The organism is Candidatus Woesebacteria bacterium, assembly GCA_016700095.1.
Taxonomy (GTDB): Bacteria; Patescibacteriota; Microgenomatia; order UBA8517; family UBA8517.
In genome coordinates this window covers 806,495-864,165 of the sequence record CP065002.1, presented here as the reverse complement: position 1 = coordinate 864,165, position 57,671 = coordinate 806,495, and the positions used below count along the sequence as shown (strand labels likewise).

Annotated in this window: 52 protein-coding genes and 2 tRNA genes (1 of these 54 cut by a window edge); 49 read left to right on the top strand and 5 right to left on the bottom strand. The window is 37.7% G+C overall.

The window, feature by feature from the left end; genetic code table 11:
* The 42 genes from IPM62_04385 to IPM62_04180 all read left to right on the top strand — a co-directional run.
* Nucleotides 1-556, top strand: partial view of an acyltransferase gene (locus IPM62_04385; GenBank protein ID QQS38591.1) — the 3' portion only. The gene continues 41 nt to the left of window position 1, outside the view; 556 of the gene's 597 nt are visible here — the last part of the coding sequence; its start codon lies off the left edge, out of view; its stop codon occupies nucleotides 554-556.
* A 37-nt stretch (nucleotides 557-593) separates the two neighbouring features.
* Nucleotides 594-1,160: a hypothetical protein gene (locus tag IPM62_04380; protein QQS38590.1), complete on the top strand. Its 567-nt coding sequence runs from the start codon at nucleotides 594-596 to the stop codon at nucleotides 1,158-1,160.
* Nucleotides 1,157-2,071, top strand: coding sequence for a glycosyltransferase family 2 protein (locus tag IPM62_04375; protein ID QQS38589.1), 915 nt, complete (start codon nucleotides 1,157-1,159; stop codon nucleotides 2,069-2,071). The genes IPM62_04380 and IPM62_04375 overlap by 4 nt, the downstream gene beginning before the upstream one ends.
* On the top strand, nucleotides 2,046-3,410 hold the full coding sequence (locus tag IPM62_04370; protein QQS38588.1) for an O-antigen ligase family protein: 1,365 nt from the start codon (nucleotides 2,046-2,048) through the stop codon (nucleotides 3,408-3,410). Before IPM62_04375 ends, IPM62_04370 begins: the two co-directional genes overlap by 26 nt.
* Nucleotides 3,391-4,833, top strand: coding sequence for a glycosyltransferase family 39 protein (locus IPM62_04365; protein ID QQS38587.1), 1,443 nt, complete (start codon nucleotides 3,391-3,393; stop codon nucleotides 4,831-4,833). Before IPM62_04370 ends, IPM62_04365 begins: the two co-directional genes overlap by 20 nt.
* A gap of 4 nt (nucleotides 4,834-4,837) precedes the next feature.
* Nucleotides 4,838-6,043 carry a glycosyltransferase gene (locus IPM62_04360; GenBank protein ID QQS38586.1) on the top strand — a complete coding sequence of 402 codons (1,206 nt, stop codon included), beginning with the start codon at nucleotides 4,838-4,840 and terminating at the stop codon, nucleotides 6,041-6,043.
* A complete protein-coding gene (locus IPM62_04355; GenBank protein QQS38585.1) occupies nucleotides 6,024-6,917 on the top strand; it encodes a glycosyltransferase family 2 protein in 894 nt (297 codons plus the stop codon). Before IPM62_04360 ends, IPM62_04355 begins: the two co-directional genes overlap by 20 nt.
* Nucleotides 6,914-8,029, top strand: coding sequence for a glycosyltransferase family 4 protein (locus IPM62_04350; GenBank protein QQS38584.1), 1,116 nt, complete (start codon nucleotides 6,914-6,916; stop codon nucleotides 8,027-8,029). The genes IPM62_04355 and IPM62_04350 overlap by 4 nt, the downstream gene beginning before the upstream one ends.
* 43 nt (nucleotides 8,030-8,072) lie before the next feature.
* Complete coding sequence (locus IPM62_04345; GenBank protein ID QQS38583.1) at nucleotides 8,073-9,161, top strand: glycosyltransferase; 1,089 nt, start codon at nucleotides 8,073-8,075, stop codon at nucleotides 9,159-9,161.
* Entirely contained in the window at nucleotides 9,151-10,266 is a 1,116-nt protein-coding gene (locus IPM62_04340) for a mannose-1-phosphate guanylyltransferase (protein QQS38582.1), read from the top strand. Before IPM62_04345 ends, IPM62_04340 begins: the two co-directional genes overlap by 11 nt.
* 57 nt (nucleotides 10,267-10,323) lie before the next feature.
* On the top strand, nucleotides 10,324-10,965 hold the full coding sequence (locus IPM62_04335; protein QQS38581.1) for a sugar transferase: 642 nt from the start codon (nucleotides 10,324-10,326) through the stop codon (nucleotides 10,963-10,965).
* 107 nt (nucleotides 10,966-11,072) lie between these two features.
* Nucleotides 11,073-13,127 carry a DUF4012 domain-containing protein gene (locus tag IPM62_04330; GenBank protein ID QQS38580.1) on the top strand — a complete coding sequence of 685 codons (2,055 nt, stop codon included), beginning with the start codon at nucleotides 11,073-11,075 and terminating at the stop codon, nucleotides 13,125-13,127.
* Nucleotides 13,128-13,183: 56 nt separating this feature from the next.
* Nucleotides 13,184-14,077 (top strand): NTP transferase domain-containing protein, encoded by an 894-nt coding sequence (locus IPM62_04325; protein QQS38579.1) that lies wholly within the window; start codon nucleotides 13,184-13,186, stop codon nucleotides 14,075-14,077.
* A gap of 234 nt (nucleotides 14,078-14,311) precedes the next feature.
* The gene (gene recO / locus IPM62_04320) at nucleotides 14,312-14,857 is read left to right on the top strand and encodes a DNA repair protein RecO (GenBank protein ID QQS38578.1); all 546 of its coding nucleotides are present in this window, start codon (nucleotides 14,312-14,314) and stop codon (nucleotides 14,855-14,857) included.
* Between the two features lie 334 nt (nucleotides 14,858-15,191).
* Nucleotides 15,192-16,553 carry a glycine--tRNA ligase gene (locus IPM62_04315; protein ID QQS39587.1) on the top strand — a complete coding sequence of 454 codons (1,362 nt, stop codon included), beginning with the start codon at nucleotides 15,192-15,194 and terminating at the stop codon, nucleotides 16,551-16,553.
* A 221-nt stretch (nucleotides 16,554-16,774) separates the two neighbouring features.
* Nucleotides 16,775-17,137 carry a hypothetical protein gene (locus IPM62_04310; GenBank protein QQS38577.1) on the top strand — a complete coding sequence of 121 codons (363 nt, stop codon included), beginning with the start codon at nucleotides 16,775-16,777 and terminating at the stop codon, nucleotides 17,135-17,137.
* A 29-nt stretch (nucleotides 17,138-17,166) separates the two neighbouring features.
* Nucleotides 17,167-17,895: a hypothetical protein gene (locus IPM62_04305; protein ID QQS38576.1), complete on the top strand. Its 729-nt coding sequence runs from the start codon at nucleotides 17,167-17,169 to the stop codon at nucleotides 17,893-17,895.
* A 161-nt stretch (nucleotides 17,896-18,056) separates the two neighbouring features.
* A complete protein-coding gene (locus IPM62_04300; GenBank protein ID QQS38575.1) occupies nucleotides 18,057-18,488 on the top strand; it encodes a division/cell wall cluster transcriptional repressor MraZ in 432 nt (143 codons plus the stop codon).
* Between the two features lie 185 nt (nucleotides 18,489-18,673).
* Nucleotides 18,674-19,609, top strand: coding sequence for a 16S rRNA (cytosine(1402)-N(4))-methyltransferase RsmH (gene rsmH, locus IPM62_04295; GenBank protein ID QQS38574.1), 936 nt, complete (start codon nucleotides 18,674-18,676; stop codon nucleotides 19,607-19,609).
* Complete coding sequence (locus IPM62_04290) at nucleotides 19,602-19,925, top strand: hypothetical protein (protein ID QQS38573.1); 324 nt, start codon at nucleotides 19,602-19,604, stop codon at nucleotides 19,923-19,925. The genes rsmH and IPM62_04290 overlap by 8 nt, the downstream gene beginning before the upstream one ends.
* Before the next feature lie 3 nt (nucleotides 19,926-19,928).
* Entirely contained in the window at nucleotides 19,929-21,641 is a 1,713-nt protein-coding gene (locus tag IPM62_04285) for a penicillin-binding protein 2 (protein QQS38572.1), read from the top strand.
* 31 nt (nucleotides 21,642-21,672) lie between these two features.
* The gene (locus IPM62_04280) at nucleotides 21,673-22,974 is read left to right on the top strand and encodes a UDP-N-acetylglucosamine 1-carboxyvinyltransferase (protein ID QQS38571.1); all 1,302 of its coding nucleotides are present in this window, start codon (nucleotides 21,673-21,675) and stop codon (nucleotides 22,972-22,974) included.
* A 4-nt stretch (nucleotides 22,975-22,978) separates the two neighbouring features.
* Entirely contained in the window at nucleotides 22,979-24,379 is a 1,401-nt protein-coding gene (gene murC / locus IPM62_04275; protein ID QQS38570.1) for a UDP-N-acetylmuramate--L-alanine ligase, read from the top strand.
* A 7-nt stretch (nucleotides 24,380-24,386) separates the two neighbouring features.
* On the top strand, nucleotides 24,387-25,412 hold the full coding sequence (gene murB / locus IPM62_04270; GenBank protein ID QQS38569.1) for a UDP-N-acetylmuramate dehydrogenase: 1,026 nt from the start codon (nucleotides 24,387-24,389) through the stop codon (nucleotides 25,410-25,412).
* Between the two features lies 1 nt (nucleotide 25,413).
* On the top strand, nucleotides 25,414-27,669 hold the full coding sequence (locus tag IPM62_04265; protein QQS38568.1) for a UDP-N-acetylmuramoyl-L-alanyl-D-glutamate--2,6-diaminopimelate ligase: 2,256 nt from the start codon (nucleotides 25,414-25,416) through the stop codon (nucleotides 27,667-27,669).
* A gap of 3 nt (nucleotides 27,670-27,672) precedes the next feature.
* Nucleotides 27,673-29,037 carry a UDP-N-acetylmuramoyl-L-alanine--D-glutamate ligase gene (gene murD / locus IPM62_04260; protein ID QQS38567.1) on the top strand — a complete coding sequence of 455 codons (1,365 nt, stop codon included), beginning with the start codon at nucleotides 27,673-27,675 and terminating at the stop codon, nucleotides 29,035-29,037.
* A gap of 12 nt (nucleotides 29,038-29,049) precedes the next feature.
* Nucleotides 29,050-29,835 (top strand): glutamate racemase, encoded by a 786-nt coding sequence (locus IPM62_04255; protein ID QQS38566.1) that lies wholly within the window; start codon nucleotides 29,050-29,052, stop codon nucleotides 29,833-29,835.
* Nucleotides 29,836-29,850: 15 nt separating this feature from the next.
* Nucleotides 29,851-30,552 (top strand): alpha/beta hydrolase, encoded by a 702-nt coding sequence (locus tag IPM62_04250; protein ID QQS38565.1) that lies wholly within the window; start codon nucleotides 29,851-29,853, stop codon nucleotides 30,550-30,552.
* 239 nt (nucleotides 30,553-30,791) lie between these two features.
* Nucleotides 30,792-32,381, top strand: a complete 1,590-nt coding sequence (locus tag IPM62_04245; protein ID QQS38564.1) for a UDP-N-acetylmuramoyl-tripeptide--D-alanyl-D-alanine ligase — start codon at nucleotides 30,792-30,794, stop codon at nucleotides 32,379-32,381.
* Nucleotides 32,378-33,625 carry an aminotransferase class I/II-fold pyridoxal phosphate-dependent enzyme gene (locus IPM62_04240; GenBank protein QQS38563.1) on the top strand — a complete coding sequence of 416 codons (1,248 nt, stop codon included), beginning with the start codon at nucleotides 32,378-32,380 and terminating at the stop codon, nucleotides 33,623-33,625. Before IPM62_04245 ends, IPM62_04240 begins: the two co-directional genes overlap by 4 nt.
* Nucleotides 33,609-34,628, top strand: coding sequence for a peptidoglycan bridge formation glycyltransferase FemA/FemB family protein (locus IPM62_04235; protein QQS38562.1), 1,020 nt, complete (start codon nucleotides 33,609-33,611; stop codon nucleotides 34,626-34,628). Before IPM62_04240 ends, IPM62_04235 begins: the two co-directional genes overlap by 17 nt.
* A 261-nt stretch (nucleotides 34,629-34,889) precedes the next feature.
* The gene (locus IPM62_04230; GenBank protein QQS38561.1) at nucleotides 34,890-35,948 is read left to right on the top strand and encodes a hypothetical protein; all 1,059 of its coding nucleotides are present in this window, start codon (nucleotides 34,890-34,892) and stop codon (nucleotides 35,946-35,948) included.
* A gap of 142 nt (nucleotides 35,949-36,090) precedes the next feature.
* Complete coding sequence (ftsW, locus tag IPM62_04225; GenBank protein QQS38560.1) at nucleotides 36,091-37,212, top strand: putative lipid II flippase FtsW; 1,122 nt, start codon at nucleotides 36,091-36,093, stop codon at nucleotides 37,210-37,212.
* 42 nt (nucleotides 37,213-37,254) lie between these two features.
* Nucleotides 37,255-38,424: a UDP-N-acetylglucosamine--N-acetylmuramyl-(pentapeptide) pyrophosphoryl-undecaprenol N-acetylglucosamine transferase gene (locus IPM62_04220; GenBank protein QQS38559.1), complete on the top strand. Its 1,170-nt coding sequence runs from the start codon at nucleotides 37,255-37,257 to the stop codon at nucleotides 38,422-38,424.
* The gene (locus IPM62_04215) at nucleotides 38,421-39,116 is read left to right on the top strand and encodes a hypothetical protein (protein QQS38558.1); all 696 of its coding nucleotides are present in this window, start codon (nucleotides 38,421-38,423) and stop codon (nucleotides 39,114-39,116) included. The genes IPM62_04220 and IPM62_04215 overlap by 4 nt, the downstream gene beginning before the upstream one ends.
* A gap of 6 nt (nucleotides 39,117-39,122) precedes the next feature.
* Nucleotides 39,123-40,397: a cell division protein FtsA gene (gene ftsA, locus IPM62_04210; GenBank protein QQS38557.1), complete on the top strand. Its 1,275-nt coding sequence runs from the start codon at nucleotides 39,123-39,125 to the stop codon at nucleotides 40,395-40,397.
* A gap of 100 nt (nucleotides 40,398-40,497) precedes the next feature.
* Nucleotides 40,498-41,685: a cell division protein FtsZ gene (gene ftsZ, locus IPM62_04205; protein QQS38556.1), complete on the top strand. Its 1,188-nt coding sequence runs from the start codon at nucleotides 40,498-40,500 to the stop codon at nucleotides 41,683-41,685.
* 487 nt (nucleotides 41,686-42,172) lie between these two features.
* Entirely contained in the window at nucleotides 42,173-45,112 is a 2,940-nt protein-coding gene (locus IPM62_04200; GenBank protein ID QQS38555.1) for an isoleucine--tRNA ligase, read from the top strand.
* Entirely contained in the window at nucleotides 45,112-46,167 is a 1,056-nt protein-coding gene (locus IPM62_04195) for a rod shape-determining protein RodA (protein QQS38554.1), read from the top strand. The genes IPM62_04200 and IPM62_04195 overlap by 1 nt, the downstream gene beginning before the upstream one ends.
* 45 nt (nucleotides 46,168-46,212) lie before the next feature.
* Nucleotides 46,213-46,515, top strand: a complete 303-nt coding sequence (gene rplU / locus IPM62_04190; GenBank protein QQS38553.1) for a 50S ribosomal protein L21 — start codon at nucleotides 46,213-46,215, stop codon at nucleotides 46,513-46,515.
* A gap of 88 nt (nucleotides 46,516-46,603) precedes the next feature.
* The gene (gene rpmA / locus IPM62_04185) at nucleotides 46,604-46,852 is read left to right on the top strand and encodes a 50S ribosomal protein L27 (GenBank protein QQS38552.1); all 249 of its coding nucleotides are present in this window, start codon (nucleotides 46,604-46,606) and stop codon (nucleotides 46,850-46,852) included.
* Between the two features lie 4 nt (nucleotides 46,853-46,856).
* Nucleotides 46,857-47,726, top strand: a complete 870-nt coding sequence (locus IPM62_04180; protein ID QQS38551.1) for a ParB/RepB/Spo0J family partition protein — start codon at nucleotides 46,857-46,859, stop codon at nucleotides 47,724-47,726.
* On the opposite strand, the gene lepB is transcribed toward IPM62_04180, so the two are convergent.
* Entirely contained in the window at nucleotides 47,714-48,268 is a 555-nt protein-coding gene (gene lepB / locus IPM62_04175; GenBank protein QQS38550.1) for a signal peptidase I, read from the bottom strand. The genes IPM62_04180 and lepB overlap by 13 nt on opposite strands.
* A gap of 347 nt (nucleotides 48,269-48,615) precedes the next feature.
* Here lepB and IPM62_04170 point away from each other — a divergent pair.
* Nucleotides 48,616-48,692, top strand: a tRNA-Val gene (locus tag IPM62_04170).
* Between the two features lie 215 nt (nucleotides 48,693-48,907).
* Here IPM62_04170 and IPM62_04165 read toward each other — a convergent pair.
* Entirely contained in the window at nucleotides 48,908-49,807 is a 900-nt protein-coding gene (locus IPM62_04165; protein QQS38549.1) for a hypothetical protein, read from the bottom strand.
* A 412-nt stretch (nucleotides 49,808-50,219) separates the two neighbouring features.
* On the opposite strand from IPM62_04165, the gene IPM62_04160 reads away from it, so the two are divergent.
* The 6 genes from IPM62_04160 to IPM62_04135 all read left to right on the top strand — a co-directional run bounded on the left by IPM62_04160 (nucleotide 50,220) and on the right by IPM62_04135 (nucleotide 56,283).
* On the top strand, nucleotides 50,220-50,861 hold the full coding sequence (locus IPM62_04160; GenBank protein ID QQS38548.1) for a VTT domain-containing protein: 642 nt from the start codon (nucleotides 50,220-50,222) through the stop codon (nucleotides 50,859-50,861).
* A complete protein-coding gene (locus IPM62_04155; protein QQS38547.1) occupies nucleotides 50,851-51,897 on the top strand; it encodes an AI-2E family transporter in 1,047 nt (348 codons plus the stop codon). Before IPM62_04160 ends, IPM62_04155 begins: the two co-directional genes overlap by 11 nt.
* Before the next feature lie 333 nt (nucleotides 51,898-52,230).
* Nucleotides 52,231-52,935, top strand: coding sequence for a class I SAM-dependent methyltransferase (locus IPM62_04150; protein ID QQS38546.1), 705 nt, complete (start codon nucleotides 52,231-52,233; stop codon nucleotides 52,933-52,935).
* 174 nt (nucleotides 52,936-53,109) lie between these two features.
* Nucleotides 53,110-54,402, top strand: a complete 1,293-nt coding sequence (locus tag IPM62_04145) for a lipopolysaccharide biosynthesis protein (protein ID QQS38545.1) — start codon at nucleotides 53,110-53,112, stop codon at nucleotides 54,400-54,402.
* Nucleotides 54,368-55,123: a glycosyltransferase family 2 protein gene (locus tag IPM62_04140; protein ID QQS38544.1), complete on the top strand. Its 756-nt coding sequence runs from the start codon at nucleotides 54,368-54,370 to the stop codon at nucleotides 55,121-55,123. Before IPM62_04145 ends, IPM62_04140 begins: the two co-directional genes overlap by 35 nt.
* Nucleotides 55,087-56,283, top strand: coding sequence for an O-antigen ligase family protein (locus tag IPM62_04135; protein QQS38543.1), 1,197 nt, complete (start codon nucleotides 55,087-55,089; stop codon nucleotides 56,281-56,283). The genes IPM62_04140 and IPM62_04135 overlap by 37 nt, the downstream gene beginning before the upstream one ends.
* Before the next feature lie 67 nt (nucleotides 56,284-56,350).
* On the opposite strand, the gene IPM62_04130 is transcribed toward IPM62_04135, so the two are convergent.
* The 3 genes from IPM62_04130 to IPM62_04120 form a co-directional block, all read right to left on the bottom strand.
* A complete protein-coding gene (locus tag IPM62_04130; protein ID QQS38542.1) occupies nucleotides 56,351-57,070 on the bottom strand; it encodes a hypothetical protein in 720 nt (239 codons plus the stop codon).
* Nucleotides 57,071-57,225: 155 nt separating this feature from the next.
* A tRNA-Thr gene (locus IPM62_04125) sits at nucleotides 57,226-57,299 on the bottom strand.
* A gap of 58 nt (nucleotides 57,300-57,357) precedes the next feature.
* The gene (locus IPM62_04120; GenBank protein ID QQS38541.1) at nucleotides 57,358-57,597 is read right to left on the bottom strand and encodes a hypothetical protein; all 240 of its coding nucleotides are present in this window, start codon (nucleotides 57,595-57,597) and stop codon (nucleotides 57,358-57,360) included.
* Between the last annotated feature and the right edge of the window lie 74 nt (nucleotides 57,598-57,671).

The following is a 57,671-nucleotide window of genomic DNA, read 5'->3' as shown; positions in this document are numbered from 1 at the left end:
GGTGTACTCGAAGGTCGTAAACCGTTTTGTGAATTATTTTCTCGATTTTACACTCCTTGTTTTAAAAATAGTTGGAATAATTCCTTCGCATAATATCCGTAAATATTGCTACAGACTTTCTGGTATAAGAATGGGTAAAGGGAGCGTAATCCATATGGGAGCAAACTTTTTTAATCCATCAAATATTTCAATAGGTGAAGATACGATAATTGGAGACCATGTATTTTTAGACGGCCGTGCTAAGTTGACAATAGGCAATCACGTCGATATAGCAAGCTACGTGATGATTTATAATTCTGAACATGATTTAGAGAGTGAGGCTTTTAAAGCCAGGGAAGAAGAGGTGGTAATTAACGATTATGTGTTTATTGGGCCGAGGGTGATTATTTTACCGGGAGTCAAAATTGGCCATGGGGCAGCGGTGGCAGCGGGTGCGGTTGTTACCAAAGATGTAGATGATTTTGCTATCGTTGGAGGAGTGCCTGCCAAGATAATAGGTCAAAGAAGAAACAGGAAGCTCTCGTATCGTTTAGGTAGAGCCAGACTTTTTCAGTAAACGCCTAATTTGCATTCCTTTTTGATACAATTATGGAATGAGGAAACTTAGTAATATTCTTTTTGTTTTCTTTTCGGTGTTTTTTGTTGTCTATCTTCTTTTGCCGTCGCCCGAATTTCCGACGCCGCTTGGCGATGCAGCTCAGTCGGTGGAACCCGCGGATTCGGAAACTTCCGACCGACGAGCGTACTTCACCAATACTTCACGAGAGGCAGCACTTGATCACTATCAGAATAAGTTTAAACTGAGCGTATTCGGGTTAAATATCCCATCATATAAGTTGAATTATCCCCCCGAAGAGGCATATACAATCATTCGTGATCAGACGAGAAGCACTCATTTGAAAGAAATAGTATATCCTTTTCGTGAATCACTTTTTGTAAATGAATTTGTGGCAAAACAAGCCAAGGATGATATTTGGTACAAGGGTATTCACTATCAATCCAAAATCACTGTTCATGTAAAAAGGAGTAATGTATATGTCCGCCTCGTTGTTGGTTTAGTCACTCTTAGTTTGACTTATCTTATTGTCGGGGAAGCCTACGCTGCTGTCGGGAGATTCGTTAAAGTATTACCAAAAATAAAATATATTTTTATCAAATGAAAGATTTAAGCATTATTATTGTTAGTTACAACACATGTGATCTGACGCTAGAGTGTATACAGTCAGTAATTAAATTTACGAAGTCGATACGCTACGAAATTATTGTCGTTGACAACAACTCAAAGGATTCCAGTGTAAAGATGCTTTCTAAACTTCACGAAAGCGGAAAAATTACTCTTATTGGCAATAAAAGTAATTTAGGGTTTGCAGCAGCTAACAATATCGGTATAAGTAAAACTAGCGGAAGATTTGTCTTATTTCTGAATTCGGATACGGTTCTAGACGACAACGTCTTGGGAGAAATGGTTGCTTGGATGGATAAGCATCCCAAAATAGGCATAGCCAGTTGTGCACTGAAAAATATTGATGGATCAATGCAGGGAACCGGTGGATATTTTCCCACTCTTTCACGAGTTATGTCTTGGATGACGATTCAAGACATACCTGGCGTTGATAAGTTTATAAAACCGTTTCATCCCATGAAAGAGAAATCATTTACTCCAAGCCTTGATTTCTACAATCATCCGAAAGAGTTGGATTGGATTACCGGCGCATTTATGTTAGTAAGGAGGCAAGTGGTTGACGATGTTGGTTTATTTGATGAAAAATATTTTATGTATACAGAAGAAACAGATTATTGTTATCGTGCGCAAAAAAGGGGATGGCAAATTTATTACAATCCTAAATGGAGCATAGTTCACATTGGTGGGGCAAGCGGAACAAAAGAAAGTAGTATCAACAAAGAATTCAATGGAGTGAAGCGATTTTATCTTAAATACTATCCCAAATGGAATTATCCTGTTTTGATCTTATTATTAAAAATAGGAACATTTGGTAGATGTGTATTGTTTACTCTAATGAATCGAAAGGAGGAAGCGAAAATATATGCACAAGCTTTCAGAACGGTTTAATACACCTTTGAAATACTTAGTAGCTGCAGCAATACTTGCAGTACCGTTATACCCGAAATTTCCCTTTATCAAAGTACCGGGGACCTTTGTTTCAATTCGTCTTGAAGATTTTGTAATTGCAATTCTAGCGTGTATATGGTTTGTGGCGGTCCTACCAACGGTAAAAAACATCCTCAAAGATCCCGTAACAAAAGCTATACTTTTGTATATAGCTATTGGTTTTGTGTCTTTAATGTCAGCTGTTTATGTAACAAATACCGTTTCCCTGTCGATTGGTTTTTTGCACTGGCTAAGAAGAATTGAATATCTTATTCCCTTCTTTGTGGGTAGTTATGTAATTTCGGTAAATAGAAGTAACCTCTATTTTTATTTCAAGCTACTTCTGGTTGTTATTACAGGCGCTTTCATCTATGGCTATGGGCAGATACATTTTTTGTGGCCAATTATTATTACCCAAAACCAAGAATACGCCAAAGGTGTTGCTTTGCGCTGGATTCCGGGAAGTCACGTTAATTCGACGTTTGCAGGGCATTATGATTTAGCGACATTTCTTGTTCTTGTAATGTCTTTAATTGTGCCAGCAATATTTTTATTGAAAGGAAAAATAAATAAAGCAGTACTAACTACCGTATTTTTCTTCGCACTGTGGTTATTGGCAAATGCTGCTTCACGAGTTTCCTTAGTAAGTTACTTGATTTCTATCGTAATCTCATGTGTGTTTGTAAAAAGGTACAAACCTATTCTTTTAGTTGTTCTAATTAGCGTTATCTATTTTGCCTCTTCGTCGGTAATCATCACTCGATATGAAAGGATATATGAAGTTATACAATCGAAGTTATTAACAGCCAATATTGTTGAAATTGCGAGACCAACATATGCATCAGAGGTAGTTCAATTAAATGAATCTAAAATAGAAAATCAACAGGCGTCACCTCAACCGGAAGATAGGTCGTCATCAATAAGAATTAACGTAGAATGGCCGAGAGCACTGCGTGCTTTCACAAAAAATCCGCTTGTGGGTACGGGTTATTCGTCCATTACATTGGCAACCGATAATGACTATCTTAGAGCACTTGGGGAAACGGGCTTACTTGGACTGTTGTCCTTTGCGTTAATATTTATCAATATGCTTACAGCATATATTCGTCGCCTTCCTTTTCCAAGACACTACAGCAATCTCGAATTAGTTTTTGTAGCAGGTTTTTTGGCAGCCTTACCAGGTTTATTTTTGAATGCAGTGTTTATTGATATATTTGAAGCATCAAAATTCGCTATTTCTTTTTGGTTTATAGCTGGTTTTAGTTATTCATTAATAAAAAATGACCACCTCAACAAATAAAAGTATCTTTCCATACATACTATTGTCGGTAATTGTATTTCTAGCATTAATAGTCCGCTTATATAAAATCGACACTCCTCTTGCGGATTGGCATTCATGGCGCCAAACAGACACGGCTTCAGTGTCACGACTGTTTGATCAACAGGGTATAAATTTATTTGTTCCGAAATATCAGGATATATCCAATATCCAAACGGGTTTTGATAATCCCAATGGTTACCGTTTCGTTGAATTTCCGCTATTCAATGTCATACACGCATTGGTGTATAGATATACCGATTTAGATTTTGTGGTAGCCGGAAGATTGGTATCAATAGTTGCATCATTAATTTCGACAATATTTATTTACTTGATTGGAAAAAGATGTATCTCGATAACCGGTGGAATACTGTCTGCAATATTTTTTGCCTTCATCCCCTTTAATATATTTTATTCACGAGTAATTTTACCTGAACCTTTAGCGATTATGTTTGGTTTAGGTGCACTTTATTGTTTTTATAGATTTACAGACAGTAATTCGATTATGTGGATTATTTATTCTGGTTTATTGTTGGCTTTATCAATTTTAGTAAAACCCTTTACTTCGTTTTATACGGTTCCGATGCTTTATCTACTTTTTAAAGATAAGAATATTAAAAAAACATTCACTAAATTATTAGCTGATAGAAGGATGTGGATGTTTGTATTGCTAACATTCACACCATTTGTTTTGTGGAGAATTTGGATTAGTGAATATCCCGAGGGGATTCCGCATATGAAGTGGGCGTTTAACAGCGACGGTATTCGTTTTAAACCGTCCTTTTTCCGTTGGATTTTCAAAGAAAGAATTGGAACGTTGATTCTCGGTGTTTGGGGTGTTGTGCCTTTTGTTTTTGGAATTATTAACTACGAAAAAGATAACAGAGTTATCAATTGGTTTTTGTTGGGTGTAATCACGTTTACTACAATTTTTGCAACAGCAAGCGTTAGACATGACTACTATCAGATTATTTTGTTACCCGCGATATCGCTTAGTCTTTCCGTGGGTTGTATTAGTCTTTGGAATTACTTGGCGGGTATTAGAAAAATTGTTGCCAGATGTGTAGTTATGTTTTGTATAATAATGCTTTTTGTTATGGGATGGTTTGAGGTAAGAGGTTTTTACCAAATAAATAATTTTAGTATTGTCAAAGCGGGTATTGCAGTTGATAAACTCACACCTCCGGATTCACTTGTGGTTGCACCGTATAATAAAGATAGCGCATTTTTATATCAAACCAATCGTTCAGGGTGGCCGTATCTGACTCACGACATTGATTTACTTATCGAAAAAGGAGCGGATTATTATGTGTCTGTTAACTTTGATCAGACAACGCTTGATGTGATGGAAAAATTTGACGTGATTGAAAAAACAAACGAATATGTGATTGTTAAATTACACTAAACATATGAAAATACTCATGCTTGTACCTTTTCTTCCCAATATTCAGACGTCTGGTGGTCAAACTCGCTGGTATAACATCATTAAATACTTATCGCAAATTCATGATATTACTCTCTTTTCGCTAATTAAAGACGAGAAGGAAAAGGAATTTATTCCCGAATTAGAGAAATATTGCAAAAAGGTGCGGGTGTTTAGGCGTCCCAAATCACCCTGGACTTTCAGAAATATGTTACTTACTGCATTTACTTGGTATCCGCTTTTGGTTATAAGAAATTATTCTCAAGCTGAAAAGAAAGCAATTGAGGAGGAATTGAAAAGCGGAGATTATGATTTAATTCATGCAGAAACGTTCTATGTTATGCCGCATGTACCAACAACAAATGTTCCCTCGATACTCGTTGAACAAACAATTGAATATCAGGTATATATGCACTATGTCATTAATGATGCACCTTTATACATACGTCCTTTGATGATGCTTGATGTATTGAAACTAAAATATTGGGAAAAACATTTTTGGAAGAAAGCCGATCAACTTGTTGCCGTGTCATCTGAAGATAAGAAAGTTATGCAACGACTAATTCCGGGGGTGGAGGTTGATATTATCCCCAATGGCGTAGATGCCAAACATTATGCTAAAAGAAAAATTAGACGTAAAGTCCCACCGAGACTTTTTTACGGTGTAACAAACTTTGAGTGGCTGCAGAATGTTGAAGCAGTTGAGATTCTTCTTGATAAAGTTTTACCTGAGGTGAGAAAAGAAATTCCAAACGCACATCTTTGGGTAGCTGGAAGAAAAATTCCCGATTCATTGATTAAAAGAGCAAACGTTGATAAATATTTTGAGACAACAGAAAGTATTCCGGATGCAAGAGACGCATATTCGCAAGCCGCTGTAATGGTAACGCCCATAAAGGGATCCGGTGGAACGAGACTAAAAATACTGGAAGCTATGGCGGCAGGACTTCCCGTGGTTTCTACTTCTGTTGGAGTAGCCGGTCTGAACTTAGTCGATGGTATTCATGCTGTTGTCCGAGATGATATTAGTGATCTGGCGCATGCATCGGTTGAATTGTTGAAAGATCCCGTTTTATCCAAAAAGATAGGCGAACAAGGTAGAAAATTTGTGAAAAATTATTATGATTGGGAGGCGATTGTTAAATTACATGAAAAGATTTATAAAAAAGCATATGGTAAAAAAAACCTCTAGAAAAAAACTGTCAATTGTGATTGTTAGTTATAATACCAAAGATATATTGAGAGATTGTCTACTGTCTCTTGAAGAAGTTAAGAATGAGGTTAACTTTGAGGTATTTGTTTCAGATAACGGTTCAATCGATAAAAGCGTTGAGATGGTAAAAAAACAATTTGATTGGGTCAATGTCATAGAGAATAATAAGAATCTTGGATTTGCACGGGGAAATAATGCTGTCCGCGATTTGGTAAAAGGCGAGTATGTTTTGTTTCTTAACTCAGATACTTTGGTGCACAAAAATACTCTTTTATCTACGATTAACTTTATGGATCAGAATAAAGATGTAGGGTCAGTTTCATGTCGTGTCGTTTTGCCAAATGGGGATTTTGACAAAGATACCAGACGGTCGTTTCCTACTCCATGGGTAGCGTTGACGCATATAGCAATACCGATTGATAAGTTATTTCCAAAATCAAAACTCTTTGCAAAATACTGGTATGGATTTATACCCGATAATCAACCTCATGAAGTAGATGTCATACAGGGTGCTTTTCACTTGACCAGAAAAAGTATTTTTGACAAAATCGGATGGTTTGATGAGGACTATTTTTTAGACGGTGAGGATATCGATATTTGCTGGAGAATAAAAGCACAAGGGTGGAAAATTATGTATTATCCCAAGGTTTCCATCACACATGTAAAGAAAGCATCAAAGAAAAAACCCAACGCCGAAAATAAAAAAATATTTACAACTGCCGGAGTTAACGCGATGGAAATATTTTACAGAAAGCATCTATGGGAAAAATATCCGGTACAGCTAAATTACCTGGTAATACTTGGGATAAGGTTGGTAAAAATACTCCGACTTATTAAACTAAAACTTAAATGAAAATATTAATTGACGGAAGAATGTATGGATTAGAGAATACCGGTATTGGGAGGTATGTAATTAATTTGGTTAATAATATTAAAACACTAGATAATAAAAATACTTATTACATACTACTCAAAACTAGATACTTCAATGAACTAAATTTACCCAACAATTGGAAAAAGATAGAAACGAATATAAACCACTATTCACTAAAGGAGCAAGTGATGCTTCCAAAAATAATTAAACAGATTAAACCGACTTTGGTGCATTTCCCGCATATCAATGTTCCGGTGTTGTACAAAGGGAAATATGTTGTAACCGTTCACGATATGACACAACTAAGCTTTGACAATAAAGCAACGACTCTTCCCATGCCGCTTTATATAATAAAACATCTAGCGTTAAAAATCGTATTTTCCAAAGTTAAACGAGCTGATGCACTAATAACTCCGAGCAATTTCGTTAAAGATGCGTTGATATTAAAAAATATTTCTCCAAATAAAATATATACCACCTACGAAGGAGTGGATAGAAACTTCTATGCAGATACAAATATCACCAGTTTATTGCACAAAAACAATATACTTTCGAAATATTTTGTATATGCCGGTAATGCCTACCCACACAAAAATATCGAAAGCGCAATTAATGCACTTCGAGTGATAAATACCAAGCGAAAAGAAAAAATAAAATTGGTCATCATATCTCCCAAAGGAAAGTTCTCACAGAAATTAAAACAATACGTTATAAATAATCACATTGATAATGAAGTGGTAATTCTAGGTTTTGTGTCAGATGGTGAGTATGCGGCAATTTTGCATCACGCGATAGCATTTGTGTTTCCCTCGTTATCTGAAGGATTTGGTTTGCCCGGTTTAGAAGCGATGTCGCTTGGTACTCCTTTGCTTTGTTCAAATATTCCTGTTTTCAAAGAAATATATGGTGAAAATGCTATTTACTTTCGACCCAAAGATTTGGCGTCTTTGTCTGATGCAATGAATTACATAATTAAATTAGATAAAGAAAAAAGACAGCTTTTGACAAGGAATGCAAAAAGACATGCGCAAAACTACAGCTGGAAAAATATGGCAAGTGAAACATTGGAAATTTATCACAATATAAACTAATCTCCAGTTTGCTATGTTAAATCGATGTCCGAATAAATAAACAATGAGAACAGCTATCGTCTACGATCGTGTAAATAAATGGGGAGGAGCAGAAAGAGTTCTTGTGGCTTTGCATAACATATTTCCCGATGCGCCTCTTTATACGTCGGTTTACAATCCCGTAAATGCGTCTTGGGCAAGGGCATTCCCCAATATTTACACAAGTTTTATACAAAAACTGCCAGGTGCCAAAAGTAGACACGAATTAATTCCTTTTCTGATGCCGATTGCTTTTGAAACATTCGATTTTTCGGATTATGACCTTGTTATATCTGTGACAAGTGAATTTGCGAAGGGAATTATTACCACGCCAAAAACAAAGCATGTATGTTATTTATTAACACCAACGCGATATTTATGGTCTGGATATGATGAATATTTTAGCAATTCGTTGTTTCGGGCATTAACAAAACCCCTTATCAATTATCTTAGATACTGGGATATGATTGCATCAAAGCGGCCGGATATGGTTATTTCAATTTCCAAGGAGGTACAAAAAAGGGTGAAGCGGTATTACGGTATCGATTCTAAAGTGATATACCCACCACTGTTTATAGATAGGTATAATATCACTAGATTTACAACAAAATTAAATGGCGTAAAATACAAAAATTACTTTCTTGTGGTATCGAGATTGGTTAAGTACAAGAAAGTAGATATTGCAATTAGGGTGTTTAATCAATTAAATTATCCCCTTGTTGTAATTGGAAAAGGCAAAGAAGAAAAGTATCTAAAAAGTATAGCAGGTAGTAATGTATATTTTTTGAAAAATTTGACAGACAGAAAGTTGGCCAATTATTATTATGGCGCGAGAGCATTAGTTATGCCGCAGTTGGAAGACTTTGGATTAGTGTCAATTGAGGCCCAAAGCTATGGAACACCAGTTATTGCTTATGCAAAAGGTGGTGCACTGGATACCGTTAACAAAGAAACTGGAATAATATTTAACGATCAGACGAAAGCAGGTTTGTCTGAAGCCATTTTACGATTTAATCAACAATTATTTGACCGGGAAGCTATAATAAAAAATACAAAAAGGTTTAGCTTTAGAGTGTTTCAACAAAAATTACTAAAAACTATTAATGAAAACTAATTATAAAGAACATTTATATGCTTTAATCATGGCAGGCGGCGGCGGAACGCGACTGTGGCCAATGTCTTTAGAGCGATGTCCCAAACAATTCTTAAAACTTTTCGGAAATACAAGTTTATTGGAGATTACCGCGGAACGCTTGGTAAGGTTTTTACCTTGGGAGAGGATAATAGTATCTACGTCAAGCGATGATTATGCAAAAGAAATAAAGAAACTACTCCCCAAACTTGATTCTAAAAATATCGTTGTTGAACCAATACGAAGAGATAGTGGGCCCGCACACGCGTTGAGTACAATGGTGATTTACAAAAGGGATCCAGATGCCGTTATAATAAACGCAGCTTCAGATCATTTAGTTCGTCCGACAAGTAGCTATAAACGTGTTATGTTAGCTGCAGCCGCTACTGCATATCAAGGAGACTATTTAGTGGCTGTGGGTGTTAAGCCCACTTATCCCCATACGGGAATGGGGCATTTACAAAAAGGGGATTTTGTAAAAAAAGTAAATAGCAGATCGGTATATAAACTGAAAAGATTCGTGGAAAAACCTCCACTGGAAATGGCGAAAAAGTATACTACGTCTGGTGATTACTTCTGGAATGCAAACCAATTTGTGTGGAGGGCGGATTCCTTTTTGAATGCCGTAAAGAAGCATGCACCTGAGATATGGACGCACCTTGAAATTATCTCACATCATATTGGTACGACAAACGAACATAAAATAATTGAAAGTGAATTTCCCAAAATGCCAAAGATTTCAGTTGAATATTCTGTGTGTGAAAAGGCAGACAACTTTTTAATGTTAATGTCGGATTATCAGTGGACGGATATTGGAGATTGGAATGAAGTATGGAAGAATCTGGGAAAAGATTATCAAGGCAATGTAATAATAGATGGCGACGAGCCTGGTGGAGAAATAATTAATATGGATACGTCAGACGCGCTTATTCATAAGAATGGTAGGTTAATTGCAGTAATCGATGTTGATAATCTTGTGATTATTGACACCAAAGACGCCTTACTTATTTGTTCAAAAAGTAAGGCACAGAATGTAAAAAAAATCGTCAATCGCTTGAAAGAAATGAAACGGAATGATTTGCTATAAAATAGCTTAAAAAATTCTCGGGAATTTAACTTATATGAATAATTCCCAGAAAAAAACATGAACTACGAAAACGGTAAACGCTTAATCGATATTGCGGGATCAGTCTTTCTGATAATATTATTTTCACCCGTAATTATAATAACTGCACTTTTAATTAAATTTACTTCAGAAGGTCCGATTCTTGCAGATGTTCCCGATCGTGTGGGTATGAATGGTAAGTTATTCAAGTTTTTTAAATTCAGATCGATGATTCCGAATGCCCATCAATTGTTGAGAACTGATCCCAGATTCAAAAAAGCGTTCGAAGAGCAGCAAAAAAAAGGTAATTATAAAATAGAAAATGACCCCAGAATTACAAATATCGGTAGGTTTATACGAAAATACTCTATCGATGAAGTACCTCAGTTTTTTAATGTAATAAAGGGCGACATGAGTATAGTTGGACCAAGACCCTATTATCCCGAAGAACTTAAAATTCAACAGAAAAAATTTCCGATGACCAAAAATCTGGTTAAGGAAATGTTATCGGTGAAACCCGGGATAACGGGATTCTGGCAGGTATCCGGAAGAAGTGATGTTGCGTTTGATAAAAGAATTGAAATGGATGCTTACTATGCACGTAAAAAATCTTTAATACTCGATATTTTAATTCTATTAAAGACCCCATGGGCAATGATTTCCGGGAAAGGCGCAGTTTAGATTTTTCTAAATTGATTGGTTACTCAAATAGTGAGTCAAATCTACTAATATCATTTTCCAAATTGCAATGTTGATCAATTGATAAATATACTTTAGGATTAAACGGTATGATTAAAATAAAAAATAAATTTTTTGGAAAGGGAGAAAACACCACTTCTGACACTGAAACAGTTTCGGATTCTGTTTTGATCCCAAAGTTGGGCGGGGAGAAAAACGTAAATTTTCAAGAACCGGAAAATGCAGTAGCTAAAAAAGTTTCTACTCGCAAAGTCCCCAAGTGGCTGAAAATTGTCATGTTGATTACGGTTATTATTTTTGTGATTAGTGTTATATTTTCGGCTGTCGCGGGTTTAATGATTTACCGTGTTTATCAAAGCGGTCTTGAGACAAAGGTGCAAGTTGAAAAACTCGTTTCAACTTTGTCTTCGCAGGATATTAATGTAATTGAAAGCGAATTAGCCAATACTAAAACACAAGTCGAAAAATTAAAGACCTCATATGGTGCGATTACGTGGATGGGAGCACTTCCTTATGCCGGCAATTACGTCAACGACGGACTGCACGGTTTAAACGCAGCAGGTGAAGGCTTAAATGCCGCGCAAATTGTGATCGAAACAGTCAAGCCGTATGCGGACATTATCGGTTTAACCAAAGGGTCAACTGACGCACTAAACGCTGAAGAAAGCGCCCAAGACAGGCTTGATTTTGTGGTAAATACAATACCGGATGTTGTGCCGCGAGCAAGTGAATTGTCGGCTAAGATGGAAATTATTCAAAACGAACTGTCATATATCGACCCAAATCGCTATCCGGAGGAGTTCAGGGGAATAGTTGTCAGAGCTAATATTAAAAAGGGTAAGGAATTAGTTAGCCTCGGTGAAAAAGTGATTACAAGCGGAAAACCATTACTTGAGGTTGCTCCAGCGATGCTTGGTACCAATGAACCTCGAACTTACTTGGTATTATTCCAAAATGACAAAGAGCTAAGACCGACGGGAGGATTTCTAACCGCATATTCGATTGCGACAGTCGAAAACGGCAAATTCAAACCGGTCTCGTCAAGTGATATTTATAATTTAGATTCTAATTACAAACCAAGCGTTCCGGCACCTGATCCGATTAGGAAATATCTCAAGGGTCCATACATACTTTCTTCGAACTTTCGCATAAGGGACATTAATTGGTCTCCCGATTTTCAGGAAAGTATGGAACTTTTTGTGAACGAAGCCAAAAAAGCAGGAATTGAGGATATTGACGGTGTAATTGCAGTCGATACCGAAGTTTTAGTTAAAATCTTAAACGTTATCGGGTTAATCGGTGTTCCCGGTTTTGGTAATTTTAGTTCCGAAATCGACGAAAGGTGTAATTGTCCGAACGTAGTTTACGAGTTGGAGAGTTTTGCAGACGTAGAAGGTGCGATTGTATGGGATCAAAATGACCCGACCAAAATAATATTTGCTCCCCCCAACTATGAAAACAGAAAGAAAATTATCGGTCCGCTTATGAACTCGGTACTTTCGAATTCCCTGGGACAATCAAAAGAGAAAATTCCTTCCCTTTTTGAAGCAGGTTTCGATTCTCTTTTAGAAAAACATGTTTTGTTTTATATGCTTGATGAAAATGAGCAACGTGCAGTCGATGCATTTGGGATTGCGGGTACGATAGATCGTGATTTCCAGGGTGACTATCTTCATATTAACGATGCTAATTTGGGTGGTAGAAAATCAAATTTATATGTAACACAGCATGTTGAGCAAGATATCGAAATTGCCAGAGACAAAACTGTAACAAAAACGGTAACAATAACATATGCAAATCCGGAAAAACATGACGGATGGTTAAATTCGGTATTGCCAAACTGGGTTAGAATTTATGTTCCCAAGGGAAGCACGGTGGTTGACGTATCGGGTTTGGACGATCAACAAGACCCGTATGAAGAGTTTGATAAAACGGTTGTTTCCGGCTTGTTTAGTTTAAGACCGGAAGGTGTGGCTAAAGTGGTTGTTACTTACACTTTACCTTTCAAGGCGGATGGAGAAAAATATCCATTTTTGATACAAAAGCAACCGGGGACCAATAGTCCACTTTATTCAATTACCATAAACAATAACATTGAAGAATTTTATCTAAAAACTGACAAAGAGCTTGCATTAGAGCTTTGATGTTGGATTATAGGTATTTATAAATTGACTTTAGGGTTTATAATTTTTAATTAGGTATGAAAAGAAAGGTTACAAAAGCAGTGATAACGGCAGCGGGTTACGGAACCCGCTTTTTGCCGGCAACAAAAAATGTCCCCAAAGAATTACTGCCGATAATAAATAAACCAACGATCGCTTACATAGTTGATCAATGTGTGGCCGCAGGTATAGAAGATATAATAATCGTGACGAGATTTGGCAATCACGCCGTCGAAGACTATTTCGACAGCGAACCGACTTTGGAAAATTACCTTAACAAAAAAGGCAAGACAAAATTGGAAGAGGAAATAAAATCCGTATACAAGTCGGCGAACTTTATTTTTATGAGACAAAAAGCCGATCTACCTTATGGCAACGCGGCGCCTTTGTACTCGGTCAAAAATTTAATAAAAGACGAGCCCTTTGTGTTTTCGTGGGGGGATGATATCACGATCGGCGAAGGAGCAGGTGTTGAAGAGTTGGTTAACTCATACAATAATAAACCTTGTGACGTGATTTTAAATTGTTTGAGAACAACCAAGGAAGAAATATCCAGAGTGGGTGCAGAAGTTAGGATCAAAGAAGGTACGAGTGATGTTGTCGAAGAAATCATTGAGAAACCTCCTCTCGAAGAGGTAACCAGTGACTTGTTGTCCGTGGCACCTTACTTATTAACTTCGAAAATATTTGATTATCTTGATCCTTCGGTTGATCAAAGAACCGGAGAGTTTTTGTTCCAAAAAGGTGTTGAGGGAATTCTTAAAGATAATGGTGATGTGAGAGTGAGTGTCACTTCAGGGAAGTGGCTTACCATGGGTGATCCTTTGAATTATCTAAAAGCTACGGTTGAAATGGCGTTAATCCGCGACGACTTACGTGATGACTTTCTTGCTTATTTAAAATCGCGGGTAAAAGAACTTAACGGCATTTAAACTGCTTTATTCTCCACGCCTATTTTCTCCTTTCGGTAATTCCGCGCGATTTATCGCATACATGCAGATTTGTTGTTACCGCCAAAGGCGTAAAAAAATTACTACGGACCATAGTATGTGATGTATCGTTCAATTTTTGCGCCAACTGTGTATCAATGGTGTATTGGGAGTAGTTATCAAATAAGTCGCATAACCATAGCTTTTATACCGTGGTTTTTTTGATAGAATACCACTATGTTACCGAGAAATTTTTCGTCTGAAGCAATTGTGTTATCGCGTAAAAATTACGGTGAAGCTGATCGTATTATTACTCTTTTTACCAAAGACTATGGAAAGATTACGTTAATTGCAAAAGGTGTCAGGCGTCCAAAAAGCAGAAAAAGAGGATCGTTGGAGGTGTTTGGAATCGTTAAATTCTCAGCCGTAAGAGGAAAAAACTGGCACATTATGACCGAAGCTGTCATTGTTGACGACCTGAAAAAAGTGCGAATTGACATACGGCGTGTAACGGTAGCATATTTTATTGTCGAAACGATTCACAAATTGACCAAGGATGAAGAAGCACACAAAGATGCTTATAAAATCACCAGATATTATTTAAACAAGCTAAAAATTTCAACCAGTTTAAAAAAACTCCGTCACGCTTTTATCAGAGAAATTATTATTTCCTTTGGATATTGGCCAAGGTCTAAAACGCTTAATAATTACGATACAATTTTGGAAGAAATCACTGAGCGTGAAATGACAACGTCACGTGTTGGCAGAAAATTGTTGACATAATTATTAGTTAATTTATAATACTAACTAGGCAAGGGCATGCCGGCTGTGTTTTTTGTACAACTTGAATTTACGTAAAATATCTTTCGGAAATATTTTACATAAGTGTCGTTAAAATAAATTTTAACGAAAATAGGGTGGAACCGCGGTTTAGCATTTTTAGCTGACTCGTCCCTAACGATAGTGTAATATTATTGTTAGATAAGACGAGTTTTTTTGTTTTACCAACTAAAAAAACCATTTTTCGTTACGATTTAAATATTTAGTTTAGAAAAAAGAAATATCGGGAAGTAAGAATAATTATCAAAATATGAAAAACGATAAAGAAGAAAATATCATGCAAGAAATTGCATCCTTGTGCAAAAGAAGGGGATTTGTGTTTCAATCATCGGAAATATATGGGGGTTGGGAGGCTTCCTATGATTTTGGTCCGCTGGGAGCGGAAATGCTTAGGAATTTAAGAAACCTGTGGTGGGAAGAATTTGTGCAACGCAAAGATAATGTGGTCGGACTGGATGGTGCAATCATTTCTCATCCGCGAGTATGGGAGGCAAGCGGTCACGTTGAGAGCTTTTCCGATGTTATGGTAGAGGATATCAAAACACACAAACGATATCGTGCAGATCATTTATCGGACAAAGTCGAAGACGGAATGAAACCTGAAGAAGTTGCAGAAATAATCAAAAAATACGACATAAAAAGTCCTGATGGTAATCCTCTGTCAGAGCCGAAATATTTCAATCAATTGGTTGAGGTAGAAATTGGAACGACACAAAACACCAAGACGAAAGCATACTTGCGAGGTGAGACTTGTCAGCCGATATTTTATAATTACGCTCTGGTTAAGGATGCTATGCGCCTAAAGTTACCTTTTGCTATTGCGCAAATCGGCAAAGCTTTTCGGAACGAGATTAAAGTTGGTCCTTACTTTTTTAGAACAAGAGAGTTTGAACAAATGGAATTGGAAATGTACGTTAATCCCAAAGACGCTACAGCAGTTTTTGAAGATTTCAAGAAATGGAGCCTTGATTTCCTTACAAGTATTGGTTTGAAAAAAGATGACTTAAGGCTTCGTGATCAGGAATTCAAGGAGCGCGCGCATTACAATAAAGTCGCAACAGATGTGGAATACCGTTTTAAACTTTCTAATGAAGATAAAAGTGCGACCGGTGGTGAATGGAAAGAATTTCAGGGTATTCACTATCGTTCTGATTGGGATCTAATGCGCCACGGTAAATATTCCGGCAGTGATTTTACATATTACGATGAGGAGACGAAAGAGAAATTTATTCCCCATGTTGTTGAATATTCAATTGGATTAAATCGCCTGATGCTTGTTTTACTAAATGATGCTTATACGAAAGAAGAGAAGAGAGTAGTCCTTAAACTTCATCCTAAAGTTGCACCATATAAAGCAAGTATTTTTCCACTTTTGGCCAACAAACCCGAACTGGTCAAAAAGGCTCGAGAAATTTATGATACTTTAAGAAAGAGCTTTAATGTCTCCTGGGACGATAGAGGAAATATCGGAAAGAGGTATTTATCTCAAGATGAAATCGGAACACCCTGGTGCATAACAGTCGATTTTGATACGCTTAAAGACGCGTCGGTTACTATTCGCGACCGAGATACGACCAAACAAGAGCGAATCTCGATAGAAAAGTTAACGGACTGGTTACACGATAAATTGGCAAGTTAACATCACTTGTTCGATACGGAAAGACTTCTTGGCGATCGGCGAATTCGTAAATATACCCGACATTAACTACTTTTCGTTTAACTTTAACCATGGATCAGGGAATGTGTGTTTAATGCATGTAACTACGCGTGATTAAGCATGAATTACGAATATTAAAACAAAGATGGGACCTGATAGTTTGTTGGGCCGCAAAGAAGAGGTGGATATTTTACAACAACACAATGACCGAAAGACGAAAATTAGCTGATGTTCACATAGTTTTGAATGCGCCTCGTGAGATGTACACACCGGAAAGTGCGCCAGATGTGGAATGTTGGATATATAGTGGCACAACCGGCAATTATATATTAGTAGAGCAATATGTGGACACAATTAGAATAATAGAAGCAGCGAAAGTTTCTGACTTGGGAAGGTATTTGGGGATAAACCATACAGGGTTAATGGTTGAGATAAGTATGCCCAAAACTCCGGTTCGCAGAACACTCAACAATCGTGAATGGGATTTAAAACCGGTTGACATGAAATCCTCGCGTACCTTCTGGAATCATTATGTCAAGACAATGAATGGTGAACCATTGACATAAGGTGTTTGAATATTGCAATATGATAGGGAATGAAAAAGCTTATTCCGTTTGTTATCCTATTAGTCGGATTGGTGTTTATCGTAGCAATATATTTTCTGGTAATTCGGAAACCTGCCGAAACTGAAACCGTAAACGATGAAGACACTTCTGCTTTAATTGAGGTTGCCCTCGAGGATAGACCCGTTGCCGTACTCATGCCGCGTTCGGATGGTCATTGGCTAGACATGGAAATTTCCAAGCTAGGAAAATTTAATGCGGCAAGTATGGATTATGAATTATTGTATAAAACAGGAGAAGGGATAACCCAGGGTGTTCCGGGAAACATCAAGCTAAACGGCCAGGATAGTATCGAGCGAGAGCTATTGTTGGGTAGTGAATCGTCAGGAAAATTTAGATATGACGAGGGTGTGGAGAGCGGCACATTTAGTCTTAAATTTAGAAATGATAAGGGTAAACTAGTCGCAAAATTCTCAACAGATTTTCGTTTTTATTCAGATACTCGCGATCTCACAAATGCAAACAACACCTTTGTTTTTTCACCTGATGATGATTCAAAGGACTATTCGCTGGTTATGGACACCTTCGGTTTACCAGATGGATATTCGGGAAATGTTTCTATGGGTCCTTTCGGTGTATTTTCATCCGGTGAGATTACGGGGACTACAAATTTATCGGGGACAGTTCAGGTGTGGTTTGATGATGCCTGGCAAACGGTAAGCGATACTTCGACCTCCGGTATTTTCATAACTTCAAACTAGTGTTATAAGCACAATAATTCCTTATCGTTACGATATATAGTGTTATGTGTGTTGATGCAACCATATTGACACCAGTGTGAAAATATATAAGAATGGATGAAAGTGGTGAAAAGTGGTGAATAACCAATCAAAGCATCACTTACTGCCTTACAAATAGATCTATGATTATAGGGCAGTTTAGTAGCAAATTAACAGATAAAGACAGATTATCCGTACCCAAGAAGTTTAGGGAAGAAATGGGAGATATTTTAATATGTGCGAGGTGGTATGAAACTTGCTTGGTATTGGTGTCGATAGACGGCTGGAACTCGCTTATCTCACGTTTAATTGGACACGTTAACTTAGTAACGCAGCCGGTAAGAAGTATTGATCGATTTATTCTGGGGTCAGCGTACGAGGTGAGGCTTGATAACCAGGGACGGTTTATCGTACCAGAAATACTTTTGCAGTATGCACTGATCAAATCGGATGTAGTTTTTGTCGGATTGGGTGACAGGGTTGAGATATGGGCTTTGGAAAAATGGATGGAAGTGGAAGAATCGATTGAAAAGTTAGCAGCGGAAGCAATAGAGAAAATTGCAAAAGGAAGTTAACGTATGTTTATACGAAATATCATTAGCAATCACAACACATGATGATAATTTACATAGCAGATAAACAAATTGTTAAGGAGGTGATGTGTCGATGATCAAATTCACCAAAGGCCATATGAAAAAAAAATTAGAGGAAACAATGGCGTTTTTACAAAGCGTAGACGAGGAAAGAGTTAAGGATGCACATGAACAAAACACAAACCGAAATGCAAAAAATTCATGAGCCGGTAATGGTTGGGGAAGTAATTAAAATTTTGGAGGAAAATGCACTTTTAAATAACCAGTCGAAAACGATATTAGTTGATGCAACTTTGGGATTGGGGGGACACGCAAGAGAGTTGGTTAGAAGAAACGTATTTGTTGTCGGTTTTGACAAAGACAAAGAATTTATTGAAGTTGCCGAAAAGGAACTTGAAAAAGCATGCCCTACTCAGAAAAGTACTTCTGAGTGCTTCAAGTTAATTAACGACGACTTCATACATCTTAAAAAACGGCTGGACGAAATAGGAATTAAGAAAGTTGATGCAGTGTTATTTGATTTAGGAATAAATACACTACAGCTTATGTCAGAATCACGGGGGTTTTCTTTTCGAAACGGTGATGCGTTGCTTGACATGCGTTTTGATCGAGACAGGCAAAACGTGACAGCTGCGGATGTGATTAACGGATTGAGAAAAGATCAACTCATGCACATGTTGCTGGTGACGATGGAATTTCGCGAAGCAAATAAAATTGCATCAAAAATATGTACTTTCCGTAATAGAAAAAGTTTTAAAACCGTTGGTGATGTACTCGAACTCGTGCCCTCAAAAGCATATTCGCAGATTCATCCGGCTACGAAATTATTTCTTGCATTACGGATTGCGGTGAACAGCGAGATCGAGAATTTGATTCAGGCATTGGAGGCGGCATTTGACGTTCTTAACATAGGTGGAACATTAATAGTTATAAGTTTTCATTCCGGGGAAGATGCGGTTGTTAAAAAATTCTTTTTTGATCTGAAAAAGGCAAACAAAGCAAGTGGAAATAAAAAGCCTATATTACCGTCGACCGAGGAAGTTAGGCAAAATAATAAAGCTAGAAGTGCAAAATTAAGATATGTTATTAAAACTAATGAATAAAAATATTTCATATAAAACAACTTATAAAAAATCAAGCAAATTGTACTTAATGTGGATTTTTGTTGGTATGGCAATAATTGGTACAGTTTATTTTACGATTCAGGTCTCGACGTCGGGTGCAAAACTTGCGGAGTTGGAGAAACAAAAAATTGCCTTACTGAATGAAAATCAAAAACTCTCAAGTGACCTTGTCAGAAAAACTTCTCTAACGGCAATTGAAGGCAATTCAAAAAGCTTGGGATTTAATAAACCTGAGAAAACTGTTTACATTTTAGACAAAGAACCGGTCGCCGGTATTGACTTAAGTAACTTCTAATATATGGTAAACCGCTTTCGCGTATTACTTGTACTTTTTATCATCGGTTTTATAGCCCTTGTTGTACGTTTATTTTACTGGCAAATAATTGAGGGCAAGGAATTGTCGGTTAAAGCGCGGGGTCAATATGAAATTGGTCAGGTCGTTCAAGCGCCAAGGGGTAGTATTTTGGCAAGCGACTCTACCGGTTTGGCTACACGTCAGGAGGCGTGGCTTGTCTATGCATCACTCCCCAATATTAAAGAGGATCCGCAAAGGATTGCCGATAAACTGGCTCCATTTTTTGTTGAAGATATTTCCGACAGACAAATTCTACTTGATGAAGTAGTCCGGCTTACGGCATTACTTTCCCGCAATGATGTCGTTTGGGTACAGTTAAAACAAAAAATTGAAAAACCCACGAAAGAGGCGATTGAAGCACTCGAAATTGAGGGAATTGGTTTTGACCCTCAAGAGATCAGATTGTATCCGGAGAGTTCGTCTTCAGCGCATTTACTTGGTTTTGTGGGTAAAAACGATCATGGAGAAGATATTGGCTACTTCGGTCTGGAAGGATTTTACGATTTAATATTGTCAGGAAAACCGGGTTACAAAGCAAGAGAGTCGGATGCACGCGGAATACCGATTTTAATTGGTAACTCGAAAGAAATATTTGCCGTACAAGGAGTTGATCTAATTACCAATATCGACAAAGCTGTCCAGATTACTCTTGAGCGTGAGTTGAAAAGAGGTTTGGAAATTTACGGTGCCAGCGAAGGTTCGGGCATTATTATGAATCCGAAAACGGGAGCGGTTATCGCCATGGCATCTTTCCCTTCGTATGACCCGAGTACGTATAGTGTTTGGTCAAATGAACTATTTAAAAATCCAACGATTTCGAACGCTTTTGAACCGGGGTCTATTTTTAAAGTACTAGTAATGGCTGCGGGTTTAGATTCGGGTGTAGTTAAACCCGATACTAAATGTGAAATTTGCGATAAACCGATAAAAATTGATAAATATTATATCAACACATGGAACAATGAATATAACAAAGATTCAAGTATGACGGATGTAATAGTTCATTCCGACAATGTGGGGATGGTGTATGTAGCCCAAAAAATGGGGAAGGACAAAATGTATGATTATTTGTCGAAGTTTGGAATGGGTAAACTAACAGGAATTGATCTTCAGGGTGAAGTGACGCCTGCAATTCGTGAAAAAAACCGTTGGAGTGAAATTGACTTGGCAACATCAAGTTTTGGACAAGGAATTGCAACAACTCCGATACAGATAGTAAATGCCGTAAGCGCCATTGCCAATGATGGTATTTTATTAAAACCAACAGTCGTAAAAAGCTTACAGGGAGAAGGATGGCAAGAAGATATTAAAGTTGAGGAAGTTGGACGTGTAATTTCCAAAAAAGCAGCAGATGAGATTACGGCGATGATGGTAGAAGCGGCAAGAATAGGTGAATCGAAGTGGACATATGTTTCCGGGTTTAAAGTCGCCGGAAAAACGGGTACTGCACAAATTCCGATAGAGGGGCATTATGATGCAGAAAAAACAATTGCCAGTTTTGTCGGTTTTGCTCCTTATGACGATCCAAAATTTGTCATGCTTATTACCCTAAAAGAACCTCAATCAAGTCAGTGGGCATCCGAAACAGCGGCGCCATTGTGGTATATGGTCGCGAAGGATTTGTTCCTATACTACGGAATTCAGCCCACGAACTAGACACGAGATGTTACAATAATACTATCGACACATGGATATCAAAGTACAAGGTGGTCAAGTTTTATCAGGTGAAATATTTCCCTCCGGAAGTAAAAATTCAGCCGTTCACATTCTTCCTTCAACTCTTCTTTTTCGTGCCAAAGTGGTTTTAGAGAATATACCCGATATTAGTGATGTTTATAAATTGATAAGCATTTTAGAAAAACTTGGCAGTAAAATTTCATGGAACAAAGATAAAAAAGAGATGTCAATTGATAATACACACGTCACGTTTAGTAAATTGACAAGCGAAGATGTCGGAAATATGAAAGGCTCAGCTTTGGTGTGGGGCGGTTTATTGGGGAGATTTAAAAAAGTCGATATGCGCGATTTACCGGGTGGTTGTACACTTGGAATTCGCCCGATTGAACCATTTCTGAAAGCCTTCCGTGACTTGGGTATTCTCGTCACTGAAAGTAGTAAAGGAATCGTGATGGATGCGAAAAATGCAGGTTCACGTAACATCTGGATGACTGAGCAGGCAGTGTCGGTTACAAGTACTTTGGTTATGATAGCTGTTACCCTAAAGGGCACAACCAGAATTACAGGTGCAGCTTGTGAACCGCAAATTCAGGATTTATGCAATTTTCTCAATAAAGCCGGTGCCAAAATTATCGGGGTTGGATCAAACATTCTCGAAATACACGGCGGAAAAACATTAACAAGTGTCAGATACCGCATTTTAAGTGACCACAATGAAGTTACTACTTTCTTGGCTCTAGGTGCCGCGACGGGTGGACGGATAAAAGTGCACGACGTCGACCCAAGTCTATATTCACAAATTGCTTATGAGTTTTCCAAATTTAATATTAATATTGTTTTTAAAGATAATGCCGCCATTGTAGAAGCCAAACAGCACATTAAATTTACAGGTTCTTTCAAAAAGAAAACCAATATCGTGCGAGCGCAACCTTGGCCCGGGTTTCCCGTTGATTTATTGCCCATGATGATACCGCTTGCGCTTATCGCCCCGGATGGATATATGATTTTTCATAATTGGATGTACGAGGCGGGTTTGTTTTGGACGAGCGAATTAATTAAATTGGGAGCAGAAGTAATTATGTGTGATCCACATCGGGTGGTAGTAGTCGGAGGAAAGAAGTTAGTTGGTGGTACATTGGAAGCTCCCTACATTATTCGCGCCGTGGTTGCTCTTGTTATTGCGGGTATGGTTGCCGATGGTGAAACGTTAATTCTCGATGCGGATGCTCTATATCGCGGCCATCCTTACTTTGCCGAAAATTTGAAAAAGCTTGGTGCTAAAATCGAAGTCCTGACCGAAACAAAGCGATAACTTCATGATAAAAAATAAAATTCATTTTATGGGAATTGGAGGAAGTGGAATGAGTGCCGCTGCAATTATTGCAAAAAAACAAGGATTTGAGGTAGATGGATGTGATGAATTGGCAGATAGCCCGTATTTACTGAAAGTGAAAAAAATGGGTATTCCGGTTAGTTTCGGCCATGATCCCCGGCACATTGTAAATGCTAACGTACTTGCGGTCTCTCCTTCAGTGTTATTTTCAAATAAAAAACACCCGGAAGTTCTTGCGGGGAGAAAAAAGACATTGCTAACTTGGCAGCAGTTTACCGGAAGATATTTGCTTAAAAATAAAAGGGTGATGTGTATTTCGGGAACACACGGAAAGTCGACAGTTACGACACTTGTCGGATTTTTATATGAGAAAGCGAAACTGGATCCGTCGGTAATTGTTGGTGCGAACTTTACTCCATGGGGAGCTAATTTCCATTATGGAAAAAGCAATATTTTTATATTAGAAGCTGATGAGTTTTATGGAAATTTTTTAAACTACAAGCCGGATACACTTATTATAAATAATATCGAATACGACCACCCCGACTATTTTCGAGACGAAGATCATGTCATAAATACTTTTCGCAAATTACTAAATAAACTCGAAGGAAACAAATTACTTATCCTCAATCAAGACTCCAAGGGAATAAACAAGTTGGTAAAAACATTAAGCAAAGAGAAAAAAGATAATTTGAATATCATGGGTTATACAATATCGGAAAAACCACTTGTAAAACTTGCCAATTCATTCACGGCGAAAATAGTATCCATGAATTCCAAGGGGGTTAAATTTAGTGTCAAAAATGAGAAAACCAAGTATAGCCACACTTTCAATCTAAATATGTATGGGATCCACAATGTCTCCAATGCATTGGGATTAATATGTCTTGCCAAACACGATAATATCCCCGATGCACTGATTGAAAAAACACTGAGAACATTTCCCGGTACCCAAAGACGACTGCAATTAATCGGTGAAACAAAATCGATTAAAATATATGATGATTATGCCCATCATCCTACGGCTGTTAAGGCAACTCTTTCAGCCATAAAGCAAAAACACCCAAAAGAAAGAATTCTGTGTGTTTTTGAACCTCATACCTTTTCACGAACGGCAAGGTTACTTGTTTCTTACAAGGATGCCTTTAGTGATGCCGATATCGTGGTTGTTGCACCAATATACAAATCTCGTGACACTAAAACTTTTGGTGTAAGTAATAAATCCATCGTGAAAGTATGTAATCACAACAATGCTGTCGCGATTGATTCATTTGATGAAATAAAAAACTATATAATTGGTAAAGCCCGAAAAGGAGATGTTGTGATTGTAATGGGCGCAGGGAAAAGTTATCAGTTGGCTAAAGAAGTGTTGCGGGGAAAGTAAAAATATAATGAAAAATATTAGAGAATCAGTGTCCCTTAAAAATCGTACGACTTTTAGTATTGGCGGAAATGCGAAATATTTTGCACAAGCGACTACTAAATCAGAATTGGTAGAAATTTGCAAATTTGCCAAGGAAAATAAACTCCAAGTAGTCGCATTGGGTGGTGGTAGCAATGTACTAATTAACGATGATGGAATAGATGGAGTTGTTGTAAGTTTAACGAACAAGGATGTAGAAATTAAACTTAGAAAAAGCAGTGTTTTGGTGACGGTCGGAGCTGGTAAAAATTGGGAAGAATTGGTTGGGGAAATGGTTAAGAAGGGATATCAAGGAATTGAGTGCTTATCGGGAATACCGGGGACTACCGGTGCTGCACCTATACAAAATATCGGAGCATATGGACAGGAAATTAAAGAGACCTTCGTTTCGCTAACAGCATACGACACTAAATTGGGTAAATTTAAACGTTTTTCAAAAAAGGAATGCCAGTTTGGTTATCGGGATAGTGTTTTTAAAAGAAAAGGGAATAAGGGACGCTATATCGTTTATCAAGTAACTCTGAGACTTAAAAAAATCAATGTCCCGAAAATTAAATATCAATCCCTGACAGGTTATTTGGAAGCAAAAAATATTGTTAATCCAACCCTTTCTCAAGTTAGGTGTGCTGTTTTGGCTATTCGTTCGGAAAAACTTGAGAATCCGAAAATAGTTTGTAACAGTGGGTCTTTTTTTAAAAATCCGATTGTTAAAAAAACGGTTTTGAAAAAACTATTAACTTTGCATCCTGATATTCCAAATTTTCCCAACACTGCTACAACAGTTAAATTATCGGCGGGTTGGCTGATTGACAAAGCAGGCTGGAAGGGAAAAAAATACAAAAATGTTGCTGTTTCAACAAAGCATGCTCTTGTATTAACTAATCCCGACAAATTGGGAACTGCAAAAGAAATTAAAGAGTTAGCTCAAAAAATATCGTTAGATGTTTATGATAAATTTAATGTCCTCCTTGAGCCCGAAGTACAATTCCTTTGACATGAAAAATAAACTACTGACACTACTTAAGTGCCTTCCGAATTATCAATTTATGGGAAAGGATGTCCTTATTTCGGGAATTACTCAAGACAGTAGAAAAGTGAAAAAAGGTGATATGTTTGTTGCCATAAAAGGTTTAAATTGCGACGGACATGATTATATACAAAAAGCTATCGATTCGGGGGCGGCATGTGTTGTCGGGGAAAAGCTACCTGACAAAAGCTGGTCTTCACTTACTGCATATGTGAAAGTTGCCGATTCGCGTGAAGCGCTTGGTCTATTGGCTTCGCAGTGGTTTGACAATCCAAGCGAAAAAATGAAAGTTATTGGCGTGACTGGTACCGACGGGAAAACAACTACAGTAAATATGATTTACGAAATACTAAAAAGTAGTGGTGAGAATGTGGGTATGATTAGTACGATTTCGGCAAAAATCGGTAATGAAGCAATTGACACCGGGCTACATGTTACAAATCCCGATTCAATTGATTTACAAAAACTTCTTTCTCGCATGGTTGCAAACGGTTGCACATATGCAGTCATCGAAGTAACTTCACATGGTTTAGATCAAGGTCGGGTTATTGGGGTTGATTTTGATGTAAGTGTTTTGACAAACATAACTCACGAACATCTTGATTATCATAAAACTTTTGAAAATTATTTGAACGCGAAAGCGATGCTTTTTGAAGCGGGAAACACGATAGTTCTCAATAAAGATGACAGTGCGTATAATTTCTTATCCCAAAGAAGAGAAAACAAATCTCAAATAATTTCGTACTCTATCATCGATAAATCAGCAGATGTGTATGCGTCAAATATAACTCACACAAAAAATATACCTACATTTGAAGTCAAAACTAAAGCTTCAAAATTTAAAGTCAAGTTATCAATGGCAGGTAGCTACAATATTTCTAATGCTCTTGCGGCAATTAGTGTGGCAAAACACTATACTATTTCCGATAAAGTAATAAACACCGCACTATCATCATTCCCTCAATTGGAAGGAAGGCGAGAAGAAATCAACAATGATTTACACCTAAAAATATATGTTGATTTCGCACATACTCCGAACTCACTGGAAAATGTTTTACGACAACTTAAGAGTGAGTCCCAAGGCCGAGTGATATGTGTGTTTGGATGTGCAAGCCAAAGAGACTTAACAAAGCGTCCAATGATGGCCGAAGTTGCAACAAGACTTGCTGATATTGCAGTGTTTACGGCAGAGGATCCGCGCAAAGAAGATGTGTTTAGTATATTCAAGGATATGTTGTCAGGAGTAGGAAGTGATACGGTAAATGCAACTGATTTATCTGTCGAAGACATTAATAAACTTGAGAAACACGCATATTTGACAATGCCCGAAAGAGGTGAGGCGATTTATTATGCGATAAAAAAACTTGCTAAAAAAGGTGACACTGTCGTGATATGCGGGAAAGGTCATGAAATGTCGATGGCTTATGATAATGTGGAGCATCCCTGGAACGACAGGGAATTTGTGAAAGATATATTGACTAACAAATTGCTACTAGATGCTGTAATTCTTGCTGCCGGAAAAGGCAGTAGACTAAAATCGCAAACACCCAAAGTAATGCATAAGTTAGCAGGTAAACCAATGTTAACCTATCCTATCGATAACTTGCGGCGGATTGGAGTAGTGGATATTATTGCAGTCGTTGGTTATAGGCTAGATGTAATACACACATATTTTGGTAATTCGCTTCGTTACGTTGAGCAAGACCGGCAATTGGGAACCGGCCATGCGGCATTTTGTGGAGTGGGTGAGTCAAAGAACAGAAATGTTTTGGTAATGTATGGCGATGACAATGCTTTTTACACCAAAGAAACATACAGGAAATTGATAAAAATGCATAGTGACAGTAAGGCAACAATTACTTTAATTAGTTTGGTTTTAGATAATCCTTTCGGATTTGGCCGGATTGTAAGAGACGAAAAAGATAACTTTGTAAAAATCGTTGAAGAGAAAGATGCAACCGACGAGGAAAAAAAGATTAGCGAAGTAAATGATGGGGTGTATCTTTTTGATCGCGCTTGGTTTATGGAAAATTTCGGTAAAATAAAAAATAACAATGTGCAACAGGAATATTTGTTGACTGATTTTATTGAACTTGCCATAAAACAATCACGTAAGGTTTTGGTATATGCAATTAAGGATTCATCTCAGTGGTGTGGTATAAATACTCCCGATCAGTTAACTAAGGCTGACAACCTAATGAGACATAAATTGTCACAAATTTAGGATATGGAAACAAAATACACTAATAAAAAAATTGCCATTCTGGGTTTGGGTGTCGAAGGTGTTGATCTGGCATTATACTTACAGAATTTCAAAACCGAGATTACAATTCTTGATGAGAAAGAAGAGGATAATATTACTATTCCACCAACAATCAAAAAGTCGGTCAAATATATCTTTGGAAAAAAAGCGTTTACAAGTGATCTGTCGCAGTACAACTTCATATTTCGGTCACCGGGAGTATATCCCTTGAGAGACGAAATTATACATGCAGTAAAACAAGGTGTTATGGTTTCCTCGGCGGTAAAACTATTTTTTGAAAAATCCCCTTGTAAAATTATAGGTGTGACAGGCACCAAGGGAAAGGGGACAACGAGTACCTTGATTTACGAAATTTTAAAAACTGCCGGTTGCGATGTTCATTTAGCCGGAAATATCGGGATTCCATTTTTGTCATTACTGCCCAAACTTAACAGGAATTCCATAGTTGTTCTCGAGCTTTCATCTTTTCAGCTTATGGATCTTGATAAAAGCCCACATATTGCGGTTATCTTAAATATTACAGCAGATCACTTAGACTGGCATGCAAGTATTAATGAGTATCGTGCAGCCAAAAAGAATATCGTTAAATTCCAGAATGACAAAGATTATGCAGTGATTAATAACGATTACGAAGTACCCAAAAGTTTTTCCAAAATTGGCAAGGGTAAAAAATATGCTTTCAGTATAAAAAACAGTGTTGAGGGAAGCTATGTTGACGACAATATGCTGATTACTAATTTAAACAACACAAAAACCGTTCTTGGCAACACGGCAGATTTGCTGTTAAGAGGGAAACATAATTGGGAAAATGTTCTTGCCGCACTTACAGTCGCAAAAGTACTTAATATAAAAAGTGATGCAATCAAAGCGGCTGTTTTTTCTTTCCGCGGACTGGAACATAGATTGGAACTTGTCCGTGAAGTTGGCGGAATTAAATATTACAATGATTCATTTTCCACCGGACCCGATCCGGTTATTGCAGCGATTAAGTCGTTTACGGAACCGATTACGTTGATACTGGGCGGTTATGATAAATTGTTAAATTATGAAGAAATGATTAAACAGATTAAGTTAAGTAGTGTAAAAAATATATTGCTCATTGGCCAGATTTCTCAAAAACTAATGACATTAATTACAAAGGAAAATATAAAAGTAAATGTTGATAATCTAGGAAAAACCGATATGAAAATAATAGTTGATAAAGCAAGACAAGTTACGAAATCTGGTGGAGTGGTTTTATTGTCGCCGGGTGCCGCAAGTTTTGATATGTTCACAAGCTACAAACAAAGGGGTGCTTTATTCAAAGCATGTGTTGAAAGGCTTCAATGAGTACTAAAAAATATGGACACAAGACCCATTGGTGTATTTGATTCGGGACTCGGTGGTTTAACCGTAGTTTCTCAGATTCGCGCACTATTACCCAACGAAAGCATAGTCTATCTGGGCGATACGGCCAGAGTTCCGTATGGTACCCGGAGTAAAGAAGTGGTTGTTAAATTTGCCAAACAGGATGCGCAATTTTTGGTAGGAAAGAACGTTAAGTGTGTAGTTATTGCCTGCAATACCGCATCTTCTTGGGCTGCCAACGAAGTACGGCAAAGTATGACAATTCCGGTTTTGGATGTCGTATCATCGTGCATGATGTCGCTTGTCAACATAAAAAAAATCGGTGTAATTGCAACGCGCGGTACAGTAAATAGTCATGCTTACACAAACGGTATAAAAAAAATTAATCCACACGCACTAGTTATTGAGAAAGAGTGTCCCTTGTTTGTACCGTTTATTGAGGAAGGTATCGTTAAGGGTAAGTTAATAGATATGCTAATAGATAATTACCTAAGTGATATGAGAAGAAATAAAGTAGACACCCTTGTTTTAGGTTGTACGCATTACCCCATGTTGGCAAATAAAATTCGTAATTACATGGGGAAAGATGTGAGTTTACTGGATGCAGGAAAGACGGTGGCAATTTCACTCGGGCAAGTATTGAAAGACAAAAACATGCAAAATAATTCCCGTCAACCTTTTCACGAATACTTTGTTACGGATTTAACTGACAACTTTGTAAATGTTGCAAGTTGGTTTTTGAAAGAAAAGTTGAAAAAAGTGCAAAAAATTTCACTTTAAATGTAGAATATATATATGGCTTCTAAAAACATCATTCTTCTGCATGGTTGGGGAGCAAGTTCTAAAAAGCTAAAACCGCTTGAAAAAGAATTGGTGCATCTGGGGTGGAAGGTAGTGATTCCCAAACTGGCGGGATTTGAAAAACCCGTAACAAGCGTATGGGATTTAGATCGCTATTCGACGTATGTAACAAAGATTGCCGTCAAGCATTTTGATAATGATAAATATATCGTTTTTGGTCACTCGTTTGGCGGGCGCATCGCTGTAAAGATGGGTTTGCGAAGTAACCGTGTTTCAGGTTTGGTACTATGCGCGAGCGGAGGTTTTTCCAGGGCAAGTAAGGTTAAGCGCATGGTATTTTTTATCGCCGCGAAAGCAGGAAAGATATTTTTAGTCATTCCGATTTTTTCTAAAATGTTTCGCAAGGGTTTGTATAAAGTGGCACGCGAACACGATTATGAAAAATTGGGATTTACTATGAAAAAAACATTTCAAAATGTAATCAATGAAGATTTGCGAAAAGTAATACACAAAGTTAAAGTACCTATCTTGATTCTGTGGGGTTTGGAAGACAAAATGACGCCCATTGGTGACGCAAGATTTATTAAACGCAATAGCGCTTATTCACAGATGTTTATTTATAAAAACCAAGGTCATAAATTGCCTTACAATTTATCAAAAAGTATTGCCTGTAAAATTGACAACTATTTTAAATAATTTGCGCCAATGAAAGGAATTTTATACTTAACGTTGGATATTAATAAACGCTTGGTCTCAAGTTTATGAAAGCTTGTTTAGAGTAAGATTGGAGAAGGCTAATTTGCCACGAAGGCAAACTTTTCTGTTGAAATTACTTTTAAGCGTGTTTAAAGAGGGGGTTAAGAAGGATTTTGTTAACCCCGAATTATACTATTTAATATGACCTTAAGATCTGTTGTAAATATTTAGAAAAAAATATGGATAATACTTTCAAACTAATAGTTTTAGCAATCTGGTTTCCACAGGCTTTTCTGCAATTGGTGGTTTGGATGTATCGGGTACAGGAGAAAGAGTATAGGCTCGATAAATTTAAAATATTATTGAAAAGTAGTTCCGGAGTCGAAAAGTTATTGTTAACTCAGATTATTTTGAAAATAGTACTTATTTTTATTAGTCCTGTTTCCTTAATTCCGATTGGATTGTTTGTTGTCTTGGATATTTATTTGTTTAGTAAATTATTGAGAAGACAAATACCTAAGCCAGTTATAACAAAGCGAATATCCAATATTTTTAAAACTGTATTGGTGGGGTTTGTCGTTATTGTGCTAATCCAAGTCCTTGATATTATACGATTTGAAACAGCGCTTTTGTTGGCTGAACTAAATTTAATAATTGGCATTGCTGTCGGGGTTATCGTTACAAAACCGTTGGTAGAAAAAGCTAAAAAAGAAGATGTGCACAAGGCGAGAACAAAGCTTGCCAAGATTAAGCCCAAAGTGATCGGAATAACCGGTAGCTATGGAAAAACAACAACAAAAGAATTCCTTTGTCATCTTCTTGAAGATTCCTTTGTAGTTGAAAAAACATATAAAAACCAGAATAACGAATTCGGTGTTGCCAGAAAGATACTTAGTGATTTTAGTGAACAAACACAAGTATTTATCGCGGAAATGGGTGCTTACAAAATCGGTGAAATCGCCGCGATTGCTGATTTCACACATCCTTCAATTGGGGTTATAACCGGTATCGAGGAGCAGCATCTTGAGCTTTTTGGAAGTTTAGAAAATATAAAAACTGCCAAATACGAGCTTATTGATGCATTACCCGACAAGGGTATGGCGGTATTTAATACATCAAATACAATCTGCGAGGAACTTGCTCAAAGAGCCGAAAAACACAAGAAACTTGATGTGTATCGATACAAAGTGGGATCGGGAAAATCGACTAAAAAGTGTGCCGTTGCAAAAATTACAAAAAATAAAAGAGACGGGATATCTTTTGAAATTAGCCTAGCAGGTGTTATTAGAAAACTACATACCAATATTACCGATGAACATTTTATCGAAAATCTTACAGGTGCAATTCTAATCGCAAGGTTACTGGGTGTTTCATGGAAAGCTATCGAGAAGGCGTGTTTAACCATGATTACGCAAACGGGTACAATGACTAAAAACATATTCAAGTCGCATGCGGTTGCTATAGATGATACCTACAATTCGACACCAAAGGGGTTTGAGGCTGCGGTTAAATCGCTGTCGAAGTACACGGGTGTTAAGATTGTTGTCACACCCGGAATAATTGAGCTGGCAAATGCCTCGCATACGGTGCATAGAAATTTAGGGCTGTTAATCGAAAAAAGTGCCGATATATTGGTGCTAACCAATGCCGATTATATAAATGACTTTAAAAACAGTTTTGAAGAAAAACCGGAAAAATTACTCATAACGACAAACCCCGATGAGATTATTGGTATAATTGACAGATTGAACCAAAAAGATAGCGTATTTTTATTTGAAGGCAGATTACCGGCTAAAGTAACTAAACACATTCAATCCCTTTATACATGAAACCAATATTTATTTCGCTATCCCCAAATACACAAAAAGACGACTTGGCAATTGCCCTAAAAACATTATTTAATCCTTTTAATTGGCTGGAAAAAAATATAAAGAATTTAGAATCGCAATTTGAAAAAAGATTCGGAAAAGATTATCGGGCATATGCTGTAAATAGCGGAAGAAGTGCAGAATACGTAATTCTCAAATCACTGGGAATAAAGAAGGGAGACGAAGTTCTCGTGCAAGCGTTTACGTGTATTGCAGTCCCCAATTCGATTAAATGGCTAAAGGCTAAACCTGTATTTGTTGACATTGATGATACTTTTAACCTGGATCCTGTCGATTTGGATAAAAAGATTACCAAAAAAACCAAAGCAATTATTGTTCAACATACTTTCGGGATACCAGCAAGAATTGATATTATTAAAAATATTGCCCAAAAGCATAACATTTTCCTGATTGAGGACTGTGCGCATTCTTTGGGTGCAAAATTTAAACACCAGCCTTTAGGTACATATTCCGACGCAGCCTTTTTTAGTTTCGGGCGTGATAAAATAGTCTCAAGTGTTTTTGGGGGAATGATTCTGACCAAAAATGTCAAATTAGGAAGCGCCATATCACACAACATTGATACTCTAAAAAAGTCAACAATATTTTTTGCTGTCCAGCAATTACTTCATCCGATTCTATTTAATCTAGTAATATTGCCGTTATATCATTTTGGTGTCGGTAAGGTGAGTGTTGGAAAAATATTATTGTTTGTTTTTCAGAAAGCTAAGATATTATCAAAACCCGTGTATAGGCAGGAATTACATACACAACAAATTGATCTATTTCCACGAAAAATGTCTACACCTTTGGCTACCCTGGCCAGTCGGCAATTTGCTAAATTGGACAATTTTAACGCACATCGAATGACAATTGCTAATATGTATTTTGACAACCTGAAAATGAAAAAAGTCACACTTCCTCCCAAAAATACCGAGGCGATTTGGTTAAGATTTCCGATATTGGTTGATGACCCGAAACGAATATTGGAGATCGCCAAAGAAAAAAAAATACTGCTTGGCAATTGGTATACAAATATAATCGATCCGAAATGCGATTTGGAAAATGTCGGTTATCGTTTGGGTGATTGCCCGCACGCCGAGTATTTATCAAAAAGAGTCGTAAATTTACCAACTTATCCCAATTTAGACGAAAAGCAAGTTCACCAAGTTATTTCACTTATAAAACATGCACTACGAAGTTAAAGAAATTCAAAGCAAAGAAATCTGGGAAGAATTTGTCTTATGTCAAAACCCAAAATCATTTTTACAATCATGGAATTGGGGTGAGTCGCACCGCGTTATGGGAGATAAGATATTTAGATTTGGATATTATAATAAGAGTAAGCTTGTCGGTACTTGCCTTGTGATCAAACAAAAAGCCAGAAGGGGTCCGCATTTTTTGATTCCCGGAGGCCCGTTAATTGATTGGCATAATAAACAACTAGTAGCATCGTTTCTTGGTCACATTAAAAAACTGGCTAGGGACGAAAAAGTATGGTTTGTAAGAGTGAGGCCAGAATTAGAAGATTCCCCGGTTAACCGTAAATTGTTTACATCCCTTGGTTTTATATTTGCACCCATGCATTTACATGCCGAGAATACATGGATTTTAGATACCACTAAAACAAGCGAAGATATCCTTGCCGGTATGAGAAAAAACACCCGCTATATTGTGAAAAAGAGCACTGGGTTTGGACTTACAATTACTGATACTCTAGATGAAAAAAGTACGCAAATTCTATCCAATCTACAAAAGGAAACAGTTGAGAGACATGGATTTGTGGGCTTTTCGGATAGATTGTTTAAAGCACAGTTGGCTACTTTTGGTAAAGATAATCAGGCGAGACTCTACATAGTTTGGAAGAAAAAAGTTCCACTTGTTGCTGCGATTATTATTTATTACGGTAATTACGGTTATTATCATCATAGCGGGTCGACGACAAAATTCCAGCAAATTCCTTCATCGTACTTTCTTCAATGGAACGTCATACAAGAAGTCAAAAAACGAAATTTAAAAGGGTATAATTTTTGGGGCATAGCACCATTGGGCAGGAAAAAACATCGTTTTGCCGGAGTGACAACTTTTAAAACAGGGTTTGGTGGTGAAAGAATTGATTGGCTCCATGCTCACGACTTGCCGGTATCGCGTAATTACTATCTAACCTTTGTATTTGAAACGGCCCGAAAACTGTTAAGAGGTTTATAGTCTATAAATATATTAACGTAATTATGTGTAAGCTTGAGTCATTTTTTCCCATTATTCCGATTGATCTAACTAACTTCGGGAGAATTCCCAAGACGACGATTGTGTAAAAGGTGATAGTAAAGGTCTTCCAAGTAGTGAGGAAAAGGTAAGCCGTGGGGTCATAAGCGGTATGTGTAGCACCTTGTTTAATTTTACACATTTGTGATATTGGTACCCAACGTTAAGTGTAATTAATAAGAATTATTAGTTATAATACTAAACATGAATCCATACGACACATTGCCCTTGGCTTTGGGTTTAATTCTTTTTTCGTTTTTTATAACAGGATCTTTAGTCGTTCCATTTATCGATTTACTTTATAAGCTCAAACTAACCCGCAGGAAGGAAGCTCCAAATATAGGTAAAATTCCACTTTTTGATAAATTGCATGACAAAAAAGCCGGAACACCGGTTGGAGGAGGGATATTACTTGTTACTATTATCACGGTAATTTTTTATTGCATGTTTCCTTTTGCGAATCATATGGGCGTGCATATTAAAACCGCTCATCAAAATATCAATGCCGAATTATTTGTGATTTATTTCACTTTTATTTCATTCGGTTTACTTGGATTATTGGACGATTTGGTAAAAATGTTTGGCAAAATGAGAAAAGGTGCTTTGGGAATGTGGGTCGGCTTAGGTAGAAAATTTAAGTTTGGTTTGCAGGGAATATTCGCACTGATAATCGGATACGTCCTTTATTCGCACCTGGGAATTCATAACGTTTACCTTCCCATAATAGAGGAGCAAATATCGTTTGGACTTTTATATATTCCTTTTGCCGCTTTCGTTATTGTTGCGTTTTCGAATGCATTTAACATTACCGATGGTTTGGACGGATTGTCATCGGGTTTACTAGTTATTTGCCTGAGCGCTTTCGCGGCAATTGCCGCCGATAGTTTAGATACGCCACTTTCTCTTTTTATGGCTTTGTCGATCGGCTCACTGGTTGCATTTTTGTATTTCAATGTTTGGCCGGCACGTATTATGCTTGGCGATACCGGAGCGCTGGCGTTTGGTGCAATGTTGGGACTGATTGGCTTACTTACGGGAAGTATTGTTGCTCTTGTTGTGATAGGTGGGATTTTTGTAATGGAGGCGGCTTCTTCGGCTATTCAAATTGTCGGTTGGAAAGTATTGAAAAGACCAATATTTCCACTGGCTCCGATACATCATGCTTTTTTGGCAAAAGGATGGGAGGAACCAAAGATAGTTATGCGAGCCTGGCTTGCAGGACTTGTCTTGGCAATATTTGGAGTATGGCTTGCGACAATTTAAATTTAAACAAACCAGCTTGCGACTTCTTTTTTAACGTTTCTCACAAATCTTTCAAGAGCTTATTACTTGAACGCCTATCATGTATATTGCCAAGTCGGTTAATTGGTTGCGTAATACTTGCTATAATTATTTAGAATTGAAAATGCATAGAAAAACAAAAAAAGTAAAATTGGCGGTGGGGAAAATGGATCGTAAATTACTGTTTTCTGCCTTAACACTTACTTTGATCGGACTTGTTGCGGTTGCCGATGCTTCAGCTCCCAGTGCTCTTTCGACATTTTCCGACAAATATTATTTTCTAAAACAACAAGCCGTCTGGAGTGTCATCGGAATTGGCGGACTAATTGTCACGTCTCACCTAAATTATAAATTATGGTCAAAGGTGGCAACGCCTCTTTTTGGCATTACAGTAATACTCCTAATTATGGTATTAATTCCATATTTTGCCCCGAATTTACTTGGCGCACGACGCTGGATTGTCATTGGCGGATTTACTTTTCAACCATCGGAGTTGGCAAAAATTACGTTAATTATGTATTTGGCTAAAGTTGCTGAAAGTAACAAAAAAGCGATGTCTTATTTTGTCCCCATTGGTTTAGTTGCGGGTTTAATTATGCTTGAACCTGATTTGGGTACCACAATCGTGCTTGTAATTATCGGATTTTCTCAGATATTTATTGCGGGACAGGATTTAATAAAAATATTTATCACTGGTGTTGTTGCCTTTTGTATGGGGTTACTCCTTATTGTAATGTCACCATACCGAAAAGACAGACTGGTTACATTTCTCGAACAAACAGCCGATCCTCTGGGTAAGGGTTATCACATCAGACAAATTTTGTACGCTCTCGGGTCTGGTGGCATGTTTGGTGTGGGATTGGGTCAATCACGCCAGAAGTATCTGTTTCTTCCCGAAGCCGCAAATGATTCGATATTTGCCGTGATTGCCGAAGAAGTAGGATTTGTGGGTGCTCTTATATTAATTAGTATAATTGTGTATTTTGTAATTCGTGGAATAAAAATTGCCTATGAAGCCCCCGACATTTTTTCAAGAGTACTTGCAATCGGAATTGTTGCCTGGATCGGTGGACAAGCGTTTGTTAATATTGCCGCCATGGTTTCTCTGGTTCCCTTGACGGGCATACCATTGCCGTTTATTTCATATGGTGGGTCTTCATTGACGGCAGTGCTGACCGGAACTGGTATACTGTTAAATATTTCCAAGTTTGCAAATGTAAAAACGCAAAAAAGACGTATAAAATAACACTTGCTCAAATATTTTCGATGAATAAAAACTTAAGTATGTATGAACAAAAAAAATAAAATTGGGATGTCATTTCGAAAAATACACAACTCTCGCACAGACAAAGTAAGCCGCGAAAAAGTAATTGTTGCAACGGGTGGACATGCCGGCACGACCGCACTTGCAGTCATAAAAGAAATAAAAAAAAGCAAGCTGAATTGGCAGCTTCATTGGATTGGAACAAAATATGCGGTTGAGGGTAAAAAGACGTTAACAATCGAAGCAAAAACAATGCCCCAAATTGATGTTAAATTTCATGGTTTGATAGCGGGAAAATTACAACGTAAATGGTCGAGATATACGCTAGTTTCTTTAGCAAAAATTCCATTCGGTTTCGTCCATGCTTTTTTGTTATTAAAAAATATTAAACCGAGCCTTGTATTGTCTTTCGGAGGATATGCGGGTTTTCCTGTTGTAGTGGCAGCATTTTTGTTACGTGTTCCCGTGGTTATACAAGAACAAATAACGGGACTAGGTTTTGCCAATCGCATGTCTTTACCATTTGCCGACAGGGTCGCGTTGGCAAGGAAAGAAGGACTAAAATACGCCAAGGGTAAAGGCGTATTAATCGGCAATCCGGTTAACTCCGAAATAATACAACTTGACGCGAAGAAAAAAATGCACACCCCGCCGGCAATTTTTATCTTTGCCGGATCAAGAGGTTCACAAATGATAAATGCGGTTATAGAAAAATTGTTGCCCAACCTTCTAGCTAACTATACCGTTTATCATCATACGGGTGATTTGGATTACGGCAAGTTTCGACAAGTTAAAGAAAAACTATCAATCAAAGTACGAAAACGTTACCATGTGTATCAATTTATTGACCCCATTGATGTACCGGGATTTTATGAAAAATCGGATATTCTCATAGGTAGAGCCGGTGCCAATACAGTTTCAGAAATTATGATTGTCGGAATTCCGGCGATTCTTATTCCTTTGACGTGGACCAATTATCAAGAGCAGGTATTAAATGCAAACGATGCCCAAAAAAGAAATCTGGTAGAAGTTATACTGCCAAAAGATTTAACAACGGAAAAACTTAATCATGCAATCGATCACACGAAAAGTACATGGTATAGAAAAATACAATCGCAGGTACGCGATCTTGCTACTTTAGACATGCATGCTTCACACAAGCTAATTGATGTGATAACGGAGGTCATGAAGTGAAAACAAATTACGTTTACTTTGTTATCGTCTTGATAATATTTTTTTCTTCCTTGTACTTTGTACCCAGGAGTATTGTTATTGATAACATAAATTGCAAAACGCAGTTTGGAGCGTGCGGAGAACACATTTTAAGCTCTCTTGATACAAGTAAGTCTTTACATCTAAAAGCTGCCAAAAGAAAAGCAAATGAAGTGCTAAGTGCCAATTACTTAATTCAAGATTATGCTATAAGATATAAACTACCGTCGACACTTGATGTTTCGATTATCGAAAATACCACAAGATTCGCATTATACGAAAAAGAAAAAAACATTTTTATTCTTATTGACGAATCGGGGAGAGTATTGTCGTATACTGATTTAACCGCACTTCCGGTTCTCGAAATATTAGGTGGAGTTCCGGAGATTGGCGCAAATGTAAATAAAGAAATTCTTTTTTGCAGTAGTTTGGTTGCTCGACTAAAGCAATCATATGAAATCGATAACGCAAAACTGGATACCGATAAACTGGTTGTCAAAATTAAAGACAAACCTGACCTTGTTTATCCGACTCAAGGAGACATTGATGTACTTTTGGGTTCGACGGTTCTTGTTTTAAGCCGCTTGAAACAAGAAGGTGAAGACTTTAGAATTGAAGAAGTATTAAATATATCGGAAATCGACTTCCGTTTTAAAAATCTGGTGTTAAGATAGAAATATATGTCAAAATCAAAAATAGTAGCTGGAATCGAATTGGGGTCCTCAAAAATAGTAACGCTTATTGCGCAAGTAACAGAAGATCCGGTTAGTTTTGAAACTGCGGTAAATATCGTTGGTGCATCTTCTGTTGAATCAAGTGGAATTCGAAAAGGGCAAATAGTCGATATAGATGAAGCTGTCGAGGCGACAATTCAAAGTGTTGAGAAAGCGGAACGCATGGCGGGGTATAATCTCGATAGCGCGTATATTGCTCTTGGTGGAGCTCATATTTCTTCACAAAATTCACATGGTGTGGTTGCAATATCAGACCCGGATGGCGAGGTTAATGAAGCTGATGTCGATCGTGTGATTGAAGCGGCAAGTGCCGTATCACTTCCTTCCTCGCGCGAAGTAATTCACGTTATCCCGCGTGAATTTGTCGTAGACGGTGAATCCGGCGTCAAAGATCCGATAGGTATGAGCGGAGTTCGTCTTGAAGTTCATACCCACCTCGTCACAGCTTCCAGTGCTGCCGTAAAAAATTTACGCAAAGCGATCAATGAAGTGGGTATTGAAATTGATGGTTTGGTTTTCACCGGTTTGTCGGCAGCCAGATCTACGTTAACTAAAACGGAAAAAGAACTTGGTTGTGTACTTGTCGATATTGGTGGGGGGATGACGTCGATTGTTGCCTATATTGATGGCGCCTTGGCATATTCCGGTGTTATTCCCATAGGATCAAGAAATGTGACTAATGATTTGGCGATTGGTTTGAGAGTTTCACTTGATAATGCCGAAAAGATTAAACTCTGGTTATCCGAGAATACAAAAAGTACAAAACAGAAACTTTCCAGCGAAGAAGACCAAATAGATTTGTCAAAACTTGGTGTTGAGCTCAATCGAAAAGTTTCAAGGAAAACACTGACAGAAGGCATAATCAGGCCACGACTCAACGAAATATTTTCGATGGTCAGACTCCAACTTGAGAAAGAAAAACTAAACAATCGCGTTCCTTCGGGTGTCATCATAACAGGCGGTGGTTCTGAAGTTGTGGGTGCTCTTGATTCGGGCAAGAGAATGCTGTCGTTGCCAATTAGACTCGGTAAGCCTAAGGGTATCGGCGGTTTGGTTGATGATGTTATGCAACCGTCGTTTTCGTCAAGTGTCGGTCTTGTCCTATATGGGGCTAGACAAGAACAAGCTACTGGGATATCCTCAATTACAAAGAAAATCAAAGTACCTACAAGTGGTATATTTGGTAAAATATTTGATACAGTTAGAGATCTGCTCCCTTAATATTGTAAACCAGATATCCCTAAAGAGCTGCCCCTTGTAATTGTATTCTGCCCAATATAGAATGTGCCCAAACTGATAGACTTATTTAATTTATAACGCCATGGCATTAGTAAAACCGGACTCTGCAAGAATAGCAAAAATCAAGGTAATTGGTCTTGGTGGAGGTGGTGGTAACGCAGTAGCTTCAATGGTGGAGAGTAATGATATTCAGGGAGTCGAGTTTATTGTAGTAAACACCGATGCACAGGTACTTTTATCGAATAAATCACCAACGAAACTTCAAATCGGTGAGAAGTTAACCAAAGGATTGGGTGCGGGAGGAAGACCTGAGATAGGCGCTCAAGCAGCCGAGGAATCACAAGAAAAAATAAAAGAATTATTAATCGATTCCGATATGGTTTTTGTTACCGCCGGAATGGGTGGGGGTACGGGGACGGGTGCATCTCCGATTGTTGCTAAGCTCGCAAAAGAAGCGGGTGCGTTGACAGTGGGTGTAGTTACCAGACCGTTTGCTTTCGAGGGAACAAGACGAGGTGTAGTAGCTGAAGAAGGCATTGAGGAGTTGCGTGAAGAAGTTGATACCTTGATCGTGATTCCGAATCAGCGACTAATGGATGTGATAGACCGCAAGATGACCCTCGTCGAGGCGTTTAAAGTTGCTGACTCAGTACTCGGACAAGCGGTGGGCGGAATTGCAGATATCATAACTACGCCGGGGCTTATTAACGTTGATTTTGCGGACGTAAAATCAATTATGTCTAATGCGGGTACAGCCCTGCTTGGTATTGGTAGCGGGGTAGGTGAAAACCGTGCTCAGATGGCGGCACGAGCGGCAATTGCATCTCCACTTCTAGATCTTTCTATCGATGGAGCAACCGGAGTTCTTTTTAATATAACCGGAGGAAACGATATGACAATGTTTGAGGTTGACGAAGCCGCACGCGCAATATCAAGTTCTGTTGACACCGATGCAAATATTATTTTTGGGGCCGTAGTTAAGCCGGACCTTGCCGATCAAATAAAAATTACCGTTATTGCGACTGGTTTTGATGAAGCTCAAGCTAGACTTGCAAATTTCGGCAAGCTGTCAGATTCTCCAAAAATTTCCGGTATAGTTAGTGATAAAACCACGTCTACGAAAGATAATTCAACCGAAGATACCAATAGTGAGAAAACCGATTTTGATAAATCGGATGAAGAAAATAATACAAAAAGTAACTCATCGGATGACGAGGATGAGTTTGGTGAGGCATTTGAGATACCCGCCTTTTTACGCAAGATTCAATGAGGCTCTAAGCTATTTTACACACTATCACGTCTTCTTGATATTTTGCTGTGCACGAGTTTTTATTAACCACGGTTATAGCGAACATTGACATAACTTCCAAATGATATAGTTAATGTTTTCAACTTACTAAATTTCACTTTCAATATGTTTAGTAATTTATGGTGATACACTGTTTCATTAAATCTGAAAGTCGAATTAGATGAGACGTGGAAAATATTTTTCACTCAAAACAACGTTTCGTAATAATTCCTTATACACTTGTCCAGTTTCTTATTTCCCGACAAAAACTACCAATCTTATATTTCAGAAACCGGTAAGTTTAGTAGTAGGAGGAATTTATAAGTTATACTTTTGTTAACAAACCAAAGTCTTTGGTAACCTCTCGGGTGTAGAATGTAGAGAGTTGTCCTGCAAAGCATGTTGTGGCAGTTACGTACTATTAGTATCATTTTAAGCTCAGATTGTAGTACAATTGGCGATATAACTTATGACAAAAAATAAACGCTATTCTCCAGTTGACCTTAACGTTAATTTTGTAGAATTGGAAAAGAAACTTCTCGACCAGTGGTATAACGATGGAATTGTCGATAAATATTTAGCAAAGAATTCTGCTTCCCCAAAAACCTTCTCTTTTCAGGATGGACCAATTACAGCGAATAATCCGATGGGTGTACATCATGCTTGGGGAAGAACATATAAAGATTTATGGCAACGCTACAAAAACATGCAGGGGTTCAAACAGAGATTTCAGAACGGATTTGATTCGCAGGGGTTATGGGTGGAAGTAGAAGTAGAGAAAGAATTGGGCTTTACGACAAAAAAAGATATTGAAAAATATGGAATAGATAAATTTGTACAAAAGTGCAAAGAACGCGTAATGAAGTATTCAAAAATTCAAACCGATCAAAGCAAGCGGTTGGGTTATTTTATGGATTGGGAAAACTCATATTATACGATGAGTGACGAAAATAATTACATGATTTGGCATTTTTTGAAAGTGTGTAATGACAATGGGTGGTTATATAAAGGAAACGATTCGGTTCCATGGTGCCCGCGATGTGAAACGGCGATTAGCCAACATGAAATGCTAACCGAAGATTACAAAGAAGTGGTTCACGATTCGATATATTTTGAACTTCCATTGGTCGGCGAGAACAGGGAATTTTTCTTGGTTTGGACAACGACACCTTGGACAATTCCTGCAAATATTGCATTGGCCGTTGACGCCAAGCTTGATTATTCTTTGGTTGAGGGAAAAACGAAAGATAAGTTCTGGTTGGCAAGCGAGGCGGTAGAAAGAGTTTTCCTGGATAATTACAAAATACTTACAACCGTCAAAGGCAAATTCTTGGTTGGCAAAAAATATCGTGCTCCATTTGACACTTTACCCGCCGTTACTAAAGTAATGACTGAAAATGGTGATAAATTTCATATCGTAGTAGCTACAGATAGTCGGATTATGCCCATATCCCAACTCGAAGGGACTGGCATAGTACACACTGCCGTAAGTGCGGGAACAGAAGATTTCAAATTAGGTAAGCAACTGGGTCTTCCTATGATACCGGTTATCAAAGACGATGCAAGTTATCTGGATGGTTTCGGTTTCCTCAGTGGTAAAAACGCAAAAAAACATCCCGAGATAATTCTTGACTATCTTACAAGTGAAGATAAAAAAGAGGGTGTTGATTGGGTGTTTAAAATTGAAAAAATTAAACACCGTTACCCCGGGTGTTGGAGGTGTAAAACCGAACTTGTCTGGAAAGTAACCGATGAGTGGTATATAGCAATGGACAAGCCTTCTAGTATTGAAGGTGGTAAAACGCTTCGGGAACGCATGATCGATGTAACCAAGTTGATTACATGGATTCCCGATTTTGGACTAAAAAGAGAACTGGATTGGCTAACCAATATGCACGACTGGTTAATTAGCAAGAAAAACCGGTACTGGGGATTGAGCTTGCCCATTTGGGAATGTAAGTCATGTAAGCATTTTGAAGTAATCGGGGGTAAGGATGAGTTGGAAAAAAAGGCATGTAAAGGTTGGGATAAATTTACGGGTAAATCACCACATAAACCGCAAATTGATGAAATAAAAATTATTTGTAGCAAATGCGGTGAAGTGATGTCTCGGATTGAACCGGTTGGCAATCCGTGGCTCGATGCCGGCATAGTTATGTATTCGACAATTGCTCAAGACAACAAAGAAAAACCACTTTATCATCATGACAAAAAAATGTGGCGCAAATGGTTTCCGGTTGATTTCATAACCGAAAGTTTTCCGGGACAATTTAAAAATTGGTTTTATTCCATGATCGCCATGAGCACCGTTTTGGAGAATGAAAGACCTTTCAAATCAGTTCTCGGGTTTGCGACACTTCTGGATGAATCCGGACGCGCAATGCATAAAAGTTGGGGAAATTCGATTGAGTTTGAAGAAGGTGCGGACAAAATGGGAGCGGATGTAATCCGTTGGATTTACGCCAGACAAAATCCAATGGAGAATTTGCTTTTCGGCTATAAATACGCAGATGAAGTCAGGCGCCAGTTCATATTAAAAATATGGAATGTTTACAACTACTTTGTGACATATGCAAATAAAGAAAATTGGTCCCCGGCAACAACTTCCACCGAATCGACAAACGTTCTTGATGTGTGGATAACAGCACGATTAAATAAGGTGATTGAAGAAGTTACCAACCAACTAGACGCCTATGATGCTTTTCATGCAACCTCAGTTATTGAAAAATTCGTCGACGATTTATCGAATTGGTATGTGCGAAGATCCAGAGATCGAATTTGGGCTGATGATTCAGATTCCGATAAAACGGCATTTTTCCAGACGCTTTATGATACGCTGATTCATATATGTCTTCTGATGGCTCCTTTTACACCATTTCTCACCGACTCGATGTATAAAAACTTAACCGGTAACGAGTCGGTTCATCTCGCCGATTGGCCAAAATCCAATAAACTTGCTGAAAACGACAAAGACTTAATTTTACATATGGACATAATTCGCTCTGTAGTCGAGGCGGCACATTCGTCGAGAAAAGAAAATGACTTGCCGGTTAGACGGCCACTTATCAAACTGGAAGTATTTTCTCCGGCATTAAAGCCGGATGAACAATTACTAACTTTGGCAAAAGATGAATTAAATGTAAAAAATATTGTGTGGAGTAAATCCGAGAAACTCGAAATACAACTTGATACAACTTTAACCCAAGACCTCGAAAACGAAATGAAAGCACGTGAATTACTGCGCAATATTCAAAATGAACGCAAAAAACTTGGTATTGGTCTCGAGCAATTGGTTAGGGTAACCAGTCCGTGGATTCCCGAAGACGAAAAAGCGATTTTGCAGTTAAAAAACAAAGCGCTTGTCGCAAGTTTATCACACGGAGAATTCAGAGTAAGATTAGAATCTTAATGCACAAAACCAGACAATCTTTTGTTGATGTTGTTCTTTCTTTAGCTATCTTTTTTTTAGTTGCGATTAGTATTGGAGTTTTAAGATCGATATCGCAAAGCATTTTCCCCGTTTATTTTATCTACATTTTAACCGGCTTTGCGATTTATTTCATGTTTAGTAAATTCGATTTCAATATTTTGGTTGTGTTTTATAAACATATTTACGTTTTTTCGATAATTTTGCTTTTACTACCGCTTCTTATTGGAGAGATAACACGAGGTGCAGTCCGCTGGATACCGCTTGGTGCGGTTGCTATTCAACCATCGGAAATTGTCAGGCCCTTCCTGGTTTTATTTTTTGCAGTATATCTTAATCAAGGAACATTGACTTTCACGAGGTTAATTAAATCCGGTTTGTCACTTGTGTTACCTGTTTTCTTGATCATCGTTCAGCCTTCGCTTGGGGTTGCCGTTTTAACTACGGTTGCATTTTTGGGAGTTTTACTTTCTTCCTCGATAAATAAAAAATATATCTTTACACTCGGTGCATTTTTTATTGCTATCGTTCCGCTTTTGTGGTTTGTGATGGCACCTTATCAAAAAGTGCGCATACTTACTTTTATTAATCCTTCAACCGACCCTCTTGGTAGTGGGTATAACAGTATTCAATCTATCATTTCCGTAGGGTCGGGAAGAGTGATTGGTCGCGGTTTGGGTAAAGGCGTACAAACTCAACTTGCTTTTTTACCCGAAAAACATAACGATTTCATATTGGCTTCGGTTGCGGAAGAACTCGGTTTTGTCGGAACAACACTTCTCGTCCTATCCTTTTTTGCACTACTATGGAGATTGACTGTTTTTTTAGAAATTGCGCAAAACCCTATTGCTCGATCATATGTGTCCGGAATATTTCTAGTTCTCTTTTTTCAGGTATTTTTTAATATTGGGATGAATATGGGATTGTTTCCGATAACCGGAATACCATTGCCATTGGTTAGTGCGGGTGGTTCATCGTTTTTAGCTACGATGACAGCTCTTGGAATAGCCAACAATACACGAAGGAAAAGTAATTGAACTTGTTTTTAAGGCTGTTTATATATACAATACAGTTTGTCTACAATGAATACATACGCAGTAGTTAGAATACAAGGACAACAGTTAAAAGTAACCGAAGGGCAGGAAGTGTTAGTATCTAAAATTGATACTAAGTCTGTCGAGCCTGAGGTATTACTTATGGTTAAAGAAGGTAAAGTTAGTTTGGGAACACCGGTACTTAAAGACGCTAAAATTACAACAAAAATTCTCGGTGATGAAAAAGGCAAGAAGGTTAGAATTGTGAAATACAAGTCTAAATCACGATATCGAAAAACACTTGGTTTCAGACCCAAATATACCCGCCTTCTGATTGAAAAAATTGCTTAATACTAAATAAGTATATCAATGTAGATCGTACACATCTATATTGACAACCGTGAAAATATTTCTTATAGTGAACATTAGATAAAAAGATATGTCAAAACATAAAGCAGCAGGTAAAACAAGACAACAAAAAAGAACTCAGCCAAAGTTCCTTGGTGTTAAAGTGTCGGATGGAGAGAATGTTGACGCGGGTGCAATTCTTATCAGACAACGGGGTACAAAATACCAAGCAGGTGAGGGTGTCGGTGTAGGACGGGATCATACTTTGTTTGCACTTATGGGTGGAAAAGTAAAATATGGCCAACGATTGGGAAAAAAGAAGGTTTCAATAGTATCTTAAATACATGGCAGAAGAAGTAATTCAAGTCGAAGTAGGTCAGCTCCAACCAAATCCACTTCAACCTCGTGGTGCCATAACCCCCGAAAGTTTAGTTGATTTAGTTGATTCGATTAAACAGCATGGTGTTTTAGAACCATTGGTAATTGCCAAAACTCCAGCCGGATTCCAGATAATTGCGGGAGAAAGGCGTTGGAGAGCCTCAAAACTAGCCGGTCTCACACATGTACCTGCTGTGATTCGGGAAACTACTCCCAAAGGCATGCTCGAAATGGCATTGGTTGAAAATGTTCAACGATCTGATCTAAATCCTATTGATCGCGCCAAGGGTTTTGAGCGCTTAATGAATGAATTCGGACTTTCCACTTCGGAAGTTGCCGTAAGGATAGGTAAATCTGTCGCCTATGTATCCAACTCTATTCGTTTACTTTCACTACCCGATGCGCTTAAAGACGGTTTACTTTCCGGATTAATTTCGGAAGGGCACGCACGCGCATTGGCGGCTATCGACGATCAAAATCTGATGGTCGAAGCATACAAAATAATTCTGCGCGAGTCAGGGTCAGTAAGACGTGCGGAAGAATTGGCACGTCGTATGAAAGCAAAGTCTAAACAATCTATGCACAGACAGGGTGTAAGACGTGATCAGTTACGAATTGTCTCCGAGGAGATCGACAGAATGCAGGAAGATTTACAGCGAGCGCTTTCACCAAGTGAAGGTGAGGAAACCAAAAAAACTCTCGTTAAATTAATCCGATCAAGACGCGAGACAAAAATTCAGATGATATTTAAAGGTGGGGTTGAAGAAACGGATGCAATTCTCCAAAGAGTATATAAAGCTTTAACCGGCAATAATCAAGGTAATCAAAGCGAGTAACTTACGTCTTCAATTTTTCCGAGTTCGTCAGTCGGCCAATATATAATCCATGCTCTACCTGTTATCACGTCTTTTTCGATAAAACCCCATGATCTGGAATCCGAAGAATGACGTCTATTGTCTCCCAAAACGAAGTAGCTATTTTCGGGAATTACTTTTTCCTCATTTTCTTGTAAAAATGCACCCGGTAACGTGTCAAAAGTAGAAGGAAGATAGCTCTCTTTCAATTCGTTACCATTTATGTATAATTTATTTTCTTTGATGGCAACCTTTTCGCCCGGTAAACCAATAATCCTTTTAATAAACTCATCGCCGTTTGCTCCTGGAGCTTCAAAAATAATCACATCGCCTCTTTTGGGTTCACCGAAACGGTAAGACAATTTATCAGACAAAATGTATTCTCCATCTTGGAAATTGGGTAACATCGAAGCTCCTTTGATTTTGTGGGGTTGTAGGACGATAAGATATACGAACAAAAAAATCGCCACTGCAAAAACCACAACTTCAAGCGTGTCAAGAAAAAAACTGCTTAATTTATCCATCCAGCTATTATAAGTTTAAAAGCTTTTTAAAAACAAGCTCTCAATTTAATGAGACGACGATAAATACGTGCAAGAATTTGTCAACAAAGTATTACCACGTAATGTTGGAATGCACCATGATAATATTTTCTTTATTCTCGTTAAGTCTAAAACCACTGATTTCAATCAGTGGTTTTAGACCGAATCCTTATTGAGAAAACGGATACTACCGACTTTTGTCGGTAGAGATCGTCATTCATGACATTTCACGACAAATAGATAATACACACAAAAGGCAGTAACGCCAGAAAATGGATTTACGTTTTGGATGTTTTGAGTTTTGCATGTTAAAATCCACTAGGTAAATTGACCGCTTAGCTCAGTTGGTTAGAGCGCTGCATTCACATTGCGGAGGCCGGGGGTTCGAGTCCCTCAGCGGTCACCAGATGACTTAATGAGTGAAACGAGTTTAGTCAACTGGGGTGCAATAGGAGCGTAGCGACGAATTGCCATCAGAAATTATAATAATCTCTAATTAAACATAATATTTTAGTACAACTTATATATCCGTCTTCATCATAATAATATAGAAAACATAAAGTAGTGTTAAAGAAAAAATATGCTGGGTATTGTTGCCTAAAAAATTAAGACATATGGACGCTAAAACGCGCGATCTGGCTTATCTTCTTGTATATGTTGTACTAAATTACTATCTTGAAGAAACTCTAGTGCTTCCTTATTCGCTTTAATTGCTAAACTGGGAGTTAGCGTATACTGTTTATAGACTTCAAATATTCCTGGAATTTGGGCTATAAGTTCTTTTTGTGTTGACTCAATTAAGTTTCGTTGTTTTTTAATTTGTTCTGTAGATAGGGTCCCTTCTACCTCAAATGGAATGTCTAGTTCAATTATTACACTTGTATATTTAATTGTACCTACGCAGCCAAAATCAGTTCCTGGTATAGAATCTGTACCACTACCAATATAGCAACCAGTTCCATTTGTACTAATAGAGGGGCAATTCAATTGGTCGTAATTCGCGCAGCTAAATCGATCTTTTTCTGGAGCGATAACACAATTTCCATATGTGTAGAATACTGGTGGAGTTTGGGTGATCGATTCGTTTATGCAATCTCTCGCACAATCAGACCTAGGCTCTTGCAGATCCACAGTCCTAATTGCAATGTATTTACAGTTGCAGTTAGACCACACCGCACTACATCCATTCTCTGGCTTTATATAAGTTTGTATCGGGCTAGTTGGTTTGTTGATAATTGATTTTGTATTATCGGTTTCCCTCTTTAAGGAACAATTCTGGAATAGCTCGGGATAAGCTACTGTAAGACATAACTCCCCACCCACACAAGGGTTTGTGTCAAAAACAGGTCGACAAAAAGGTACTTTTTGACAAATCGCCTGATTAAAGAAGCTGCATACAAAGTTTTCTTTATAACCTGAATGAACTACCGTCAAGATAACATGTACCATTAATAAAAACGATATCATACTAAAAACGAATACAATTTTTTTCTTTCTTCTTTTTAAATTAACTTTTAACATAAAATGATTTATATAATTATATGATGAATAGATTTCAAAATATACATATTCTATCTAATGACTTTATCTAAAGGTTGTATATTCGGTAAAGTTGCTCAAAATGAGCTAAAAATGGTTCAAATCAATTGCATTGGGGTCACCAGTGGTAAACAAATACATAAATATTCTATGTTTTCACAAAACCACAAAGAAGTTGTAACATACACTTGATTCCAATATTAAGAGAAAGAATTATACTTTTTAAGAACTCATTATTCGTGAATTGTGATTGAATTAGATAGTGAGATTATTTAGTTTATATAATGAAACTACCCCACCGACCAAAAAACGATCGTTTGAAATCGGAAATTGCATTTAAACAATTGCACTTTTTGCCCGTATTTACTAAGATATTAAAGTTTGGAGTAATTTGATGAGTATATTTAGTTCGTTGATAGTATTATTGGAAACTTTTTCTCATAAAGTTCCACTTGAATTATTTACTTTGGTTGGCTCAATCATCGAAGAAGTCGTTGCCCCAATACCCTCTCCCTTTGTTATGGCACTTGCCGGATCGCTTGCGGGTGCACAGGGTCAACCGCTTTGGTATCTTGGATTTTTGTCTCTTTTTGGAGCTTTAGGGAAAACACTTGGAGCCTGGGTATTGTATATTATTGCCGATAAACTGGAAGATATTGTGATTGTTAAAATTGGAAAATTCGTAGGCGTAACACATAAGGAAATTGAAAATATAGGCAAACGGTTAAACGGAGGATGGCGGGACAATGTATTTTTGTTGATTGCACGCGCTATACCGGTAATTCCAAGTGCACCAATATCCATAGCGTGCGGTATTATTAAAATCAATCGCAAAACGTTTTTAACATCAACTTTTATAGGCACCTATATTCGAAACATGCTTTATCTCTATCTTGGATATGCGGGATTGGGTAATTACAAGCAGATTACTAGCGGTTTTGAGGGAGTTGAGTCAATTGGTCAGTTTTTACTTTTTGGTATAGTAGCGTTAATTATTGCCTTGTCCTACTATAAACGCAAACACCATGAAAAATAAACAAGAAATGTATATATCAAAGGGAGTAACGTATATCGTGATTATTGGAATACTGTGGTTGGCATATCTTGTGTTGCAACCTTTCTTGGGAATTCTTTCGTCGGGTATGATATTTGCAATATTTTTAAGGCCTTTTTTTAAAAAGCTCCTCACTATAACCCGCAATAATTCATTAGCAGGTCTTTTGACTGTTCTTGCCGCACTATTGTTTGTTGTTGTCCCCCTGGGTTTTTTAATAGGCAATCTGGTTTCCGAATTAGTCACGGTGGCAACAGACATTCAAAAAAATCCAGGTCGAGTAGTGAACTTTCACGCGGATTTAAATCGTTTGTTGACTCAACTGCAAATTCCATTTGATGTAAGCCTTTCAAATTTTAATAATTACATATCTCAAGTACTTTCGTTTATGGTGCGCAATGTGGGGGGGCTAGCTTTGCAGTCGGGGAGTATGGTGTTAAGTTTGTTTTTTACTTTGCTTACAGTATATTTTCTATTGGTGAATTGGCAGGGTATAAATAAATATATCGAAGGGCTTTCGATATTTCCCCAAAAATACTATGTTTTGTTGACAAAACGGACGATAGAAATAGTGAACGGTACCGTCAGAGGTAATTTGTTAATTATTCTCCTTCAATCTTTAGTGGGAATTATTGGTTTTCTGGTTTTTGGGATTCCTTCAGCATTTCTTTTGGGGGTAATATACGGGTTGTCCTCGTTACTGCCTCTGGTAGGCGGATTTTTACTTTGGATCCCACTTGTTTTATGGCAAGTAATTGGTGGTAATACGTTATCCGCTATACTTTTGGCAATTTGGTTTTTGGGATTAGGTTTTGTTGTGGAAAATCTGATTGCACCAAAAATTATTGGCAAAAGTACTAACTTACATCAATTGATAGTTATGTTTTCCGTTTTTGGTGGTATTCAACAATTTGGCTTATCCGGAATGATTTTAGGACCTGTCGTAATAGCCTTGACATTTATTGCACTTGAAATTGTTAAACAATTAAACTCGGAAGGGCAAACCAAATTTAGTTAGATTAATAGCTTACCCCTTATTATTTTTAGGCACCAAGTCATTTTTGCGGCATTGCCTTCGTTGACGATATAATTCTTGAAAGCTAAAAAAGTGTAGTTAAATTAAGTCTTGTCACACAGGGAAAATTACATACCCATCGGTTAAATACTATTTAGTAGTTAGTTTTTTTAGTCAAGCGGTGTTTGTTGTCGGACGTATTGGAAAAGCTATTATATAAATTCCAAAAAGGCTATTACATCATCTGGTAATTTTCGTAACAATTAAATATAATGAAACTGAAATCTTGAAGTAGTTGGTGGGCGAATAATGATGCCTACAAGTTTCGACTATCATATGAATACGTTAGCAGCAACAGAATTGATGGGAAATGACTCTACCAGATGGGATTTGGTTCACCAAAAAATCCACAAAGAACATACCCAGCCGTCGCGATTTGCAGTCGAACGCGAAAAACTTTTTCGCAGGGGTAGTATAGTGTGTGATCTGGGTGGTGGTAGTGGAAGTGACGTGTTGCATTTTTTGAAAAACGGTCACAGTGTCATATTGCTTGATATTTCCTCTTTTGCTCTTCAAGTAGCCGAAGAGCGTGCCAGAAATGCAAAACTTGATCAAAATCTGGTAACACATATGATTGATTTTGGATTACACGCTTTGCCTCTTAAGGATAACTCCATTGACGTAGCGTACTCCAGAATCTCCCTAAATTACTTCGGCCACCGACACACCGCAAAAATACTTCAAGACATTTACCGTAGTTTGAAAATCGGAGGCAGTGCTTACCTAACTTTCAAATCTCCCGCGGATGAAAAAGAAATGCTTCGTCTCGAGCGTAGCGCTGTTGTTTACGAAGAAGGTGTTTATATCGAGGCGGGTCAATTGCGCAGTAGATTTACGATCGAGCAATTGCAACACATACTTCTTAACGCAAAAATTCCCAATGCCAACGTAGAGCATTACGAAGAAGAGCTTGGCGACTCAGGAGGTGCTTTCAAACAAACGCTCTATCAAAACGAGGTAAACTTCACAAAAGTCGGATAATAAAATACATCTTGCAGGGATTACTAAAACCATCCGATCTTCGTTATATGAGTCTTGTGATAGTAAGACTGCTTGTATTATTGTTCAAAAATCCGTAGGCGTTCTATCGTAAAAATGAACTAAATAGTTTCAAATTTGCTTTGTAATTATAGTCTAATGCGCCTACTGTAAGGTGTGGATAGTTTATCTTATCTTCCTTTCGTATTAAAATCATCTTACGTGAGATTACTTAGAAAGACCACCATAGGGATTACTTGGACCGGCGGTTTCAGACTGTCGAGTAGGATAGTTGCCTATGCGAAGTTGGCAATAATTGCCAGGATTCTTAACCCGGAACAGTTTGGTGTTTATGCGATAGCAACTCTGGCTTTGGCATTTCTTGAAATATTTACCGAAACGGGAATTAATACTGTTTTGATTCAAGAGAAAAAAAATATCGATAATTATATCGACACAGCTTGGATAGTATCTATTTTTCGAGGATGTATCATTGGGGGACTTTTACTTGTAATGTCTTATCCTCTGTCGATTTTTTTTAAGTCTCAGGAAAGTAGAGGTGTTTTGGAACTAATTGTATTGGTTCCGATAATTAGAGGATTTATCAATCCGGCAATTGTGAAGTTGCAAAAGGAACTCCTTTTCAAAAAAGAGTTTGTTTTCCGATTATCGATTTTTATCTTTGATGCTTTGGTGGGTGTTTGGGTGACCTACTTATTAAAACATCCGATTGGTTTAATATGGGGATTTATCGCGGGAGCACTTCTTGAGACACTACTTTCTTACTTAATTATCCGTCCGATTCCACAATTTAAATTGGATACAAAATATCTCAAAATTATTTTATCGCGTGGAAAATGGATTACTGGTTCGGGAATTTCACACTATTTATTTAGCCAGGGAGATGATGTTGTGGTGGGTAAAATATTGGGTACGACGTCCTTGGGAATTTATCAGGCGGCGTATCGATTATCGACTCTTCCTGTTTCGGAAGTCGCGGATGTTATTGGAAAAGTAACCTTTCCCGTGTTTGTGAAAATATCCCACGACAAAAAGAAACTGAAATCCGCATTTTTAACAACCATGTTTGCAACCGGCATGGGTGCATTGGTATTGGGAAGTATTATCTATTTATTTGCACAGGAAATTGTAATGATTGTTTTAGGATCCGGTTGGATGGAGGTAATTCCGATTGTAAGGATTCTTATTGTATTTGGTGTAATTCAGGCACTTGTTGCTTCATTCAATCCGCTTTTTTTGGCTGTCAAAAAACAAAACTATGTGACAGGAATTACTACACTAGGTACGATACTGCTTGCTTGTGGCATTGTTCCTTTTATTAATGCTTATGCTTTGATGGGTACCGTTTACGCCGTAATTTTCGCCAGCATCCTGACTTTACCATTGGCGGTATACTATTGCGCAAAAATATTACATGACGAACCTATCGGCAATCATATTAACCAATAATAGCTATACCACCCTAAAAGATTGTCTGGCTAGTGTGTCGTTTTGTGATGAAATAATTGTTATTGATGATTTTTCAAGCGATCAGTCCGTCAACCTTGCGAGAAAAATGGGAGGTATTGTCTACGAAAGGGCTCTAAATAATAATTTTTCCAGCCAACGAAATTATGGTTTGAGCAAAGCCAAGGGAGAGTGGATACTTTTTGTTGACGCAGACGAAGTAGTTGATAAACGTCTTCGACACGAGATTCTCGATAGTTTGTGTAAACCATACGACGGTTATCTTATCAAACGCGTAAACTTTTTTGGCAACAAAAAAATGCTTCACGGCGAAGTGGGAAATGCATGTTTTGTCAGATTGGCAAAAAAGAATAAAGGAAAATGGACACGAAATGTTCATGAAACTTGGGAAATACAAGGAGAAGTCGGCATTTTGAAATATCCGATTTTGCATTACCCGGATTACTCGATTTCAAGTACCCTTGCTAAGATAGATAAGTATTCATCTTTACATGCACAAGCGAATAAAAAAGAAGGGAAAACCTCTAGTTTAACTAAGATTGTGATTTTTCCGCTTGTAAAATTTATCAACAATTATTTTTTTAAATTGGGGTTTTTAGATGGAATTGAAGGATTTATAATTTGCTATACCATGAGTTTTCATTCTTTTTTATCTTGGAGTAGATTATGGCTAAATCAAAAAAATATAACATCTCAACAATAATCATATTTTCGTTTTTGTCGATCTTTGCACTTGGACAGCTTATCAAGTTAAATATTGACGTCGGAGGCGCAACACTCGGAATCGCCCCGATCGATGTATTGGCGTGTATTGCCTCATTAATATATGTTCTGCCGAAAAGAAAAATTGACATTCTTGTAAAAATCCCCTCTGTTTTTTATGTTGCGTTTTTTTCCCTTCTTTTGTCCCTTAATGTAGTCTCATTGGGAGGTGTGATTGTCGGAGCCATGTATTTTGTCAGAGCACTGACTTATTATTTTTTCTATCTCTTTTTGCGTGAAAACGTCTCGGATGATACTCAATTGCGCGAGATTATTATCAAAACTTTAGTATTTATTGGTTTAGTCATAGCTTTATTGGGGCTTATTCAATATGTCATTTACCCGGATCTTACGGGAATTGTGGCATTGGGATGGGACAATCATTTATACAGGTTGGTAGGATCGTTTATCGACCCTGGTTTCACGGGTTTATTTTTGGCCTTTGCGATTTTGGTTGGTGTTTACATGCAATCAATAACGAAGGATCGAAGATTTGTCTGGATCATAGGTGTTATGGTTATAGCATTACTATTAACTTACTCGAGAGCCTCTTACTTAGCCTTACTTGCGGGGCTTGCCGCATTGTTTGTTGCTAATTCCAATCTCAGAAAAATTACGGCTGTTTATGCTTTTATTTTTATGATTAGTATTCCATTGCTTCCACGTCCCAATAGTATTGGCGTTAAACTTGAAAGGACTGGGACTGTGGTTCATCGAATAAATAATTACGACGAAACGATCAGTATATGGCGAAATAATCCTGTTTTTGGTGTCGGATATAACACGTTGTGTGCTTATAAAAAAGAAATATTAAAAAGAACTGATGTGGGTGAACATTCATGTTCGGGTGCAGATTCAAGTCTACTTTTACTTCTGGCAACTACGGGTGTAATTGGAGCATGTGCCTTTGTCAACGACGCCTTAAAGATAATAAAAGCAAGCATGTTTACGAAAAATGCTCTATTTACAGCCACGCTTTTTTCACTTTTCGTCCACAGCTTATTTGTGAATAGTATGTTCTATTCCTGGACAATGGGTTGGATTGGACTTATTGCTTGTGTTACGAAACTTCAGCAAACACTTACGACACGTCACGTATAAGTTAAGATAAAAAAGTAGTTGATACTCTACAACCAGGTTTTCTAATTTAAATTAAGTACATGAACGGTTATTCGCTGTAGTTTATTTTCAGCGTTACCTCGCTGGCGTTGCCCGAATCATCTTCTGCTTTAATGATGAAGGTATTTTCCCCGTTTTCTAAATTGGTGGTAGTTTTGAATTTCCCGTCATTGCCTACAACCACAAATCTCTCGTTCACTGTAACCCGTGCATTGTGCTCTGTTGACCCCTCAATTGAAATCTGACGCCACTTAGTCCCATAGAATGATGAATTGCTGGGTGGATTTGAGATTTCAATACTCGGCGGGGTGTTGTCAAAAAGAACCGTTGCGGAATGCGTTGTTGTGCTGGCGTTTCCGTACACATCTTTGGCGTAAGCTTTAATTGTGTTTTCACCATTATTGAGATTTACCGTTAGAGAAAATCTACCTGACTTATTTGCCAAAACGTCACTCTCTTTACCATTAATTGTGACAACAACCGTTGCACCGGGTTCTGTCGATCCATTTACGTCAATTGTTAGTTGATTGGTCGACTGAGGTAGGTCGTCGATTCGCGGAGGGGGTGGGGGTGTGGTGTCTGACTGTTCAACCGGAGAATTGCTTTGGGTAAGGTCGGTAATTAAGCCTGCGTACTTAACCACCAACGGTACTCCCAAAAATATTATTACTAGAATTAGAGAAATAGTAAGAAAAATTAAAAGCAATGCCGATCTGATATTTTTTTTCTGATCAATAGCGTTTTTGCGGCTGTATCTTCTTCTCATCATTAAATTCTAATCGTACTTACACGTATAAAACAAACTATAGCAAACTTTGGAACAAAATGGCAGATTATTTACGATTTACACTCAACTGATTTAATATTTTTTTGAATTTAGTCTTTATTTTTTTAAGCAACGAGTTTTTAGATATGCCATGTCTGAGCCAAGGGCGGGAGTCGAACCCGCGACCCCTGCTTTACGAAAGCAGTGCTCTATCCAACTGAGCTACCTTGGCATGCCTAACACAAAACACAATGCAATTTTACTACGTGAGATGTGGAGAGTAAATTAATTTAATAACCAAAGTCATTTAAACATTCATGAAGCAATTCCTCATAACCCTTGATAGTTGTATCGTCCAAAACGAGTTCATTGCGTTGATATGCCTGGGAAGATTTCATGGCAATATCGCTACACCTGGCAAGAATTACATTTGGTCGATACTGGTTCCAAAAAAGCAAACCGAGAGCGAAAGCATACCCGACAAGAATAGCCATATAAAACCTATCCTTGGTTTTAGATTGTCCCTGCATAATTTACTATATCACGCAAAAATAATGATAGTCAAAACAAGTGATCTCAACAATTTGGTATACCTATGTTTAAC

What these genes read in the sequence shown, in the direction of transcription:
- IPM62_04380 (QQS38590.1), top strand. Translation starts at nt 594, where the DNA reads ATGAGGAAACTTAGTAATATTCTTTTTGTTTTCTTTTCGGTGTTTTTT.
- IPM62_04375 (QQS38589.1), top strand. Translation starts at nt 1,157, where the DNA reads ATGAAAGATTTAAGCATTATTATTGTTAGTTACAACACATGTGATCTG.
- IPM62_04370 (QQS38588.1), top strand. Translation starts at nt 2,046, where the DNA reads ATGCACAAGCTTTCAGAACGGTTTAATACACCTTTGAAATACTTAGTA.
- IPM62_04365 (QQS38587.1), top strand. Translation starts at nt 3,391, where the DNA reads ATGACCACCTCAACAAATAAAAGTATCTTTCCATACATACTATTGTCG.
- IPM62_04360 (QQS38586.1), top strand. Translation starts at nt 4,838, where the DNA reads ATGAAAATACTCATGCTTGTACCTTTTCTTCCCAATATTCAGACGTCT.
- IPM62_04355 (QQS38585.1), top strand. Translation starts at nt 6,024, where the DNA reads ATGGTAAAAAAAACCTCTAGAAAAAAACTGTCAATTGTGATTGTTAGT.
- IPM62_04350 (QQS38584.1), top strand. Translation starts at nt 6,914, where the DNA reads ATGAAAATATTAATTGACGGAAGAATGTATGGATTAGAGAATACCGGT.
- IPM62_04345 (QQS38583.1), top strand. Translation starts at nt 8,073, where the DNA reads ATGAGAACAGCTATCGTCTACGATCGTGTAAATAAATGGGGAGGAGCA.
- IPM62_04340 (QQS38582.1), top strand. Translation starts at nt 9,151, where the DNA reads ATGAAAACTAATTATAAAGAACATTTATATGCTTTAATCATGGCAGGC.
- IPM62_04335 (QQS38581.1), top strand. Translation starts at nt 10,324, where the DNA reads ATGAACTACGAAAACGGTAAACGCTTAATCGATATTGCGGGATCAGTC.
- IPM62_04330 (QQS38580.1), top strand. Translation starts at nt 11,073, where the DNA reads ATGATTAAAATAAAAAATAAATTTTTTGGAAAGGGAGAAAACACCACT.
- IPM62_04325 (QQS38579.1), top strand. Translation starts at nt 13,184, where the DNA reads ATGAAAAGAAAGGTTACAAAAGCAGTGATAACGGCAGCGGGTTACGGA.
- recO (QQS38578.1), top strand. Translation starts at nt 14,312, where the DNA reads ATGTTACCGAGAAATTTTTCGTCTGAAGCAATTGTGTTATCGCGTAAA.
- IPM62_04315 (QQS39587.1), top strand. Translation starts at nt 15,192, where the DNA reads ATGCAAGAAATTGCATCCTTGTGCAAAAGAAGGGGATTTGTGTTTCAA.
- IPM62_04310 (QQS38577.1), top strand. Translation starts at nt 16,775, where the DNA reads ATGACCGAAAGACGAAAATTAGCTGATGTTCACATAGTTTTGAATGCG.
- IPM62_04305 (QQS38576.1), top strand. Translation starts at nt 17,167, where the DNA reads ATGAAAAAGCTTATTCCGTTTGTTATCCTATTAGTCGGATTGGTGTTT.
- IPM62_04300 (QQS38575.1), top strand. Translation starts at nt 18,057, where the DNA reads ATGATTATAGGGCAGTTTAGTAGCAAATTAACAGATAAAGACAGATTA.
- rsmH (QQS38574.1), top strand. Translation starts at nt 18,674, where the DNA reads ATGAACAAAACACAAACCGAAATGCAAAAAATTCATGAGCCGGTAATG.
- IPM62_04290 (QQS38573.1), top strand. Translation starts at nt 19,602, where the DNA reads ATGAATAAAAATATTTCATATAAAACAACTTATAAAAAATCAAGCAAA.
- IPM62_04285 (QQS38572.1), top strand. Translation starts at nt 19,929, where the DNA reads ATGGTAAACCGCTTTCGCGTATTACTTGTACTTTTTATCATCGGTTTT.
- IPM62_04280 (QQS38571.1), top strand. Translation starts at nt 21,673, where the DNA reads ATGGATATCAAAGTACAAGGTGGTCAAGTTTTATCAGGTGAAATATTT.
- murC (QQS38570.1), top strand. Translation starts at nt 22,979, where the DNA reads ATGATAAAAAATAAAATTCATTTTATGGGAATTGGAGGAAGTGGAATG.
- murB (QQS38569.1), top strand. Translation starts at nt 24,387, where the DNA reads ATGAAAAATATTAGAGAATCAGTGTCCCTTAAAAATCGTACGACTTTT.
- IPM62_04265 (QQS38568.1), top strand. Translation starts at nt 25,414, where the DNA reads ATGAAAAATAAACTACTGACACTACTTAAGTGCCTTCCGAATTATCAA.
- murD (QQS38567.1), top strand. Translation starts at nt 27,673, where the DNA reads ATGGAAACAAAATACACTAATAAAAAAATTGCCATTCTGGGTTTGGGT.
- IPM62_04255 (QQS38566.1), top strand. Translation starts at nt 29,050, where the DNA reads ATGGACACAAGACCCATTGGTGTATTTGATTCGGGACTCGGTGGTTTA.
- IPM62_04250 (QQS38565.1), top strand. Translation starts at nt 29,851, where the DNA reads ATGGCTTCTAAAAACATCATTCTTCTGCATGGTTGGGGAGCAAGTTCT.
- IPM62_04245 (QQS38564.1), top strand. Translation starts at nt 30,792, where the DNA reads ATGGATAATACTTTCAAACTAATAGTTTTAGCAATCTGGTTTCCACAG.
- IPM62_04240 (QQS38563.1), top strand. Translation starts at nt 32,378, where the DNA reads ATGAAACCAATATTTATTTCGCTATCCCCAAATACACAAAAAGACGAC.
- IPM62_04235 (QQS38562.1), top strand. Translation starts at nt 33,609, where the DNA reads ATGCACTACGAAGTTAAAGAAATTCAAAGCAAAGAAATCTGGGAAGAA.
- IPM62_04230 (QQS38561.1), top strand. Translation starts at nt 34,890, where the DNA reads ATGAATCCATACGACACATTGCCCTTGGCTTTGGGTTTAATTCTTTTT.
- ftsW (QQS38560.1), top strand. Translation starts at nt 36,091, where the DNA reads ATGCATAGAAAAACAAAAAAAGTAAAATTGGCGGTGGGGAAAATGGAT.
- IPM62_04220 (QQS38559.1), top strand. Translation starts at nt 37,255, where the DNA reads ATGAACAAAAAAAATAAAATTGGGATGTCATTTCGAAAAATACACAAC.
- ftsA (QQS38557.1), top strand. Translation starts at nt 39,123, where the DNA reads ATGTCAAAATCAAAAATAGTAGCTGGAATCGAATTGGGGTCCTCAAAA.
- ftsZ (QQS38556.1), top strand. Translation starts at nt 40,498, where the DNA reads ATGGCATTAGTAAAACCGGACTCTGCAAGAATAGCAAAAATCAAGGTA.
- IPM62_04200 (QQS38555.1), top strand. Translation starts at nt 42,173, where the DNA reads ATGACAAAAAATAAACGCTATTCTCCAGTTGACCTTAACGTTAATTTT.
- IPM62_04195 (QQS38554.1), top strand. Translation starts at nt 45,112, where the DNA reads ATGCACAAAACCAGACAATCTTTTGTTGATGTTGTTCTTTCTTTAGCT.
- rplU (QQS38553.1), top strand. Translation starts at nt 46,213, where the DNA reads ATGAATACATACGCAGTAGTTAGAATACAAGGACAACAGTTAAAAGTA.
- rpmA (QQS38552.1), top strand. Translation starts at nt 46,604, where the DNA reads ATGTCAAAACATAAAGCAGCAGGTAAAACAAGACAACAAAAAAGAACT.
- IPM62_04180 (QQS38551.1), top strand. Translation starts at nt 46,857, where the DNA reads ATGGCAGAAGAAGTAATTCAAGTCGAAGTAGGTCAGCTCCAACCAAAT.
- lepB (QQS38550.1), bottom strand. Translation starts at nt 48,268, where the DNA reads ATGGATAAATTAAGCAGTTTTTTTCTTGACACGCTTGAAGTTGTGGTT.
- IPM62_04165 (QQS38549.1), bottom strand. Translation starts at nt 49,807, where the DNA reads ATGTTAAAAGTTAATTTAAAAAGAAGAAAGAAAAAAATTGTATTCGTT.
- IPM62_04160 (QQS38548.1), top strand. Translation starts at nt 50,220, where the DNA reads ATGAGTATATTTAGTTCGTTGATAGTATTATTGGAAACTTTTTCTCAT.
- IPM62_04155 (QQS38547.1), top strand. Translation starts at nt 50,851, where the DNA reads ATGAAAAATAAACAAGAAATGTATATATCAAAGGGAGTAACGTATATC.
- IPM62_04150 (QQS38546.1), top strand. Translation starts at nt 52,231, where the DNA reads ATGAATACGTTAGCAGCAACAGAATTGATGGGAAATGACTCTACCAGA.
- IPM62_04140 (QQS38544.1), top strand. Translation starts at nt 54,368, where the DNA reads ATGACGAACCTATCGGCAATCATATTAACCAATAATAGCTATACCACC.
- IPM62_04135 (QQS38543.1), top strand. Translation starts at nt 55,087, where the DNA reads ATGGCTAAATCAAAAAAATATAACATCTCAACAATAATCATATTTTCG.
- IPM62_04130 (QQS38542.1), bottom strand. Translation starts at nt 57,070, where the DNA reads ATGATGAGAAGAAGATACAGCCGCAAAAACGCTATTGATCAGAAAAAA.
- IPM62_04120 (QQS38541.1), bottom strand. Translation starts at nt 57,597, where the DNA reads ATGCAGGGACAATCTAAAACCAAGGATAGGTTTTATATGGCTATTCTT.